Annotated in this window: 53 protein-coding genes, 1 other RNA gene and 3 pseudogenes (2 of these 57 cut by a window edge); 15 read left to right on the top strand and 42 right to left on the bottom strand. The window is 37.6% G+C overall.

The genetic code is table 11. The annotated features are described in order from the left end of the window. On the top strand, window positions 1–408 hold the 3' portion of the coding sequence (locus JFY49_RS11845) for a RecQ family zinc-binding domain-containing protein (protein ID WP_200223053.1). 525 nt of this gene lie to the left of the window's left edge; only the last 408 of its 933 coding nucleotides appear in the window; the start codon falls outside the window, past its left edge; its stop codon occupies window positions 406–408. Further along, the gene (locus tag JFY49_RS11850) at window positions 405–1,688 is read left to right on the top strand and encodes a DNA-processing protein DprA (protein WP_200223054.1); all 1,284 of its coding nucleotides are present in this window, start codon (window positions 405–407) and stop codon (window positions 1,686–1,688) included. The genes JFY49_RS11845 and JFY49_RS11850 overlap by 4 nt, the downstream gene beginning before the upstream one ends. A 70-nt stretch (window positions 1,689–1,758) precedes the next feature. Here JFY49_RS11850 and JFY49_RS11855 read toward each other — a convergent pair whose 3' ends face one another. The 21 genes from JFY49_RS11855 to JFY49_RS11950 all read right to left on the bottom strand — a co-directional run bounded on the left by JFY49_RS11855 (window position 1,759) and on the right by JFY49_RS11950 (window position 27,356). Further along, window positions 1,759–3,231: a serine/threonine-protein kinase gene (locus JFY49_RS11855; RefSeq protein ID WP_195728700.1), complete on the bottom strand. Its 1,473-nt coding sequence runs from the start codon at window positions 3,229–3,231 to the stop codon at window positions 1,759–1,761. Further along, entirely contained in the window at window positions 3,228–3,782 is a 555-nt protein-coding gene (locus JFY49_RS11860) for a hypothetical protein (RefSeq protein WP_200223056.1), read from the bottom strand. The genes JFY49_RS11855 and JFY49_RS11860 overlap by 4 nt, the downstream gene beginning before the upstream one ends. Continuing rightward, window positions 3,775–5,460 (bottom strand): ATP-binding protein, encoded by a 1,686-nt coding sequence (locus JFY49_RS11865; RefSeq protein WP_200223057.1) that lies wholly within the window; start codon window positions 5,458–5,460, stop codon window positions 3,775–3,777. Before JFY49_RS11865 ends, JFY49_RS11860 begins: the two co-directional genes overlap by 8 nt. Before the next feature lies 1 nt (window position 5,461). Next, window positions 5,462–6,598 (bottom strand): hypothetical protein, encoded by a 1,137-nt coding sequence (locus JFY49_RS11870; protein ID WP_200223058.1) that lies wholly within the window; start codon window positions 6,596–6,598, stop codon window positions 5,462–5,464. A 6-nt stretch (window positions 6,599–6,604) separates the two neighbouring features. Beyond that, a complete protein-coding gene (locus tag JFY49_RS11875) occupies window positions 6,605–7,432 on the bottom strand; it encodes a hypothetical protein (protein WP_195728698.1) in 828 nt (275 codons plus the stop codon). A 14-nt stretch (window positions 7,433–7,446) separates the two neighbouring features. Further along, window positions 7,447–11,724, bottom strand: a complete 4,278-nt coding sequence (locus JFY49_RS11880) for a hypothetical protein (RefSeq protein ID WP_200223059.1) — start codon at window positions 11,722–11,724, stop codon at window positions 7,447–7,449. A 47-nt stretch (window positions 11,725–11,771) separates the two neighbouring features. Next, complete coding sequence (locus JFY49_RS11885; protein ID WP_200223060.1) at window positions 11,772–12,944, bottom strand: hypothetical protein; 1,173 nt, start codon at window positions 12,942–12,944, stop codon at window positions 11,772–11,774. Window positions 12,945–12,951: 7 nt separating this feature from the next. Continuing rightward, window positions 12,952–14,028: a restriction endonuclease subunit S gene (locus JFY49_RS11890; protein ID WP_200223061.1), complete on the bottom strand. Its 1,077-nt coding sequence runs from the start codon at window positions 14,026–14,028 to the stop codon at window positions 12,952–12,954. Between the two features lie 25 nt (window positions 14,029–14,053). After that, a protein-coding gene (locus JFY49_RS11895) for an IS4-like element ISAba33 family transposase (RefSeq protein WP_107010211.1) occupies window positions 14,054–15,144 on the bottom strand; the annotation gives its coding sequence in 2 pieces (ribosomal slippage) (window positions 14,054–14,604 and window positions 14,604–15,144; 1,092 coding nt in all). A 46-nt stretch (window positions 15,145–15,190) separates the two neighbouring features. Further along, window positions 15,191–15,679 carry a hypothetical protein gene (locus JFY49_RS11900; protein ID WP_200223062.1) on the bottom strand — a complete coding sequence of 163 codons (489 nt, stop codon included), beginning with the start codon at window positions 15,677–15,679 and terminating at the stop codon, window positions 15,191–15,193. A gap of 2 nt (window positions 15,680–15,681) precedes the next feature. Further along, window positions 15,682–17,826 carry a class I SAM-dependent DNA methyltransferase gene (locus JFY49_RS11905; RefSeq protein WP_200223065.1) on the bottom strand — a complete coding sequence of 715 codons (2,145 nt, stop codon included), beginning with the start codon at window positions 17,824–17,826 and terminating at the stop codon, window positions 15,682–15,684. A gap of 26 nt (window positions 17,827–17,852) precedes the next feature. After that, window positions 17,853–18,224 carry a hypothetical protein gene (locus JFY49_RS11910; protein WP_200223066.1) on the bottom strand — a complete coding sequence of 124 codons (372 nt, stop codon included), beginning with the start codon at window positions 18,222–18,224 and terminating at the stop codon, window positions 17,853–17,855. Window positions 18,225–18,355: 131 nt separating this feature from the next. Next, a complete protein-coding gene (locus JFY49_RS11915; protein ID WP_200223069.1) occupies window positions 18,356–19,642 on the bottom strand; it encodes an N-6 DNA methylase in 1,287 nt (428 codons plus the stop codon). Between the two features lie 11 nt (window positions 19,643–19,653). Further along, on the bottom strand, window positions 19,654–20,253 hold the full coding sequence (locus JFY49_RS11920) for a restriction endonuclease subunit S (protein WP_200223070.1): 600 nt from the start codon (window positions 20,251–20,253) through the stop codon (window positions 19,654–19,656). Between the two features lie 285 nt (window positions 20,254–20,538). Beyond that, complete coding sequence (locus JFY49_RS11925) at window positions 20,539–21,564, bottom strand: HNH endonuclease domain-containing protein (RefSeq protein ID WP_195728691.1); 1,026 nt, start codon at window positions 21,562–21,564, stop codon at window positions 20,539–20,541. An 18-nt stretch (window positions 21,565–21,582) separates the two neighbouring features. After that, the gene (locus tag JFY49_RS11930) at window positions 21,583–22,185 is read right to left on the bottom strand and encodes a GIY-YIG nuclease family protein (protein ID WP_227609455.1); all 603 of its coding nucleotides are present in this window, start codon (window positions 22,183–22,185) and stop codon (window positions 21,583–21,585) included. Beyond that, on the bottom strand, window positions 22,175–22,762 hold the full coding sequence (locus tag JFY49_RS11935; RefSeq protein WP_195728689.1) for a class I SAM-dependent methyltransferase: 588 nt from the start codon (window positions 22,760–22,762) through the stop codon (window positions 22,175–22,177). The genes JFY49_RS11930 and JFY49_RS11935 overlap by 11 nt, the downstream gene beginning before the upstream one ends. A gap of 62 nt (window positions 22,763–22,824) precedes the next feature. After that, complete coding sequence (locus JFY49_RS11940; RefSeq protein ID WP_200223071.1) at window positions 22,825–24,654, bottom strand: DUF262 domain-containing protein; 1,830 nt, start codon at window positions 24,652–24,654, stop codon at window positions 22,825–22,827. Window positions 24,655–24,867: 213 nt separating this feature from the next. Beyond that, window positions 24,868–25,824 (bottom strand): HNH endonuclease, encoded by a 957-nt coding sequence (locus JFY49_RS17565; RefSeq protein WP_227609457.1) that lies wholly within the window; start codon window positions 25,822–25,824, stop codon window positions 24,868–24,870. Window positions 25,825–26,081: 257 nt separating this feature from the next. Further along, on the bottom strand, window positions 26,082–26,588 hold the full coding sequence (locus JFY49_RS17570; RefSeq protein WP_227609459.1) for a hypothetical protein: 507 nt from the start codon (window positions 26,586–26,588) through the stop codon (window positions 26,082–26,084). A gap of 501 nt (window positions 26,589–27,089) precedes the next feature. Further along, window positions 27,090–27,356 (bottom strand): hypothetical protein, encoded by a 267-nt coding sequence (locus JFY49_RS11950; protein WP_200223072.1) that lies wholly within the window; start codon window positions 27,354–27,356, stop codon window positions 27,090–27,092. Between the two features lie 132 nt (window positions 27,357–27,488). Here JFY49_RS11950 and JFY49_RS11955 point away from each other — a divergent pair, with 132 nt between their 5' ends. Both JFY49_RS11955 and JFY49_RS11960 read left to right on the top strand, forming a co-directional pair. After that, entirely contained in the window at window positions 27,489–28,238 is a 750-nt protein-coding gene (locus JFY49_RS11955; protein WP_200223073.1) for a metallophosphoesterase family protein, read from the top strand. A gap of 195 nt (window positions 28,239–28,433) precedes the next feature. Continuing rightward, window positions 28,434–29,159 (top strand): sel1 repeat family protein, encoded by a 726-nt coding sequence (locus JFY49_RS11960; RefSeq protein WP_200223074.1) that lies wholly within the window; start codon window positions 28,434–28,436, stop codon window positions 29,157–29,159. A gap of 194 nt (window positions 29,160–29,353) precedes the next feature. Here the strand turns inward: JFY49_RS11960 and JFY49_RS11965 are convergent, their stop codons facing one another. Beyond that, window positions 29,354–30,400, bottom strand: coding sequence for a hypothetical protein (locus tag JFY49_RS11965; protein ID WP_200223075.1), 1,047 nt, complete (start codon window positions 30,398–30,400; stop codon window positions 29,354–29,356). Window positions 30,401–30,592: 192 nt separating this feature from the next. Here JFY49_RS11965 and JFY49_RS11970 point away from each other — a divergent pair, with 192 nt between their 5' ends. Further along, complete coding sequence (locus JFY49_RS11970) at window positions 30,593–30,997, top strand: transposase family protein (protein ID WP_017395860.1); 405 nt, start codon at window positions 30,593–30,595, stop codon at window positions 30,995–30,997. A gap of 37 nt (window positions 30,998–31,034) precedes the next feature. Then, window positions 31,035–31,427 (top strand): annotated as a pseudogene (locus JFY49_RS11975) (transposase family protein); the annotation flags it as partial. 133 nt (window positions 31,428–31,560) lie between these two features. Here the strand turns inward: JFY49_RS11975 and JFY49_RS11980 are convergent. From JFY49_RS11980 to JFY49_RS12000, 5 genes are all read right to left on the bottom strand, one after another. After that, window positions 31,561–31,836 (bottom strand): hypothetical protein, encoded by a 276-nt coding sequence (locus tag JFY49_RS11980; protein ID WP_200223077.1) that lies wholly within the window; start codon window positions 31,834–31,836, stop codon window positions 31,561–31,563. A gap of 138 nt (window positions 31,837–31,974) precedes the next feature. After that, window positions 31,975–32,154: a hypothetical protein gene (locus JFY49_RS11985; RefSeq protein WP_200223078.1), complete on the bottom strand. Its 180-nt coding sequence runs from the start codon at window positions 32,152–32,154 to the stop codon at window positions 31,975–31,977. Window positions 32,155–32,164: 10 nt separating this feature from the next. Beyond that, a complete protein-coding gene (locus tag JFY49_RS11990; protein ID WP_200223079.1) occupies window positions 32,165–32,458 on the bottom strand; it encodes a hypothetical protein in 294 nt (97 codons plus the stop codon). Between the two features lie 108 nt (window positions 32,459–32,566). Next, the gene (locus tag JFY49_RS11995; protein WP_179991182.1) at window positions 32,567–32,857 is read right to left on the bottom strand and encodes a hypothetical protein; all 291 of its coding nucleotides are present in this window, start codon (window positions 32,855–32,857) and stop codon (window positions 32,567–32,569) included. Between the two features lie 68 nt (window positions 32,858–32,925). Then, the gene (locus tag JFY49_RS12000; RefSeq protein WP_227609461.1) at window positions 32,926–34,713 is read right to left on the bottom strand and encodes a site-specific integrase; all 1,788 of its coding nucleotides are present in this window, start codon (window positions 34,711–34,713) and stop codon (window positions 32,926–32,928) included. Window positions 34,714–34,801: 88 nt separating this feature from the next. Here JFY49_RS12000 and JFY49_RS12005 point away from each other — a divergent pair. Beyond that, a protein-coding gene (locus tag JFY49_RS12005; RefSeq protein ID WP_099046175.1) for an IS3-like element ISAba14 family transposase occupies window positions 34,802–35,946 on the top strand; the annotation gives its coding sequence in 2 pieces (ribosomal slippage) (window positions 34,802–35,066 and window positions 35,066–35,946; 1,146 coding nt in all). A gap of 31 nt (window positions 35,947–35,977) precedes the next feature. Here JFY49_RS12005 and JFY49_RS12010 read toward each other — a convergent pair. The 6 genes from JFY49_RS12010 to JFY49_RS12035 form a co-directional block, all read right to left on the bottom strand. Then, on the bottom strand, window positions 35,978–37,609 hold the full coding sequence (locus tag JFY49_RS12010; RefSeq protein ID WP_200223080.1) for a hypothetical protein: 1,632 nt from the start codon (window positions 37,607–37,609) through the stop codon (window positions 35,978–35,980). Continuing rightward, entirely contained in the window at window positions 37,606–39,900 is a 2,295-nt protein-coding gene (locus tag JFY49_RS12015) for a hypothetical protein (RefSeq protein WP_200223081.1), read from the bottom strand. The genes JFY49_RS12010 and JFY49_RS12015 overlap by 4 nt, the downstream gene beginning before the upstream one ends. 23 nt (window positions 39,901–39,923) lie before the next feature. Next, a complete protein-coding gene (locus JFY49_RS12020; protein ID WP_200223082.1) occupies window positions 39,924–40,436 on the bottom strand; it encodes a hypothetical protein in 513 nt (170 codons plus the stop codon). A gap of 218 nt (window positions 40,437–40,654) precedes the next feature. Then, the gene (locus JFY49_RS12025) at window positions 40,655–40,900 is read right to left on the bottom strand and encodes a transcriptional regulator (RefSeq protein ID WP_180052718.1); all 246 of its coding nucleotides are present in this window, start codon (window positions 40,898–40,900) and stop codon (window positions 40,655–40,657) included. A 122-nt stretch (window positions 40,901–41,022) separates the two neighbouring features. Continuing rightward, window positions 41,023–41,823, bottom strand: a complete 801-nt coding sequence (locus JFY49_RS12030) for a hypothetical protein (RefSeq protein ID WP_200223083.1) — start codon at window positions 41,821–41,823, stop codon at window positions 41,023–41,025. Window positions 41,824–41,897: 74 nt separating this feature from the next. Continuing rightward, complete coding sequence (locus tag JFY49_RS12035; protein WP_180052720.1) at window positions 41,898–43,097, bottom strand: tyrosine-type recombinase/integrase; 1,200 nt, start codon at window positions 43,095–43,097, stop codon at window positions 41,898–41,900. A 92-nt stretch (window positions 43,098–43,189) separates the two neighbouring features. On the opposite strand from JFY49_RS12035, the gene JFY49_RS12040 reads away from it, so the two are divergent. Further along, window positions 43,190–44,122 carry an IS5 family transposase gene (locus JFY49_RS12040; protein WP_200223085.1) on the top strand — a complete coding sequence of 311 codons (933 nt, stop codon included), beginning with the start codon at window positions 43,190–43,192 and terminating at the stop codon, window positions 44,120–44,122. A gap of 197 nt (window positions 44,123–44,319) precedes the next feature. Here the strand turns inward: JFY49_RS12040 and ssrA are convergent. After that, window positions 44,320–44,679: a transfer-messenger RNA gene (ssrA, locus tag JFY49_RS12045) on the bottom strand. Window positions 44,680–44,810: 131 nt separating this feature from the next. On the opposite strand from ssrA, the pseudogene JFY49_RS12050 reads away from it, so the two are divergent. The 3 genes and pseudogenes from JFY49_RS12050 to JFY49_RS12060 form a co-directional block, all read left to right on the top strand. Further along, window positions 44,811–45,422, top strand: a pseudogene (locus JFY49_RS12050) (FGGY family carbohydrate kinase); the annotation flags it as partial. Window positions 45,423–45,483: 61 nt separating this feature from the next. Next, window positions 45,484–46,185 (top strand): IS1 family transposase, encoded by a 702-nt coding sequence (locus tag JFY49_RS12055; RefSeq protein ID WP_004693132.1) that lies wholly within the window; start codon window positions 45,484–45,486, stop codon window positions 46,183–46,185. Window positions 46,186–46,215: 30 nt separating this feature from the next. Then, window positions 46,216–47,091: pseudogene (locus tag JFY49_RS12060) on the top strand (FGGY family carbohydrate kinase); the annotation flags it as partial. A gap of 50 nt (window positions 47,092–47,141) precedes the next feature. On the opposite strand, the gene JFY49_RS12065 reads toward JFY49_RS12060, so the two are convergent. The 3 genes from JFY49_RS12065 to JFY49_RS12075 form a co-directional block, all read right to left on the bottom strand. Beyond that, window positions 47,142–48,671, bottom strand: coding sequence for a DHA2 family efflux MFS transporter permease subunit (locus JFY49_RS12065; protein WP_200223087.1), 1,530 nt, complete (start codon window positions 48,669–48,671; stop codon window positions 47,142–47,144). Between the two features lie 6 nt (window positions 48,672–48,677). Next, complete coding sequence (locus JFY49_RS12070) at window positions 48,678–49,829, bottom strand: HlyD family efflux transporter periplasmic adaptor subunit (protein WP_200223088.1); 1,152 nt, start codon at window positions 49,827–49,829, stop codon at window positions 48,678–48,680. Between the two features lie 256 nt (window positions 49,830–50,085). Then, on the bottom strand, window positions 50,086–50,586 hold the full coding sequence (locus JFY49_RS12075) for a thioesterase family protein (protein ID WP_166167735.1): 501 nt from the start codon (window positions 50,584–50,586) through the stop codon (window positions 50,086–50,088). Between the two features lie 102 nt (window positions 50,587–50,688). Between JFY49_RS12075 and hemB the strand changes: the two genes are divergently transcribed. Continuing rightward, on the top strand, window positions 50,689–51,702 hold the full coding sequence (gene hemB, locus JFY49_RS12080; protein ID WP_166167738.1) for a porphobilinogen synthase: 1,014 nt from the start codon (window positions 50,689–50,691) through the stop codon (window positions 51,700–51,702). An 18-nt stretch (window positions 51,703–51,720) separates the two neighbouring features. Beyond that, entirely contained in the window at window positions 51,721–52,845 is a 1,125-nt protein-coding gene (gene thiO / locus JFY49_RS12085) for a glycine oxidase ThiO (RefSeq protein WP_200223090.1), read from the top strand. Here the strand turns inward: thiO and JFY49_RS12090 are convergent. From JFY49_RS12090 to JFY49_RS12105, 5 genes are all read right to left on the bottom strand, one after another. Further along, the gene (locus tag JFY49_RS12090; protein ID WP_200224869.1) at window positions 52,831–53,739 is read right to left on the bottom strand and encodes a TIGR01777 family oxidoreductase; all 909 of its coding nucleotides are present in this window, start codon (window positions 53,737–53,739) and stop codon (window positions 52,831–52,833) included. The genes thiO and JFY49_RS12090 overlap by 15 nt on opposite strands. A 71-nt stretch (window positions 53,740–53,810) precedes the next feature. Continuing rightward, complete coding sequence (locus JFY49_RS12095) at window positions 53,811–54,257, bottom strand: ABZJ_00895 family protein (protein ID WP_200224870.1); 447 nt, start codon at window positions 54,255–54,257, stop codon at window positions 53,811–53,813. A 117-nt stretch (window positions 54,258–54,374) separates the two neighbouring features. After that, window positions 54,375–54,503, bottom strand: a complete 129-nt coding sequence (locus tag JFY49_RS17665) for a hypothetical protein (protein ID WP_265092669.1) — start codon at window positions 54,501–54,503, stop codon at window positions 54,375–54,377. A gap of 150 nt (window positions 54,504–54,653) precedes the next feature. Then, window positions 54,654–55,277 carry a LysE family translocator gene (locus JFY49_RS12100; RefSeq protein ID WP_200223091.1) on the bottom strand — a complete coding sequence of 208 codons (624 nt, stop codon included), beginning with the start codon at window positions 55,275–55,277 and terminating at the stop codon, window positions 54,654–54,656. Window positions 55,278–55,697: 420 nt separating this feature from the next. Further along, complete coding sequence (locus JFY49_RS12105) at window positions 55,698–55,889, bottom strand: NF038215 family lipoprotein (protein WP_180042467.1); 192 nt, start codon at window positions 55,887–55,889, stop codon at window positions 55,698–55,700. Between the two features lie 272 nt (window positions 55,890–56,161). Between JFY49_RS12105 and JFY49_RS12110 the strand changes: the two genes are divergently transcribed. Both JFY49_RS12110 and JFY49_RS12115 read left to right on the top strand, forming a co-directional pair. Then, window positions 56,162–57,043 (top strand): 1-aminocyclopropane-1-carboxylate deaminase/D-cysteine desulfhydrase, encoded by an 882-nt coding sequence (locus JFY49_RS12110; RefSeq protein ID WP_180042468.1) that lies wholly within the window; start codon window positions 56,162–56,164, stop codon window positions 57,041–57,043. 54 nt (window positions 57,044–57,097) lie between these two features. After that, on the top strand, window positions 57,098–57,671 hold the 5' portion of the coding sequence (locus tag JFY49_RS12115; protein ID WP_180042469.1) for an NAD(P)/FAD-dependent oxidoreductase. It continues 626 nt past the right edge of the window; only the first 574 of its 1,200 coding nucleotides appear in the window; it begins with the start codon at window positions 57,098–57,100; its stop codon lies off the right edge, out of view.

A 57,671-nucleotide genomic window follows, 5' to 3' on the forward strand; every position in this document is an offset into this window, starting at 1 on the left:
TTTAGTGATGAATTAGTAAATGCTGTTGCTGATATGATAACTCAACGATGGAAACCTAGTCCTACTCCTCAATGGATATGTTGTGTACCTTCGTTAAATCATAAAACTCTTGTACCTGATTTTGCAGCAAAATTAGCCAATAAGCTAGGTATTCCGTTTATTGATGTTATTTCTAAAATTAAAGAGAATGAACCTCAGAAGTTCCAAAACAATAGATTCCACCAATGTAAAAATTTAGATGGTGTATTCGAAATTTCGAGTAAAATTCCTAATAGCCCTGTTCTTCTTATAGATGACATGGTCGATTCCCGATGGACCTTCACCGTTATTGCTGCTCTACTTAGGCAGCATGGAAGTGGTGAAGTATTTCCTGTCGCTCTAGCATCCACTTCGGTAAACGAATCATGAATTTAAGCAAAAGCTCTCAAGCGATTATTCTATTAACTAGTTATTTTACCAAAGCTAATGACTCTGAGCATAAACCGCTGACACCTACTGAATGGGGAAGATTCGCAAAGTGGCTTCATGAGAATCAGCATACTCCTGAAGATTTACTTACTCGTGAAGTAAAAGATATTTTAATAGAATGGCAAGATCCAAAAATTTCTAGTACTCGCCTATTATATCTACTAGGCCGTGGTCATAGTATGGCATTAAACTTGGAAAAATGGTCAAGGTCTGGACTCTGGGTAATCACTAGAGCTGATAGTGAATATCCTTGGCGCTTAAAACAGAGACTCAAGCAGGATGCACCACCTGTATTATTTGGGTGTGGTTCAAAAGAATTATTAAATTATCCTGGACTCGCTGTTGTTGGCTCAAGAAGTGCCAATGTATCTGATTTGAAATATGCTGAAACTATTGGAGCGAAAGCATCTTTCGAAAGTGTCTCCATTATTTCTGGTGGAGCTAAAGGTATTGATGAAAGTGCTATGCTTGGTGCTGTAAATAATCACGGTATGACCGTCGGTGTAATGGCTGACAGTTTACTTAAGCATATTACAAGCAAAAAATGGCGCTCTGCACTGATGAATGAACAAGCTGTTCTCATCTCTCCGTTTTATCCTGAAGCAGGATTCTCGACTGGAAATGCAATGGCAAGAAATAAGTATATTTATTGTTTAGCAGATTCAAGTTTAGTAGTGCACTCGGGGCTTAAAGGAGGAACCATTGCTGGTGCTCAAGAAAACCTGAGAAAAGGTTGGGTTCCTATATATATAAAACCTAATGATGATCAAAACTCAGCTAATACTTTCTTGATCAATCAAGGTGGTAGACCTATAAATACTACTCTCGATAATTTATCAATTATAGAACATCTATTCAAACTTGATCTACCTATAGAATCCCACCCTCCTGTTGATGTGATTAATCACCAGATTGATATGTTCAACCCAAACCCAAACCCAAACCCAAACCCAAACCCAAACCCAAACCCAAACCCAAACCCAAACCCAAACCCAAACCCAAACCCAAACCCAAACCCAAAAGATTTTGTGAAAAATTTTGATTTTTACAATTATTTCTTGGATTTTTTACGAGAAGCAAATTTAGATGAAAGCACTGTCGACGAAATCATTCAACATTCTAAATTACATAAATCACAAGTAAATGAATGGTTAAAAATAGCCATTAGTGAAAGAAAAATTCAAAAAATGAACAAACCCGTAAGATATAAACTTTTATAACCATCTCTACCTCCTTCCTCTTTTTATATTAAAGAGGAAGGAAGAAAAACCTAATATCAAATATAACCTTTTACATCAAACTAATTTTTTGATAAAAAGCTCTCTTTTCTAGAAGGTTTATATCATTAGGGTTTAATCTTAGCGCCAGCTTAAGATATCCAACAACAGAATTATAGTCCCGTAATTGTTCACAGACTTGAATAAGTTGTTTGATGATCTTAATTTGACGTGGTTCCTTCTCATTTAAACATTCTAGTAAATTTCTAGCCTCTGAATATTGTGCATCCAAACCCAATGAAATAGCTTTCAAATGCATATATTCAGAAGAATTTGAGGTAAATTTAACTTTTAAGTGCTCAATCCATTTATTTGCTTCAGAAAGATTTCTTTGCAGTAATGAAACTTTGATGATGAGCTCTAATAACTCTAAGTCATCATCACCTCTATTTTGTATTATGTAAGCTTGATACTCTTTAACAGCTTTAGAAAATTCTAAATACCTTTTATCTTTGTATAATGCACTTAAATGCTGATGCAAAGCCAATAGATCTCTTTCTGTATCAAAAACTTGCTTCGATAGATAAGCTGCTTTCGAGTATTTCCTTTCTGAAATTAGCTCTAAAACTTGAGAAGACCAATCTCTATTTTCACTTATTGGTTTTATAGCTGAAGAAATAGTATTTATTTTCTGAAATTTAACAGCCTCTTCAAACTCTTCCTTTAAATCTTGGATAGTTTGAAATCTATTTCCAGGCTGTTTTTCCAAACATTTGAGAATAAATAAGTCTAATTTCTCATTAATCGATTTATTTAACTCTGATGGTTTAGGAAAATGTACATGTCTGTATACTGCTGCTGGAGTATCGTGAGGTAATTGACCCGTTAAAAGTTGATATAGCAAAACACCTAAACTATAGATATCACCTAACAATAGATCCTGGGCACTCCCTTTACGACTCGAAACATAAGAGAATTCTGGTGCAGAATATAAAACTGTACCACCATTCTCTCGCGTACGTACATAAATTTCTTCTGGCAGTGCTGAGCTACCAAAGTCAGTCAACTTTACTAAGTCATTATCACCAATAAGAATATTATGAGGTTTAATATCTCCATGAGATATTGGAACATCAAGTTCAGCTAGATATTGAATCGCATTTAAAACTTGTCTATAAATCTTAAAAATACGTTCATAACTTTGACCGAACTTACAACCAATGACATCCATTTTCTGAGCCAATGTCTGGCTCGGAAAATATTCCATTTCGATGTAAAACCACTCTTTTTCAATGCGCCCCATAGCATAAATTTTAATAATATTGGGATGAGGATCTAATCCTAATAACTCCTTACCTTCTGCTAACTCTCTATCTTCCTTGGTAATGTCTTTGGGAATTTTAACAGCGACAATTTCACCATCTACTAGACGTTCAGCACGCCATACCCAACCATGACTTCCATCACCTAAGCATTCTAGTAGCAAGTATTGATTACCTAGCTGCTTTTGGTTTCCGGGTAGAAAATGTGCTGAACGAATATTCACTTTAACAACTCACTTTTAATATCGTGCAAGCTAATACTAGTGCCATTATCAACAAAATAAAATCGATTTAATATCACTGTAATTGTTGATGGCAACTGAATCTGAAGGCCTTTAGAACTTGTAAACCCACGATAAAATATGTTTTTCAAAGCCGTTAAGTCGGGAGAAGTAACTATGCCTTTGCTCCAAACACTCAAAATGAGTACTTTTGGCTTGAATTCCCAGCGACTACAAGCATCCATCAAGTTTTTAAGCTTGCATTCAATTTTATATTGGTCTTGAATCCCTTGATAGCGCTCAAACTCTATTAAGTAGCTAGGATGACTCTGATGCTTATTAAACCATCCAGAATCAGAGCGTATATCTGCGGCATGTGTATTTGGCGCTGGACACTCAACAATAGCCATATAGCCCTGTTCATGCCCAAATGTATTCCAAATACTGCAACCAATGCTATGAACTAATACATCACGATCGCCCAACAAGCCACTCGTAGTGATGGGAAAACTTTGTTGCACCCATTCAAGCGAAGGGACATTGGTTTCAACCATTAAAACTACCCCAAACACGTAATACTTCTGGAGACTCACCACCATGAATTAATGCTTTACTTCCCACCTTGACCAATAAAGGCGCAGGGATTGAGCGGCCACACACCAAGGCTTCACCAGTAGATAAACTTGGTAGTTCATCTAAATCAGCCTTACTCACCATATCAGATGCTTTAGCAATAAATCGTTGGTCATCTGGGTTTTTTAATCTCATTGTGATTAATGTATTACATTGAGATGTGACATCGGAATCAAGTTTAGATGGTCGCTGACTCACGATTCCAAATCCAACACCAAACTTACGCCCTTCACCTGCAATCTTTTTGATGACTCGATGACTTACAGCATTACCACCTGCAGGTGCAAAACTATGTCCCTCTTCGTAGATAATAAAACATGGTCGAAGTGGATCCGTTTTACTCGATGCAGCTTTCAAAATTTCACTAGACAGCAAAGCACATACAACCTGTTTTGCTGTATCACTTAAGCCCTGTAGATCCACTACAACGAGGCGACCTTGTTGATTTGTAGGACGTCCAACCATTTTATAAATATCTGTTGGCTCTTTCATTGTCGCAGAATAAAAACTCTGTGCTTCGTTAAGTACTCGAGATAACTTCATAGACGCAACGGCGGCACTACGTCCAGAAAGGGCTTTTGCTTCAGCTTCTGATAAATCATCCCATTCTTTTAACTCTTCAATACCATCCCCTAAGAAATATCTTAAACGATTAATATCTCTAGGTTCTGTCTTATCAGTCGCTCTCCAATAACGAATAGCCACATCAAGTACACGTTGTTGTGGCTCCGTTAAACCCGGTAGAATCTCGGCAATATCATCCATTTCAAAATGGTCAAATTGCAAAGCAAGTGGAATATTTTTACTGGCGTATTTGTACTTAAATGATTCTTGCTGAGGTGAATAAATCTGAATCCCTGCTCCAGCTTTTTGTAATTTTTCAAAAGTTTCTTTAATTTTAGGCAAGGTTTCTTGATCTCGTACATCATCTATATCATCAAAATGATTTGAGAACTGCAACTCGCCTTTAGATAAGGCTTTTCCATATTCGCCATGCGGATCAAATACAACCACTGTGCCATTATTTAAGGTCACTAATCTTTCAATGATTCGACCTACGGTATAGGACTTACCTGAGCCTGTCATTGCTAAAATAGCCATATGCTCAGTTACCAGTTTATTCACATCAATAAATACAGGTACCGTATTTTGGCCTTTGTCATAGCCGACCAAATTGCCTAAATGTAAGCTTGTATGCTCATTAAATTCATAAAAATCACTTAGAAACTGGAAATCAACAGTTTCAACTGCTGTACCTGGATTTAAAGGACGTCGAGGTATTTTAATTTGACGCGTCTGAGGGTCTCGATAACCTACCAACTCGACTTGGGCATAAATATTTTCACCCGTGACGCTAGCACCTGGTAATAACTCTAATTCAGTAACACCATCACCAAAACCCAAGTTATACAACATATTAGATCGGTTAATTTTAACGACACGACCTAAAACAGCCACGTCACCTTCATCCTGACGTTCTTGGTGCATGATACGTACAAACTCGCCACGGCGCACAGAAAAAGAGTCTTGAACAACCATAGTTAATTGGCTTGCATCACCCGTATTTCCAACTAATTTACCTAGTACTTTATAAGCCATTTTATTCTTCCCCTTCTAGACTCTCTAACCAACCCGATTCGACTTCATTTTGCTTCACAGCATTGTGTAAGCCTTTACGATAAAACTCCGCGAATTGAGGCAATATATTTAATTGTTGATAACCTAGTAATTGTGGCAATGGCATAGCTTTGCCTTTATTTTGCATATCCAGTGCCATTAATCTTGATGCGACAATATCAAGTGATTCGCTGGTCCAAGCAGGCTCATCCCCAACGAGTTGGACGAATTTAATTTGTCCTTGTCTAGAACTTCTAAAATGAAAACCAATCAAACCTTGTTGTACTTCCTTAACAGGTTCAATTCGGTTTTCTGATTGATGTGACCTAAAGGCAATGGTTCTTGTAAAATTACCAAGTATTCCATTAATAAACCTTAAATCACCAATCCCTATAAGCTGTTCTTCAATTTCGTCCAATTGCTTAATCATGAGCGCATCAAATCCATCATTTTCTAGGATCTGGCTCCTACCTTCAGCAGTTCGTAAATCTTGCTTAGCAATACTTACAATTGCTGAGAATCGCTCAGCCAAAATACTTGCAACGACTGGTCCATTTGGATTCCAAGGAAAAATTGACTGACGAAACCGATCCCAAAAGCTTTCAATCACTTTTTTAGTTTTTTCATACTCTTGCTTATGTTTTTTATGTCTATCAAGTGGAGCCATATCCCTTGCTAGAAAAAAAGGTGTATCAATCAAGATAAGATTATAGCTATGAGCAGAATTGAAAATCTTTTCCAGCAAGGAATAGGTTTGTCGAATCTGTATCAACTCTAAACGTTTAGCTTGGGCTTCAAAATCAATATCATCTAATTCAGAAATGCTGTCTGTTGCGCCAGAACTTAATTTGTTTTGCTCAATCAGTAGATCTACACGGAGCGCTGCACTGACATAAATAAAGCCACCTAGTGCTTTTGTGACGCAAGATCGTGTAGAGATACCCGCTAGATTCATATCAACTATGCTTAATTTCGGTACAGGTTTAACCAACCCCACATCACGAAACATTGGAGCAATTTTCTCAATATCTCGAATATTTTTTAATATTCGTCCAGCACTTCCCGGTAATCTTAATTGACTGTCAATCGCAAGAGATTGAGCAAGATTTATTGTTTTCAAAATAGTTTAGTCCTTTAATTGCTGAGCTAAAGGTTCGGCATAATTCCAAATAGAGGAGTCCTGCAAGGCACTAAGACCTTTTTGTGTGAGATTTTTATTGGCTATAAACTTCTCATTCTCAAGTATCCCGTATCGTTTGAGAATATCTAGCTGATTCAAATCAAAAACCCCTAGGTACTCAATTTTTTCTCTAATCTCACTTGATGAATACTCAGGTAAAATATGCACCAGTAACAAAACGGTATAATCTAGTTGATTCAGCGTATAGGTATTAACAGCCTCAATAACAGGAACTTCATCTGACTTGGTACCACAATGATCAAGAAACCAAGTCAACCACGCTTTCACTTGATTCGCCGCATCAAGTAGGTTCACTGACCATAGAGGTAAAGTTGTCACCGCAAAGACACCACTATTCGAATGTCTTCGTATATAACGGGTATGAACTAAATCACCTATATGATGTTGTGCTGGCTCATAACTACCACGATATCCACTTAATGCCTGTAATATTTCTGATTGCAATATTTGAAACTCAAAGGCATCATGTTCACAGATCGCATGTTCACTATATTCAAGCGTCCAATCTAATCCCAAAGTCGTTTGCTTACAGAGTTCCATCAACTGTTCATGAGGTTCAAGTATCAAGAGTGCACAGCCTGCCTGTTGAGACCAATCTACATAAAAATGAATATTGTCTATATTCAGCTCTTTCGCACTAACGAGTAATACCCCAGATAGAGGTAATACCTGACCTGCAATTTCAGGCTTGATCAACCGTTTTAAAATACGGCCTTTGCTCACACCTGATAAATATTCAGAGAGAAAAATCAAAGCCTTCCCCCTGACTAATACGCAAAAGATAATTTAATTTTTAAGATCCCAGCTTCAACTAATTTTTGCTGTTGCTCTACGCTCAATGGAATCTGCTCTTGATTGTTTGAAATAGCATCATGTGCTTTTTTCCAAGTTGGTAAATCAAGCCCTAAAGGGTTTAGAACTTCCTCTGCTTGTGTAGCCCACTGCTTCAATTTTTCGTTACATGCTTTTTCTAAATCTTTGAGACTAAGTGCACCTAGCTCATTTTCATCTATAAAGTTTTGATGATTTACTTGCCCCACAAACAATGGCTTTAAGCTTGGAAATTCCTGCCGCAACAAATTAATTTTTTCATTTTTATAAGTTGTACAGTGATTTTCAATTACTAACAATTTACTTGCAACAGAAGAGTTTAATTGCTGCCGAACAGTATTGTAAAAGCGATCAGCTATACCTTCCAAAGAAGAAAAATCCCCTTTTTGCATTTGTTCTCGATATTTTTCACGGTACTTATCTACATCCTCCTCTATATAACTCAGACTTTCTTCCAAAATTGAAATACGGTCTTCAATTTCTTCTAGATTCTCTAAGTCAGAAGAGAACTGGGCTAATGCCTCAGCACCAGACAACTTAACTGTCAATTCTTGAACTTTAGAGCGATGCTTTTCTAAGTTTGAAATAATAGTTTCATGTAGCTCCAAACATTTATTGTAGTTCGGAACTATATAACCAGTCGAAATATGACCAATATCCTTTGGAATATTCGTATAAACATCTAGTCCAACTTCATCCGCAAGCTCTAATAGTTTCTTATCCGCTTCAACAAAATTCATTGTCCGCAGTGCATGGATAAAGGTATCACTACTTGCTTGAATTTGTTTTTTCGCTGTTTCACTAGGATTCTCATTATTTAAAACAGCATCAACAATATTACCAATAGTATTTAGACACTTCTTAAAAATTAATACCGAACAATCATGATGCGCTTGAGCATCTGCTTCCATGATGTCAATCAGCGCCATACTGCGCACTTTGATTTTATAACAAGCGGCTTGTACTTTTTCTGCATAAAGCGTTGCTTGTTGTACTCTTTCATAAAGAGACAACTGCCGATCAGCAATATCTAAAGTATTTACATCTCTTAATGCTGTCTTTTGTAGATATAGTGGTTTGACTTTTTCAACCAAAGAAAGGATTTCCGTCCTTTGCTTTAAAAGTGGTTTAATTTTAAGAACATCATCTTTAGAAACGATACGCTCTAATGACTCGGTTGCAACTTTGAGTTGCCCAAATAAATTTTTCGCTTGGCTTAAGCGATCTTTTGCCTCTACCGTTTGAACCCCTAAGGTTGTACTGTTTAGCGGTGCAAAATGATGTTGAATTTGATCATAACCATAGGTCGTTGCAAGTATCTCTATTTGCTTTGCATAGCTATCTTCTGCCTTACCCTCAAACCATAATTGTGCCTCTTCAATCATGTTTGCAAGCTTTACTACTGGATATGTCTTCCAAATAGCTTTATGTGCTGTCGGGTCCTGAATCTCGATTAAATGTAATTGATTACACCACCACATCCAGTCATCAAAAACATGTTTACTGGTGTTTTTTGTAAATCCGACATAACCAAAATACCAGGCTTGTTCTGCTTTTTCTAAGCTCCACGTGTTCTCAGCTTTATCTAAGCTGGCAAGGTTGGCAAAAAAGATAGGGATATCTGCCACACTCAGTTGCGGTGTATCTAAATTCAAGAACAAGCCAGCATGTTCATGTTTCTGATAACCTTTCGCCTCATAGGCTAACGGTACTTTAAGTTTATTTAAAACATTCTCAACTTCTTTAACATCGACATCCTTGAAGGATGCCGAAAGAATAGCAGTACGTTCTTTCTGCTCTATGGCCAATTGATACCATGCTTTGAATAGAATACTACGCTCTTCTTCTGATAACTTTCCATCTATGCGTAATGGCCAAGCAATTTGACCTTTACTATTCAGATGCTGTCGCCAATTTAAAATAGCCTGTTGAACATTGTCCGCAATACCTTTTAATTTGTTTTTAAACTTTTTAATAAAACTGTCTAAATTCAAGTTAATCTTGTATTTTTTACATACTTCTAGATCTAGACCAATACGTTCCAACTGGTCCACTTCGGTTGGATTTATATAATGCAGCAGTATTGCATCCCGCAATGTGTCCTCGGCATCTAAACGAATGTATTGCTCATACAGATTTACGGAGGCCGTTAAAGCCAAAATAGGCGTACGCCCAAACTGTCTACAATATTCTGCTGAAAACTCATGAAGTGCATCAAGTTCTTGACGATTGCTTGACCAAGCGAATAATGCTTTCCCTTTATGATGCAACTTCAATGAATCTAAGGTAATCAAACCATTGCTTGGTTCGGTCAAAATTACCAGACCATTCGCCTTACTATTTGCTGAGGTTGGATAAATAGATTGATTATAAGACCAATTCACATCCAACAAACGAATAAGACCTGTCACACGTGTTGCAAGCTTTAATAAAGGTTGCTGACTACTTTTTTGCTGCAACTCATCCAAGGCTTTTTCTAGCCCATCACTCATACTCGGCTCTTTAAAAATTAAAGAGTTTTGCTGAGCACTTTTATAACGAATATCTAAATTCATCAGCATCGAGATGCTTGGGCCAATATGTGTTGCTTCCTCTTCCGGAAGTTCCAAAGATTGACCGACAATACTTTGCCACAAAGCATCTGCTGCAAATTCAACAGCAGGATGATCGTAAAGTAGATTTAATAAATACTTAAATTCGATTTTCGATAAAGGAATCAAGAAAGCTTGTTTGCCTTCATGATTCTGCTCTCGGATAGAGAATGTTTTTAAGTTATCCAGTAATGTCTCTAAACTTAAAACTTGCTCAACAGCAGGATATAACCATTCATCGTTCTTTTCACGAACGAACTTTGCCTGTTCTAATGCTTTACGACAATCTAAACGATCTAAGTAAATCAGCTTATATCGTGCTGCCACAGGTTCTTGATGTTCATTCTTTAATGCAAATATTGCATCTGCATTTTTCATTTCAGCAAGCGGTAGTGGCAATTGACCATATAACAATGTTTGGCATTGTTTCAGAAGTTCTTGGTCACGGGATTGTATCCCTTTAATCGCTCCGTTATCGAGTACATGTTTTTCCACACGTCCAGAGCCCTCTAAAACAGCATTAAATAATTCACCGATATCTGCAACGTCTTTATTGGCTTGTCTATATTGCTCTAATACAGCATCAATATTCGCCATGATGACATTAAACCAACCAAAGTTAGCTGCACTCATCGCATAAGCTGCTTCAACCAATCCTATTGGATAGTCGTAGGTGAGTTTCTTTTGCTCTTTAAGTTTTTCAACGTAGTCGGACACATCAGCAAATGCGTTGTGTTCAAGCTCGACTAATTCAAAGCGTCGAGCAACTGACTGAATCTCTCGAAGTTGTTGCCCCAACAGCGGTGAGCATAAAGCAACATAACGTAACCATGGCAGTTTACGGCGGGGATCTTCTTCTTTAATTGCCTTACCAATGAGGCGAATCGCTTGCCCATCTAAACGCTGATTATTGTCATCTTCCAAACCAAATGAAGCTGCTTCAGCAACGGTTTCTAATTCATCTAATACAATTAAAATATATTGGATACCAAATGTTTTAATATATTCATAAGCTTGCTGAACCAAACCTACAACTAGATTCACCTCTTCATAAAGTGTTTCTTCAGAATGCTTTTTATCAAGTTGTAATATCTCAGCTAACTTTTGTGAAGAAAAGCCAATTGGTTTTAAACGCTGATAGGCCTGACTCGCAATTGCGCTTTGAATGGAATGATCAAATTCTTGGGTGGCAAGTGGGAGTAAAGCTTTATACAAGCCATAAGCAAACCAGTTATCTGAGTTTTGATAATCTGATGCCACCTGTGAATAGCGAATATATAACGCTAAATATTCATCACGTTTAGCTTGATCAAACAGTGTTTGGTCCTGTAATTGACCTTTTTCATCACGTACAAACCAACCTTTCGATGATTCGTTAATTTGTGCAATCAGTTCATGACCTAGGCGAGATTTACCACGCCCCCATTCTGCTTCTACAGCAAATACATGAGCAAACTGCTCTTCGTTATGATCGACCGTCTGAATAAAGGTTTTAAAGCGTTTAAAGAACCGACTTTGACCAACCAATGGATCACGCGGTGGATAATCAGACACACCCGTTGCAGCCCAACGATGTTGCTGTACCAAATTTGTGATCATGTCGTTATCAAGTTCTAAACGCATGTTTTTTCCCTCAGAACAATTTCTTTTTAAATGTCTTTAAATACGGTTTAATTTTTTGAAAGTAAGTAGTTTTGGCGTAGTTCGAGCACACTGTCTTTAATGACTTGTTGTATGTATTTGCTTTTACGGCCAAAAATTGGTGATAACGGTAATCTGTAGCAAGCATCACTAAATATAGGATGACTACTAAATTGCCCTAGCTCCCCCATGCCCCCATCCCGATATTGCCATAGCTGGAGTTCAAGTGCTTCTTTAATCAACCCTGCTAAAGTTTGCGCTAAATCGTGTGATGTTGGGCAATATGGATAACATGTTATGCCCACTGTCGTTAAAACTTTCAATATCACATCAGCTAAGGTGCCAACGATAACTTCATCACCTTCTTCACCAATCGCAACGACTTTGACATCACTTGCTGCATAATGGCTCTGACCTTGCGGCAAGCACAAGTTAAATCCTGCACCATGTTCTACTGCCCAAGCATCTTGGGTATAAACGATTAAAGCCAATAACATCAGCCATGGATTAGCATTTAAAGTATCAAGATACGCTTCACTTTGCCGTGCTGTGATTTGTAGTGCCCAACGATGGCGTGAATAGCCTTGATATTGAGGTAATACAATAAGTCTTCCTGCCGACCAATTTGTTTCAAAGGCTTTATGCGTTTGATCCATTTCATACAGCACTTGCTCGTCTTTAGGCGTAGCTTGTAAGTCGTAGGCAAATTTAAGAATTCTCAGCAGAATTGGTAGGGCTAAGTTTTCATGTAATTCACAGCCGAGTAGCTCTCGTTCGAGTTTTGCCAATGGCGTTGCTTCGAGTTGCGTTGTGGCATCCGTATAGTGAAGTAGCCATTCACTCGCCTCTCCTAATGCTTGGATACGTTGTATGACCACCATCGGGTCCTGCATATGTTGTGCTTCTTTACAACGTGCAATGGCTAGATTAATCCAATATTTTCTAATATTTGGATTTAATGCCAGTAAAATCAAATGCCATTCATTCAGCTCCTTCAATGCCGAATGAATTTGGATCAATTTTGGGGTTAGTGCATAAGCTGAGATGTTTTCGCCATCAAACATCGGCTGCAATAACTGCACAAGCTCAGGGAGAAGTAAGTCTTTTTGACTTACCTCGATAGCTGTTTGTTGCCATAGATACTTTTGTGCATGTATGGCTTGTTGTGCTTGGGTGAAAATACTAGAAATAAGTGATGTCATGTTTCACCTACTCAAACTCTTTTGCTTGTTCTAGCAGTTCATAAAACTCATCTAAATCTGCAAAGAGTGGTTTACTACCAGCAACAGCATAACCATCTTCGGTCATTTTACTTAAGATGGCACGATCTAAACTATTATCACCCTGCTCTAAAGCATTTTGAGCTTGGATCAATTCATCTTCTGTAATTGATCCATTAATTAATCCTTCTACGAGAAATTTTGAAATAGAAAGCAAAATTTTTGAGAACCACTGACTTCTATGGTGAACTCTAACTAACTCACCAACAACCTCTTGACTCTCAATTAAAGGAATAATTAATTGTGCAATCCACTCCTGGGTAATATGAGGTTGGGCGACGCCTGTAGCGAAACTTTCCACTTGTGTATTAACAATTTGATGATTAAGCACAAAGTCAAGATAATAAGGATTTAATCGTAAATGTTTTTTTATTCTGAGGCGTGCAATAGTAGAACCTGCGGCCAAATCGTTATTTAATTCAGGAATAACAACTGCTTTACCAATTGTGCCATCTTTCGAAAATGCAATATCTCCTTTTTCAAGATGGATTTGTGGTTGCTCAATAAATTTCTCTCTATCTATTGAAACTAATTTTTCAAAATCAATAACACCATTATTGAATTCAACACCTCTCAACAACCAAGGTCCAGATTTTCTATAAAATTCTGTTGTTAATCCTTTCCATCCGACCATTGCAGAAATTTCAACCAACTCATTTAAAGGAGCTGTTTTGAAAGATGATTTTTTGATATGCCTTAATATAGCTAATCGCTGAGGTGAATTATATTTTAAATCTAAACGATTCTCTAATTCGTCTGGTTTTAATTTACCAATTTTACTAACATTTAAAATTTCAGAAGACCAGTGAATTGAGTCAATAAATATATTTTCAGCTTTAGAAATATAAGATTTGGCAAATAATCTTAATATTTCAGCCTGAGAAACTTTATCACCAATATATTTTTTTATATTGATAGAAAAATTTGGTATCAAATAATTTAATATAGAGTTTTCATCATTATAAGAAATCCCTGTATTTGCAATATGTCTACTTTTTTGTTTCAAAAAGAACCTCTGTACACGACAAATTTCATAGGATCCTTGTCCTATCAGGCTTTTTCTTTCTTAAAATTGCTAGCACTTTCTTAAATTCTTCTTTTTTTCCAAAACCAATCAAACGTAGAATAGCCATTTGAACATAGTCCAAACCGTAGCGAAATAAACTTACTGAAAGTCGTCCATGCTTCTTTATTTTTATCGCTTTTTTCCGATCATGTTGCCATTCACCTGTTAAATAGCACCAACAGAAACCGATAGCTAGCACTGCTATCAATTTCTTGACTCGTCTAGGGTCTGTTAAACGAGTATTTTCAAGATTGAATCCACGTCCTTTGAGACAACTAAATAACGTTTCGATTTCCCAGCGTAATGCATAATCACGAATAGCAGAAGCATTAAACATAGGAGAAACAACAAGTAAAAGCTCTCCATCTTCTAATCGTAGCGCACTAATATACAGTTTCACTCGACCAACCCAAATACGTCGTTTACGACATTCAGTTTGACCAACTTGAAGATGACGAAATAAATCACTAATTTTATGATTCTTGGCTAAGTGATTGGTCACAATAAAGTTTTTTTAACACGTATACAGAAGTTAATGTCATTTTCAATTAACCATGTAAACCATTTCTCACCGATAAATTCTCTGTCTGCAAACACATTCACAATACGATCTTTACCAAAAATGGAGATAAAGCGTTGAATCAAAGCAATACGCTCTTTTGTATCTGAATTTCCACGTTTATTGAGCAATGTCCAAACAATAGGTATCGCTATTCCACGATAGACGATGGCTAACATCAAGATATTAATATCTCGTTTTCCCCATTTCCAATTAGTTCTATCCAAAGTTAATTGGACTTTATCGAATGAAAATATATTGAAAATTAACTGAGAAATTTGACGATAATCGAAATACTGATCTGCAAAGAAGCGTTGTATACGTCGATAAAATGATTGTGGTAAGCACTTGATGGGTAAGGCTTTAGATGCAGAAGAAAGATTACATGTCTGTTTTACAATTAATGCAAGCATAATCAGTGTAAAACATTTTGCATGTGACTTGTTCCACTTTAGATATTTGTTTAAGATGAGATGTAACTCATTGAAATGTGTCATCATATTCGTCGTCAGAAAACAAGTATTATGCCATTATTTCAATGAGTTATCTTTTTTTGTCGTGTACAAAGAAAAAGAACTTAGTTTGTGAATAAGCAATAAAAAATCGTCCATCTAAATCTTTATTTTTGAAAGATAAACGATAACAGCTTCCATTATAAAGATAACCATTTTCACATTCTGAAACTCTAGCTACACCTTCAGGACCATCAATACATGCTCCCTTAATTAAAATAAGAATATCACCTGTTTTAGCTATTGCTCGGCTATCTTTGTAATACTTAGGGACAAAAACACCTATTTCTTGGATATATCCATAACTTAAATCACCACCTCTAATCAAAGGCAAGCCATTATCAAGATATTCATCTGATTTCGGTAAAGCTCCGTAGCCTGACTTTTTTATATCAATTAAACTATTTAGACTTACAGACCCAAAATTATTCAAAATTAATTCATTATCTATAAAATCTTGTTTATAGAAATCAGCATCTAAACGATTTCCCAAAAATTCAGGCTTAATAATATTAATCATTATTAACCTCGCTTATAGGCATTTACAATTGTATCCAAATCATTTGGGACACCTGCGTTATAGTCTTCAATATTATTTTTCACCAAATAACCCAAAGTATCTGCAACCCCCATAAATACATCAGTTTGTGGTTCGGCTAAAAACTCTTCAGGTTTTTCTGGGTTCGCTTCTCGTTTTTGTAAATATAAAATAGAGGTTTTAGCACCTGTACCAGACAGCTTAAACGTATCACTCGGTAGAGAAATCACTGCTTTTACAATCGCTTTACCACCAACAAACTCGCCAGTTTGCTCATCTTTTTTGCCCATAATATATTCACGGACATAACGATCACCAGAGTTACATAATACTCCGTCTGGCAACACAATAAACAAGCGACCACCCGGTTTAAGTAATTGCAAACAACGGTCAATAAACAATACAGCAGGGTCAATATTGGCACCGACAGGTTTCCAAAAACCTTTATTGTCAGGCTTACTTCCCAGAGCTAAACCACTGACTGTTGGGAATAGACCGTAAAGTGGTTTTTTATCTGAACCGCCCACACGGCGAAGGTCTGTACGATACCCAGCCCACTTTGGATTGCCATCCACATCTAACTCCAAAGGACCTGTATTTTCCCAACGCATTTTCACATAGTCGTAATATGCATTGTAGCTGTCTACCGTTTTTTCAGCAGGACGGAAGCCACCTAAAATTTGCTCCATATTGGCTTCATAGACTTTTTTGGACTCACTGCCTTTTTTATCATTCCCAAATTTCGGCGTACCAAATGGTGGGTTGGTACAAATTAAATCAAAAGAACATGGTTTTAATGCAGGTGCCGTTAAAGAGTTATCTGTATAGAAAATTTTGGCTTTAGGTGCACCTTGCAATGCCATATTGACACGTGCCAGCATCACCATACGCGGTGCAGCATCAGCACCAACCAATGATTCATCACGGATTTTCTGTTTTAATTTTTGTTTCTCTGCATCGTTTAACCCAACCAATTGTGTATCAATCAAATGGTCAAATTGACTTAAAGCAACTGAACCAAAACCAAAAGAACCACAGGTTGGATCACAGAAACGGAAATCACCATTCGAGAAACGTGCCATAAACGCATCATCACCTGAAAGATCATGAATCGCCATTTCTACCATAGCCTGCTTAACAGGATTTGGCGTTAAGTAAACACCTAAACCACCTTTAGATTCGAAATTTGCACGTAAGAATACATCGAATACACGACCCAACAAATCACCTGACACATCACCCAAAGTCCCCTGACTCTTCAGCACCTTGCCATCATTAGTCGTTAATTCACCTAAATTTTGAATTGCATCTAACAAATCTTCAAAATTTTTCGGGTTTGCAAGTCTTAAATGCACTTCATCAGAGAAAATTGCATTCTTAGCACCATCATCACTAATCACAATATAGTCTGGGTGAGTTTTAAATGTGTCAAAAGCATCTTTGATTTGCTCAACAGCAGTTTCGCCATGTTTTTTTACATATGTTGTATTAAATACATCTGCAAAAAGATGCGTCTTTCCATGACGGTCTGCAAAGCTAATATCATTGTGGTAAATACGGAAACTTTCTAAAAAGAGTAGTTTTGCAACTTCTTCAATAATGTCATTTTTATCATTGACCTTATCTTTGGTTACACGGTAAACATTTTCATGGAAAGCATCAAAACGTTGCATTAAACGTGTATAGATTTTCATAGACCAACGGAAGGTTGGGTCTCGCTCTAAACGCTCAAAACTACGCATTTCTTCAAGTGCTGGCAGTTTATCAACCGTATGTGTACCTGTTGAGCCATCACTACCAAATAAACTTAAAATAGCTTGATTACTACTGTCTTTTACTACGGCGAATACAGGCCATTCAGTTGTCACATCTTGAAGTAAGGTATATGCAAACTCATCAAATTTTGCAGTATCTGCTACCGTTCCCCAATGCCCATCCGCCAAGGCAACGAGCATAACTTTTGGTGTAACATTCCCTTCGACCATTCCTTGGATCAGCACAGCCTCAGCAAATTCATGTGCCTCTATGCTTTCTTGTTGCGCGTTGTAACTTGAAAAATCTTTTTGCAACTGCTCGATAATGTGTTGCAATTGCTCACGCTGTTCAGTTTGTTTTGTATCTTTAGCCATAGTTCATACATCATTCAATAAAGAGATTAGCCCTTAAGCACAACAAAAGGACCTTTAATTTCAAGTTCAGACATATGCTGAACGGTATTTCTAAGCTGTTGTTCAGACATTCGAACATCGCTTGGTAATCTTTGCAGCATCTGTGCAAGTGGCATTCGCCCACTTGGCGCTTGTTGCAGCAACAATAAAATATGTTGCTCAAGCTTGGGTTTATCATTTTGCTGAGTACGATCAGACTGACCCACTAGCTTTCTCCATAGCTCTACTTGCTTTGGACCCAAAGCCAAACTTTGCCAAAGTGATCTATGCTCATCATAAAAATCATCTAATGGTTTACCATCCACATCAGTAGAATTTAAAATTTTCTGAAGCTGTGTTTTGAGTTGCTGCTGGTCCATATCTATCCAGTCGAATTATTTTACCCTTCGTTACATAGTACAACAATCTGATCATGTCTCATTGATTCCCTAAAGAAAACTGCTTGATTTCTCAACATATAAATCAACCAGCTCACTTCTCGAATGAAGCTTTAACGTGTGTTCTGCCCACATTGTTCCAATAATTTGCGTAGCTTCGCTTGGGCACTGATGAAATTTTGTTCAAGTTCTTGTAACTTCTGATGCTCTTGAACTAAATCTAAACGTTTGACCTGAATTTCATTAATGAAATATTTATTAAAACTCAAGCTCATATCATTAGATCGAATTTCATCAACAGTCACGATCTTACAAACATCTTCATCTACTTTGCCATGAAAAACGGATGCTATATGCTGAAGATCTTCGTCAGAAATTGTTGAACGTAAAACTTTTCGTTTTACAAACTGACTAATATCAATCAACTTAACGCCTTTGTGCTGCTTCCCGGCCTTATTTAATACCAACAATATTGTCTCAATTTTGCTATGTTGCATGAATCCCTTAGGCAATAAAATAATGCTATCAATCCAATCGTTTTCTAATAACTCAGATCTCAAAGCAAGGTCATACCCACCTCTAAACAACCACCCAGATGGAACTTGGATAAATGCTTTTCCAGTTTCATTTAATTGGTAAAATGCTTGTTGAATCCATGCACTATCAGAAGCATTGGTTGGCATAATTTTAGATAAATGTCTTAAATACAGCGTGCTCTTTAACGCATTTGGATTAATTCGTTCACCAAACGGCGGTGTAGAGATAACCAAATCTACTTCATTGGACAACTCATTTGCAGTTAATGAATCTTGCAACTGGCAATCTAAACGTTTACCAGCCAATTTAAATAGAACTTCAGCCATCGCAAGTGGTAATTGATTAATGTCTCGAAGATAGTAATCTTGAGCATTCATCTTAGAGGCAATCAAACCAATCCCTGAAGCACCATCATAGAAACGATTTACCTGTTGGTCACCAACCAGCACTTTAACTAAATTTGCCAAAATTTCATTACTGCTAAAAAATTCATAATTGAATTCATCAGCTAACACCTCAGCTAGTACCTGAGCAACTGCTTTTCCATAGTCTTCAGCATTTCCATAACTCGCAAATGCCTCAATGAAAGCTCTGAGGATGATGGAAAACTCAACTTCATCTAGCTTCTCTGTGACCAAAGCATCGATAAACTTCAGATCCGTTTCACGTAAGAACTGTTTGATTTCATCTTTTACTTTAGTTTTGCTCAGCTTCTCAAGCGAGCGAGCAAAATCTACATCCATAAAACATACGTAAGCGGCAAGAGTGACCAGTTCAGGAATATGCTCCGCTTTTTGGAACATATGTAAAGCATCTAAACTTTGTTTAATACGCACTTTCAAATCGAATTGACTATTTTTCATCTCTGTCACCCTCACATCATTAGTTGCTGTAAGCTAGCTTCAACAGTTAATTTCTGTTGCACTTTCAATTTATCCAATAAACCTAGCGCTTCAATATTTGCATAAAATATTGAAGAGATTAGCTTTTGTTGCTCTGCCTCAGGTACATTTATCTCTAAGTTCTTCAAACTTGATATCGATAAACCACGTACCGTTGAACCAATTGAAATTTCATCCATCAGTGCTTGACCATGACTACTATTAATAAAACTCACAATCACTTCAGGCAAAACACCATCTTTGCAACGAATCACAAAAATATTAGGCGATGCAATACTTGGAATTTCCAAATCATTCTTTTGAAATATTGCAGCACGAAAATTACTACCTCGTGCCATTAACAGAATGTCATTCTCTAACAACACATGACCATCTAAACGACCTTGTTCAATACAAACTTTCTTTAGATCATTTTCATTACATTGTACAAGGCCATTTTCTAGTAAGTTATTCCCATTTAGACATACTACTTCTATAAAACCAGGTTTAACTTCTGTTATTTCTCGATGATTTGCAGCGCTTAATCCAGACTGAATTGTTGCAAAATGAGTGAGAGCTTTCTTCTTATTCATAAACTACTCCTAATACATTTAATTTCGTACATAGTGTACGATTTATAACTTTAATGTATTACGATTTAGGATTATTGTCAATCGTACTTCAAATATTATTTTTAAAGAGTATAACAATAAGCCATAAATTGCTGAATAAATTTATTTTTTTATTTTTAAATAACAATCAGCATACCAGTCTAGATAACAGACATTAAGAATTAGAGCAAAAAACTCTAGAAAATGTGTTCCTTCATTAGCGTATGTAATCTTTCATTTTTATTCTGAATTTTGTCATTATTAGAGTTAGAAAACACAAATCCCTCCCTGTGCTGGCTCCCACTTCAGCCGACTTCCCAACGTCAAAGTAGCGCAGTTATACGCGTCTTGTAAAAAACCACGGCGCGTTTGTTCTGTGAAACCTGTTTGTGCGATGAGCGTCTCTCTCAATGGATGATGGCTGGTAATCAGGTATTCATTACGCTTATGTAAGCGCTCCAATAAATTAACCGAAGGTAAGCGATCAAATTTACCCTGTTGCCCTCGATTACATTCAGGACATGCTAAGACGAGATTTGCCACCCCATTAATTGGCTTTTGAATATCGCAATCTCTTAACTTATGTGGAAAGAAATGATCTACATCGGCTGAATGGGCTTGGAGTTGTTCAATCGTAATAGGGGCAAAACAGTAAAAACAACGGCTTTTCTGATAACCATTTAAAGCTGACTTTGCCAAGGTCACATTCACTCGTCTAATCTTATTGTCTGCGACCAATATTCCTCGATCATCATGCTGAATCTGAACCAAATGCTTTGGGAGATTCATATCCCATGCTGTTTCGACCAATCGCCAACGTGCCTCGGTCTCATCAATCAAATCTAAAGCATTTGGTGCTTCAAACAATTTGAAAACCTCATCGGTGAGGATAATACCTTTATGCGATTTACGGGCATCCTCAAAGAACCGCTTTGGCAATTCTTGCTGATGCACATTATGAAAAGCATCTATCACATTCACAAAACCAAACTGTACCGTCTTATTAATCAGCGTCTGGTGATCGATCTCACCTAAATTAAATGAGCGACAGAAATCCAAATACTTACTCGAACTTGAAGTCGCCTGCTTATCCACTAATTTCAAATGTTCACAGATGTGTCGACTAAAAGGCTCTGCCAATTGATCAAGAGTGACAATGGTATTACCCTGTGCCTTGAGTTCATACAATGACTTGGCTAAAGCAAACTTATAAGATGCGACGTTCCGCCCAAAGAGAATAATGGCACGCCAATAATTTTCTAAAGAGGGTTCAATTTCATAGAATTCGGACATTTATACATTCCCTATTCGCTATGCTGTAACACAGGTACGTTTGCTATGAGACTCATCTGCAATATCCAAAATACGTGCTTGATCAATTGCAGCTTTTCTTAGACAAGACAAGCTACTCTTAAATTCATGCTCATTACCCTTAAGATTTAATGGCAATGAAATTTGCTTCAGTAATTCTTCTTCAACTATCCAAGGTTCAGGCATGACAATGTAAGAAACAGCAGCATTCTCTTGCATCCATTGATCAAGCCATTGCTCTCCCAAATGAGTGAAGGTCATCCTTTTACCAGAACCAACACGACGAAGTGGATACCCACTTTGCTCAGCAAGTAATACCCCAAGAGTCCGTCTTAAGGTTGATCCCTCTGCATTACCAAAATAATGGGTTCGAATACGTGTCTTTAATGTGGCTTTACTATTCGGCTTGCCCTTTTTGTCAGGCGAAATCCCTGCATAGACCAAAGAATACGCCCCATATCGAATGCAAGAATCCAAAGGAATATTTACTGGTAAGTTCTTAATCCACCAAAAATAAACACCATGTTCAGCCGGAATATTTTGCTGCTTTTCTTTGATCTCATGCCTTTGAATAAGATGCGTTGGATAATAGTTAAAACTCATCATTCTTCCATAAAATATTGAGCCACCGCTCCTCTCGATCCGGTCTCTTATCCACCGTAATCCACTGATCAACCAAACTGACCTGCTCAAACTGTGCCAAGAGTTCCTGCGCTTGCCGTTCATTCAGATCAGTAAACTCTCGGCCATCCTTTTCTCGATCTGAACCCCCATATTTAAAAGACATATAAATCACACCAGTAGGCTTTAAGGCGCGAAGTATTTTCTCTAGTACTTCAGCTAATCTACGGCGCTCACAGTGAAGTAGCGAAGCGCATGCCCAAATACCATCGTAAGCAGCGATTTCATTGAGCTCATAGAAGCTTTGATGTTTCACTTGTATACCTGTCAGCTCCGTTGCCTTTTTAACCAGGGCTTCAGAGTAGTCGATTGCAGTGACCCGATAGCCTTTATTCTTAAAAGCTAAACTATCTCGTCCCGACCCACAGCCTAGATCTAAAACATAGGCATTTTCGGGTAACAAGGCTAGAAATGGCTGGTACAGGCTTTCCATATCGACATTGAGCGTTGAGTAGGTAAATTCTTCTGCATGATGGTTGTAATAATCTATTGTTTTCATAAATATATTTAAAAAAATAAATTTAAAAAGCAAGGGAGCCTAAGCCCCCCCTCCATAACTCACTAAACGATATTATCATCCGATAAAGTCTTTCCCATTACTCTAGAAATAATCATAAGCAGTTGCTGTTGGCGAGCACTAATAAAAGCTTCAAAATCATCGGCTCTTAATAAATCGGGTTCAATAAAATGTGTTGCTAGGATTTCGTTCATATTAAAATCATTAATCAACACAGTCTTATGATTTTGCAAATCATTAAGATATTTCGATGGTGCTTTACCTCCTATCATACGATTTGCTTTATACGAAATTGGTGTTTTATTAAGGATAGAATCATATATTTTGGAAGGCTTACCATTTTCTTCACACCATTTTTTCGGGAAAATATGGTGAATGTCCAATGCAACTTCTTCGACATCTAAATTTTGAACAGATTCCTTCCAGAAGAAGTCTTGAGCACCCTCTCTTAATACCAATGTATTTAGACCTTTATATGCAGCACTCAAGCGAGATCTTAGAGTTTTCAGACGTTGTGCCTGGAATGATGCTTCTTGAATTGTTCTAACCTCATGATCTGGATTTTGAACCCAATTACTAAAGTCCTCTAGGTCATTGGCAATACGTGTTTCTACGGCGCCACCATAAAGTTCACCAAGCACCCCACACCAGAACCATTGGCTTAACTTTTCATAGATTTTTGGTTCTAACCATCGCTCTTTAAGCAAAGTGAGAATTGCTGCTAGAGGTACCAACTGCGTGCGGTATGGTAAATCCTTAGTAAAGAAAAAACATTCCTTGCGCAAGAACTTAGCAACTAATATAAAACCATATTCAACATCATTCGACCATTTTTCATAATCAGTTAATGACATCCCCAATATTGCTGCACGCTTTGCACTTACTGCAGAAATAAATTTACCAGTTTTATTGGCTGCAATATCTGCTTTTCTCTGTTCCAATGTACTTAATAAGCTTATGGCTTGTAAGTAATCCGTCGGCTCTACCTGCTTTAATATAGATTCTTTATCACTCAATCTTTTAGCACGACCAATAGGATTACGCTCAGGGTGCCCATACCAATCATCTCTGAGGTTATACCCTTCAGCAGCAAATGTCGCTGTAACAAGTTCAAATACAGATAATGGAACACCCCCTGTATTCACTTTTTCAAATACCAAACAAACTGCTTCTTTAGAGTTCTCTTTATTTAATTTAATAACCGGTACCGCATACTGTCTAAAGCTTTCAAGAATTTTTTCTCTGAAGTCCATATATTCTTGAATTCTGTTTGCATGGTTTCTAAATAAAATTACTTCCCATTCATTGGCATTAAAAATTCGATTACATGGGAAAAAGAATGCTTTGCACTCTTTTTCCGTGGTAGAAAAATCTAGCTCAATCTCTTCGCCTTGTTCATCGACTACCTTCTTAACATCTCGGCCAAAATTTGTTTTAACAATTTTATCTTCATCTACTGAAATAAATGCATCTTCTAAATTTCCACTCAATGCCATTTCAATATCAATATAATAATGACGTTTAATGACTCGACCTTTTTCATCGAAAGTCTTAACTGGTTTATCCAGTTTCAGCACTTGTGTTAGAGACGTTAAGCGTTGTTGCCCGTCCAAGACCAGCTCTTCAGGCTCTATATCCTTTTTGGCAAGCTCTACATTTTCGATTGGACGTACCTGAAATTTTACGTCTCCCCCTGTCTCTAACAGCATCACTGCACCAACAGGAAATGACCTCGCAATACTCACTAATAATGATTTGATATGAGCGTCATCCCAGACCCAGCCACGTTGAAAGTCTGGTAACTGTAATTTCCCCTCAACAATTTTTTTTAAAATTTCACTTAAGTTTTCTTTGGTACTGTCAAAATTACTCATGTATAAAAAATCACGTATTTATGTTTTAGCTTAAAATACATGACATAAAAAAATTATCAATGAATTACAACGGCCTATTACTAAAGTTTTAATCCTAATTCCGTTGTGACTCTTCTTAGGCTATTTCCCTTCATAAAAATAAAACTTACTGCTGCTAACCTACAACAATAAAAAGCACATCAAAACCTTGATGTGCTTTTATGCTTGGACTATTTAAGCTCCAAATAAAGCAGCTCTTGCTTCTTCCTCAGTTCGATCCGATTTAAAACGGTTACAGTAAGGGTGTAAAAGAACTGCATTATCCAAATTTCCATGCCCTCCCATAGCCATCGCAATATAATGATCCACTTCTGTCGAAGGAGAATATAAAAGACCGTCACATATACGGCAAAAATTCTGGTTCTGAATATTAAATTTTTGGCGAAGGATCGTCTTTGTTGTTAATGAGAATTTCTGTGCTTTTGGTCTTTCATCTGGCTTTAATTCCTCTACAAAGTTAACAATGTCTTGGATCGCTTGCTCATCTCTTATCCCATGGAAACCCGCTTCTAAGTGTTCATTAAAATTCAAATAATCGAATGATTTAGACAATGCCAAAATGATTGTATTCAAACTAGATTCATCATCAAAATCAATGGTCACTTTAGAACCAATTTTGATAAACGCCCTATAGACAATTTGTAGTCGATCATGACCTTTGATCCCACTGCCAAACTTACCCACTGTCTCTGTAGTTGCTATTGGAAAATTAGCAATTAAGGTTTCTACGCTTTTACGGACACTGGTAAAATGTTGCAGCTTATTTTCATGATGCGATTCTGCAATGATTGCAAACCACGCTAAAAAAGATGTAATTTGAAAGCGGCTATCTTTAAAAAAATATAATTGAGGATGTAATCCTAAACTTACATTTCGATTATCACCCTGAGGTTTGGCAATTCTGGATAGAATCGTATACAGTGCTAATAATCGATCAAATACGCGTTTAGCTTGACCATCTGATTCATCTAAATCCATATCTGAACCATTAGACAGAATATTAAGCAACTCTGTGACCAATCCGATCCGCTTCCCATGTGTTAAATCAGTATCTAATAAAATATTTTTAAACAAAAGATTATGAATTTTTTCGCCTAAAACAATGATGCGGTTAATTTCATCTTCGCCCAAATCAATTAAATTCGCTCTATTGTCATTCAGATAGCAACACGCATAAATTGCATAAAAAGTATCTCTTCCTCTGTTTTTTAAATGAGACTCTTCCCATCTATCTAAACGTTTTGATTTAGAATTAATGGACTCAAATGCCTTTCTAGCATCCTCTGGAGAACCAACTATAGCTGATTACTTAATTTAGTAGCACATCAAAAACCTTATAAAATGGTATTTTACCAATATATTTACGTGCTACAGCCTTTAGAATTTAGCTATACATGCATAAATCTGATACTTAGTTTTTCGATATTGTCTTTTACTTCCATCAAACTTGGATCAGCCAATATTTTTTGAAAGTCACAACACTCTCCCAATTTATCTCTGATATATCGAAGGTCTGCTTTTTGTTGATCATCAAAATTTGGAGCATTGTCTACCTGCTCATCTGCAAAATAGCGTTTAATCCAGGCAATAAGAAGAGAAACTCTATGACCTCCATCAATCACATAGATATTCCCGTTCTCATCCATCCAATAAAGCACTGTGAGCCATGTATTTGGGTTTGACATGCATTCCTGCATAAATTCTACAATTTCTTCCAGACGCCAGTATTCTGTAGAACGTTGATTATCTGCTTTATACAAGTGCTCAATAATCTGACTATTTTCTAAATCTTTTACTTTTAACTCAAAATGCCGAGGTTCAAGGGCATATTGAGTTGGAAAAGCGACCATTGGTTTTCGGTCTAATACATTTTTTAAAATCGTAGTTGTTCCCATGACAGATCTCCCAGTCACGTATTGCGTTAGATATATTTGATTTAAAATTAAAATGGTCTACTGCATGACAATACGCAGTAGACCAAGGAGATCTTCAAGATGTATTTATAGTAGTATGGCTCATTTTTCACCTATGATTATTTGGCCATTCATTTCACTTTCCTACGGCGAAATGGTGGCGAGCTAAATAAGTTTAGGAAAACCATTCATAGGGATGGCCGGCTCTAGAGCCACTTACCTAGCCCACCATAAAAATGGGCAAAATAAAGCCTATAAGAAACCGTCAGTCTTTTATAACTAATAATTCCTTACCTATGATAAATACAGGTTTCCTACGCCTGGTTACAGATTTCGCTGTAACATCTTTATCTTATGTGCATAAATTCAATTGGTCAAATTTTATGATTAATAAACAATCAATTGATTTTAAATAAACGATTTAATTCTGATAAAACTGTTGCTCCAATCAGATATTGGCTTTATTTATAAAATTAAATCTAATTACCTAACCAAGTTGTAAGGCTCATTATTCACATGTATTTGAATAGACTGACATCCCGCAGTCTCAATATCTTTTAATGCTTTGTGAATTGCTAAATCAAAACTTACGGCTTTTCTGTCAAACTCTAAATATAAGTTGTTGTTAATTGAACACAATAAAGCATCATCACAACATGCTTCAAATAACCGTTCCTCAACATAATGATGTGACGCTTTTAAATCCTTGATATAAATTGTAAATTCAAAATTCTTTATTGTACTATTCATCATTTATTCCTCTTTTTGAACAAAAGTCATTTATGACTATTGCAATAGGCTCAAGCAAACATTTTATTTAGATCTTTACCTATTTAAAAAAATCAGCTCATGTTATCTTTCTGATAAGGTTTAGGAGGCCATTTGAAACTACAAATCTTGTCTGACACACATAATTCAGAATATCAATTATCAAAAGAGGTAGATCTTATCATTCATGCCGGGGATTTTTCGAATCGCCTAAGTGGTGCTATTGAATTTGCAGAAAAATGTAAAAACCTGAATAAGAACTTTATTTTTGTTTTAGGTAATCATGATTATTACTGCTCAAACTACGATTTAGTCGTGGATTTCTTAAAAGAAAACTATCCTCAAAATGCCTTGCTTGATGACAACCATATCAAGATACAGGATAAAATATTTGTTGGCGGTACATTGTTTACGAACTTTCGTTCCAACTCAACTCGTACAACCACTAACGAACTGCAAAAATTTAAAGAAGATGCTGAACAATCTATTTATGATTTTGATCAAATCATGATAAGTAGCGATAATCGAACCATAACAGCTGATGACTACATTGCCCTATTTCAACGATATCATCAAAATATTATGCAGTTTAGAGGCCAAGATCATGTGATCGTTATTACGCATTTTCCGCCGCATTTAGCTTGTCTTGATCCTTATTGGGGTAAGCACCCTGTTGCATCAGCGCTTAACCCTTATTTTATTAATGATTTAGATGTCAAAGGCTTTAAGTTATGGATTTCAGGACATACGCATACATCAATTGATACTGTAGTCGATGGATGCAGATTAGTGATCAACCCTTTAGGGTATCCTCAGGAGCAAGGAAAAAATGGGTTTAGAGAAAATTTGATCATCCAAATTTAAAATTTGGTGCTATTTAGAATTAAATCGCAAGAAAAGTAGGCAAAATTTATTTCAAATGATTTAGTTTTAGGAATTAATACCTAATACTAACTTCCTGATGCAATACCTCATTACATAATTGAGCTTGCAAAAATGTAAAGTAATCCGATTGAAAATGAAAACAGATAAATCTTCGTTACAAAAACTGGGGGAAAAATGAAAAAGTTATTCACTATTATATTATCAACATTGAGCATGCTTTTGGGAACAACTTCTGTATCTGCAGCGCTAACTCAACAACAAGAGAATTCAATAATTGAGAAATATAAGTTAAAACCTCAAATTGATGCAATTGTTCTTGATCTGGTTGGTGGTGAAGCTAACTACGTTACAGGTAAAGATGGGCAACGATATCACATTCCTTCTTTTATCGATGAAGTGGAAGAAGATAAGTTGGAGGCTAAGCTAGATGAACTTGCAAAAAAGTACGGCATTGTTTATCCGTATATAGCTCAATCTAACACTTTCTATCAAATGTTCTATCTCTATTTCAACACACAAGAAGACCGTGAAAAGCTCAATAACGTAAACAATAAGGCAATCTACAAGAGTATCAAAGCTCTAGAAAAATGTGTTTTGGCCAATACTAACTTGTGTCCAAAGCCAAGTCGTGTAGGTTCATCCTATTTAACCGCTGGTTATATTGAACCGAGTCTTAAATGGTTGAATTTCACAGCAGATGCTGGCGATGCTGATTCAGCATTTTTACTAGCACTTCTTCATATAGATAAAATATATATTCCTAAAGACGTTGTAAAAGCTAAAAAATACTATAAGCAGGCATTTGATCTTTATGTAGCAAACAAAAACTTCTCAGGTGCTAAAGAAGTGGATGAACATTACAAAAATACCTTTGAAGATAGTAAAGGTCTTAGTTACTAAACAGGAGCTATTGATTTTACCAGCTCAAACCAGTCTTCTGACTGGTTTATTTTTTCTAGTATGCAAAATATGAATTCTTCTCCATCTATTTTTATTTTCTGACTATATTTCCATAAAAACAGCATCATTGAATCCGCCTCATTAAAAAGGGTAAATAAAATCTATTTACCCTTTTAGGAGCTTAAGCTTAATAGTTATTTATCCCACCAACCATAGAAGTAATCATAATATTGCTTGCCTAAAGTTTTGTTATTCGAATTGGTTGCTGCTCTTTCTGCATAATATGCAGCATTACGCAAGCTTGGGCGAAAAGGCTGTTGCTCACCAAGGCGTTGAATTTCAGCCATAGCTAATAACGCTTTAATATCATTTACACCACCATTAGCACGGCGATATTCATCATTTGCTTTATCAAAATAGCTAGAAGCTTTTTTCCGATTTATGGTTAAGAGTGCATCACCGATCTTCATGTAGCTTGCATAATCACCTTTTGCTTCTAATATTTTAAATTGAGCATCAGTAATTTTTGCATTTGTCTGTGGACTATAGAAAAGCTTGTCCTCCCATTTAGGGTCGCGCTTATTCATAATGGTAGCCCACATAGAATTTGCAGCTTTAAAATCAAATTCACGTAGGTACATTGGGATACTTTTAATGATTAAGTCATCACCCTGTTTCTTTTCTTCCGATGATGAAGCCATTTCACCCAAAAGAATACCCATCAATGATGTTGTTTCACCGTCACCGGCATCAATCATGTATTTTCCGTATTTAGCGGCGTTTGGAAAATCTGCTGCACGAATATAGGCTTCAACCAGTCGAACAGGTTTAGGGCATTGCTTAACATCCATCACCACACAACTTTGCAATGCCATCATTGCTTTGTTGTAATTTGTATTTGATAAAACTCGACGATCTTCTTTTTCTTTACCATATGTTAAGCCTAGGCCTAAGAGTTCGTAATGATCAATTTGTACTATGTATGGATAAGAAATCTGCTGTTCTTCTGCAATTTGGTTCAAGCGTTTAATAATTTTTTCTTCTTCTTTTTCAGCGATCGGCTTAGGGGAACCGGCTTGACCACCGGCTAATTTATTAGCTAAGTCCTCAATCTCAAAACGAAACTTTGATGTTCGCTTGTTAGCTTCATAACCTGAAATTTTTGCTTTTTCTTCTGCAGAAACACTCGAACTAATTAGAAAAATGGACGCGACTATTGCTGCTAAAATCTGTTTTTTCATTCAACCCTCAAGAAATTATTATGAATTTACAACGAAATTATAACTTATACTATTGAGATGTTTTTTTCAGCTTACTAATTATCATATTTTTAAATGCCATACATTAGACTTCCGTCATAAATCAAAAAACGTACAATTTATTTGATCTTAAATTAATCAGCAAAATTATTTAATTCAAGGGATAATCCTTGGATGAAATTCAAAGATATTCAAAAATTATCAGACGTTAAGTTTCGTAGGCTTACCGGTGTTAGTTGGGCTACATTTAACCTCATGTTGGCCGAGCTAAATAAGCATTTACCTCGTCATATTGGTAAAGGACGACCGCATAAATTACCGTTGGAAGATCGTTTGCTCTTATGTATAGAATATTGGAGAGAATATCGAACATTTTTCCATCTTGGTATGAGTTACGGTGTATCTGAAACGAGTGCAATTCGTATCACACGTGTTATTGAAGATACCTTAATCGGTTCTGGAAAATTTAACTTGCCAAAACAACTTCCTAATCGAGATGAAGTGGATTGGGAAGTTGTTGTGATTGATGCAACTGAAATATTAGTTCAACGTCCAAAAAAAACAGAAGAAATGGTATAGCGGTAAAAAAAAGCGACATACCTTTAAATTTCAGCTATCTATGCACTATACAACAGGTGAAATACTGAGTGTATGTGGAAGTCATGGAAGCATGCATGATTTTAAAATATTTAAAAAAAGTATGAGGAAATTAAAATTTAAGCCCTTTTTTATCGTTGATAAGGGGTATTTAGGGATAAAAAAATTGGGTTTTGGATGCCTCATGCCATCTAAAGCAAAGAAAACTGAAAAATTAGATTCTGAATTAAAAAAGTTAAATAGAGAGATTGGTCGTAGACGAATTCAAGTAGAGCATGTATTTGGAAGGATGAAATGTTTTAAGATTTTATCTTGTGTATATAGAAATCGTCGTAAAAGATTAAACCTGCGGTTTAATTTACTTGCTGGCATATACAATTTAGATTGGGTGAAAGATAAACAATTAAATTGATTGAAAAATGATTTATGAAGGAAGTCTATTATATTTAAATTCATCCTTCTATTAAATTATTTAACGCCGTAGTTGATCATTAAATCTAACTTCAATACAGATATATACCGACTAAGAAAAATTTACTTTCTATTTAAAAACCCAACCAAATTGTATCACCTGTAGTTGCATACATAGTCTCAGCAGTTTTTTTTAACATGTCACATTCATCAATTTCTATTGCTAAATCATCACACTGAGTATGATCACTGTCATTGATAGAAATTTCGTGCGATTGAACAACTGTACCATGTTGAATGAGTTTAATTCTATCTTGTCTTAAAAGTTGCTCACCTCTGTAACTAGCACGCATTTGATTTAGAGCTTGAAGACGCCTTTCATTTGTAGTCATTATTACTTTTCTCGACATCAATTGTCTCCTTGATTTTTATCTGAAATTAAGATTAATAAATTATGACATAAATTAAAATTGGGTAATGATCTAACTATCCAGCAATCTCGCATTAAAATCACGGCGATCAAATAAAATTCACGCAATTTTTAAAAATCAATCCTCAAAAAACTCATTGATATCTTTCTCAGTTCTCACTTTCTTCATGGGAAGTTTATTTGCTGATTCTAGTATCTTCATGATATGTTCATCCCTTCTTATTTCATCTTGCTGATCTTTTTTTGAGGATTCAGTGGCTATTTTTGCACTATCATTAGAAAAAAAATGATCTACCATAATATATACCTTACTCTACCGATTGCTTAGTATCTTGACCATCCTTAATCGAAGAGGAACTATCAATTAAAGAATGCCCTCGTCTTAAAGCCAGTTCTTTTTGTATTTCTTGATCTTTGGCACTTGTATCGCCATGTTTATGTATATATTCAGCTCTTTTTTCCATAAAGTCCCGCTCACGTTGCTGGACATCAACATTCACTTCATTATTTTGCTTTTGACGAGTAGCTATATAGTTATAGATACCAACGCCGCAAATTACGATTAAAAAGAAACTGAGTTGCTTCTTGATACCTCTGCTCACAAAACGTCCTTAAACTTAACTTTTCAACCGAAATTTAGATGAAATTATTGTGATTAATTCAAAAAAAACCAATAAATACTTACAGCTTATAGCTCAACACAAAAACCGTCACTCATCTCTTAGGTTAAAATCTTTATACTCATGAGCATTATCAGAAAATTTAGCAAAAAAATTATTCCAAAAAAATAGAAAATTTATTTTTTCTGCATTTTGAATAGGTTCAGGTTCTGCATATCCAATAATCCAAAATGGCGCTGTACTACAAATATCCTCAGGTATAAGTTTTTGCTGTGAAGCTGTTTCAGTACTGATAAGATATAAATTATCTTTTAGATGTACAACATGTCCTTTTGAGGCTTCTCGGATACAACGATCAGCATCTATATAGAAACATTTCATTGAGCATTCCTCCATTTTTTTAACTAGGCATCCAATTTCCATAATCGTTAAATTATTTAACGCTGCAATTAAGTCTTAGTTTGATTTATCTTCCATCTCCGATAGACGACTGCTAAAAATAAATCACTCAAAATTTTCTGGCAGGTATTATCTTTATAATTCTTATTACTAATTTTCAGACTTATCTCTTTTTTCTTTTTAGCCAATTTCAACTCAGTTTCAATCTCCTTCCATGAACGTTTAGATATTTTTATTTTTTCATGAAAAACTTGCTTATAAATGACCTTTAACTCGCGACAGAATTTACCAAAATCCTGATGCTCTTTTTTGCTCTTTATATTCACTTCCATACGTGCATCTATAAGATGTACACGGTACTCAAAATAGTCAAGGATGAAATGATTTCTCATTAATATATTGAAAATTTTATAATTATTTTCAACTAGTAAATTACCTGTTCGATTTTTATCAATATACTTTAAGAGCTTGTCCAAAGTGTTATTTGGACTACAGTTTTCATCATGTTGAAAGTGACGATTTGCATAGAGTTTTACAGCTACATCACTCCCTATTGTACTGATTAAAGTATCCACCTCTCTACCTGATAGAGCGTTCAAAATATGATTGAAGCTTGCCATAAGCTGACGTCTTACCATCATGTCTTGATCTTCTTCGATCACCTCTTGCTCTGCGACATAAGTAATAAAACGATCTGGAAATATCATTTCTTGAATTATTCTCGAGCTTGAATTCAATTTTTCTACAATACTTTTTAGAGTAATTTTTTCTGTCACTTGCGATGTATTTAACTGTTTACTAAATAATTTAACCGGCAATAAAGCTCTGACTATTTTTGCAGATACTTTACTCTCTTCTATACATAGCGCATCAGCAACCAATAATGGTCCAAAATGTAAATAATGATTTACCGTCATTTCAATAGAAGAATGCCCCATAAGATGAGCCAGTTTCCTCCATACATCAGTACGAACACCAGTATTATCTAAGCTCGAAAGTAGATAAGTTTTAATTTTGCGAACTTGCTCTGGTGAATAATCAGTCCAAGATTTGATCAGTGAATCTGTTCCTTTCAAAATTAAGGAAAGATTAGTCGCAGCAGTGTGCCTAAAGCTGTGAAATGAATAGTCGTGTCCTTGGTTCAACAATAACTGATCAAATATCTTCTTAATCAATTGACTCACAGATCGAGGTGAAATACTCCCACCCTCTTCAGAGAAAATCAAACAATCTTTGGCACCTAATGTATTTTGATTAATAGGCACCTTCATTTTTTTGTTAATCAAATGAATAACTGACATTAACTCAGCTTTAGTCAGTAATTGATCCAGGCACATTCCCCGTTTTGCATTAGTGGTTTTAATCTGACGAGTATAATTATTGTGGATAAAAATTTTGCAAATTTCATGTTTTTCATTGATAAAATAATAATGAGGATCATAACCAATTGTTTTATATTTAAAATTTATCATAGCTAAATCACTTAACTTTAATCCCAAAATTTCATTGAGTCTTAGCCCCGTTCTATACGCAAGGGTACAAATGACTTTAAGTATGTTCTTCTGGTCTTTGGTCAACTGAGTTTGGACAGCTATTAAATTTTTAAATTGATTAAACATTACTGGAGTAACATAGGACGTTCTACACACTTGCAAATCAGTTGATTGCAGTTGATCTAAATAATTAACACGAGGAGCACCAAAATTACGTATTAAGCTATTGTGAAATTTTTTTAGATTACTTACCGCATGCCCATAACTATTATGTTTAATCTCCCTCCCATTTTGTGAATGTTTTCTGTTTTTCTTGCTACGATCGCCAATGGATTTGACAGCCAAAATATGACTGTAAGAGATGGATCCGGAAATTTGAACAACTCCTATAAGTGATACTCTGCTCCTCAAATGATGTTATAAACATCAATATATGGAGTATTTTATGGCACGTAGACCAAGAAGAAATCATTCAAACGACTTTAAGGCTAAGGTAGCACTTGCTGCGATCAAAGCAGAAAAAACACTTGCTGAATTGAGTTCTGAGTTTGATGTTCATCAAAACCAAATTATTGACTGGAAAAATCAATTGATCTCAGCTTCCTCACAAGCTTTCGATCAATCAAAAGCTCCATCAGAACCTCCCATTGATCTTAAAAAGTTACATGCAAAAATCGGTGAGCAGGCATTAGAAATTGATTTTTTAGAAGGTGTGTTGAAGAAACTGGGCCGCTTCAACCACAAAAGTTAATCGATCACTCACTTCAGATTTCAGTATCTAAACAAGCTAAGTTACTGAAAGTCTCTCGTGGTTGTTATTATTATCGCCCAAAACCTGTTAGCTCATCAGATCTGAAGCTGATGCGATGTATTGATGAATTACATATGCAATATCCTTTTGCAGGCAGTCGTATGATGCGTGATTTGTTGAATCGTCAAGGGCATCATATAGGACGACGTCATACACGTACTTTAATGAAGAAAATGGGTATTCAGGCGTTATATTGCAAACCAAATTTAAGCCAGGCTAATCAAGCTCACCGTAAATATCCATATCTGCTCAAAGGATTGGCTATTCAGCGCAGTAATCAAGTGTGGTCTACTGATATAACGTATATCCCTATGGCAAAAGGCTTTGTTTATTTATGTGCTGTGATTGATTGGCATAGCCGCAAGGTACTTGCGCATAGGGTATCGATTAGTATGGAGGTGGATTTTTGTATTTCGGCTTTAAATGAAGCGATTGAAAAATATGGATCACCTGAAATATTGAATACAGACCAAGGCAGTCAGTTCACCAGTGATGCATTTATTGATGTATTGAAATCAAATGGCATTCAAATCAGTATGGATGGTAAAGGTCGATGGGTAGATAATGTGATGGTTGAACGATTATGGCGGAGCGTTAAATATGAAGAGGTGTATCTCAAAGCTTATAGCAGTGTCACAGATGCGAAAAAGCAATTGAGTGCATATTTTGAGTTTTATAATCTGAAACGACCTCATTCGAGTCTAGACAAAATGACACCAAATGAGTTTTACTATGATCAGCTACCCCAACAAAACAAGGTGGCTTAACTAGAGCGGAATATCACTTATAAATACGCTTTTAGTTGTTCAAACAAGTGGAACCACCTCTGTAGATCTCTTCAAATTCTTCTTCATCTATGGCTTGAAGGTCTAAATCATTACTCACAACATATAGAAAAAGTTCGTCAATAAATGATGATTTATAGGTATCTAAAGAACTCAGCTTAATACCTTTTTTATTTTTACCAGAGTCAATCGATTTTATTTCTTTCAGGCACTCCAAATACCAAGTAATCACCACAATCTGAACACTAACAAGAGCGATATCTTTTGACGAGCTATATTGCTGGGAAGAATAACTGTTTTGAAGCAAGCTAAGATCCTTTGAAAATTCAGCTATAACTTCACTCACACTCACGTTATTAACATCCAAGTTTCTTACTAAACTCTTTTTAATATCTGCAGCACAGTGATAATCAGTATTCAAATTTCGAATCTGCTCCAACTTAGCCTTCTTCAATTCCGTATAGTAAAAATTATCTACAACAGCTTGATTGATGCTCTTTTTTTTAGACGTCTGAGTACTGTGATGTTTATCAATTCCTTCCAGTGCTTTTAAGGATGAATAAGAAAGCGCCGAGTAATTAAAAACTCCCTTAGATAAAGCAATAAGAAAACCATCTAATGTATTTTTCGTTCCAAAATATTGCACGTAATCTAAATGATCAAAAAGCTTATATCTATTCTTTGAAAAAATCTTAATAACAGCATGTTCGTGATCTACATCTTGTAAGCCCGATAAGATTTTTTGATCTAACATTTCCCTATTTAGATTGATTATAGAATCAATCAATTGCACCAATTCTTGATCTACTTGTCTTTTTTCTGGTTGTGTTTCTAACTCAATCTCGTTTACAAGTCGAATCAACATCAAAAAACTCATTGGGGTCAGATAAATTTGTTTAACTTGGTATGATTTTTCATCGTAAATTAAATTTGCATAAGACGAATTTTCTAGAGGATAACTATATAAGCAAGCAAATTTTGAAATATCTTTACCATATACCGATACAAGACCACCAGATAATTCAAATGGGGAAACTCTATCGTTCGAATATGTTTCCCTCACTGATTTTAAAATTGAGAGCAAATCAGCTCGTGTCCGACATCCACAGTCAAAAATTAGAGCCAATAAGAACTGACGAAATAGAAATTGTTTTTGTTCGAATGTCGTATACGGATTAAATTTACTTGTCTTAAGCCAATGCGGTAATTGCTTTTGCCAAAAATCATGCAGCTTTAGCTTAAAATCATGTAATTCCCTTCCACTCTGCAGTTTAGTTTGCGTAGATTCAATATCTTTGATATTAGGTGGGAAAGAGCTGGTTTGAATCAGAGGTATATCATAATTACCAGCCAACCATTGTATCTTTGATTCAACCTCATGTTTATTTTGAACACATAAATCTGACCAATATTGCCATCCAGCTTTTAACTCATCAGCATCCAATTTTAGTGATTTGAAGTATTTATTAACTTTGGCTCTCGCCTTATATATCTTCTCTTTAATTTTATCGTCAAGCTTAAGCTTTAAATTATGCTCCACAACCTCTTCAACTAGCATATTTGAAATACTTTCAAATATGCTCTTTGCCATAGATTCCAATTCTTGCTTTAATTTTGAAAATTTCTCTAATTTTTCATTATTCATAAAGAAATCCCCACAGATATTAATTCAAGATCTTTAAAAAGCTTGCTTAAAGCATCCTGAATTTGAGTTTTGTAAGCATATGGCTGTAAAGATGATGATTTAGAAAATCCAATTTCACCTTGTTGATCATGGGCATACCATGACTTGAAAACTGCATCTGGCAAATCAAGGGTATTTCTTACAAAATGTCGAATCCAATTGGGGTATAACGGCCCTATTTCAGGGAAGTTCCGTGCAAGGTAAGAAGCCACATCTTTCTGAGTTAAAGGACTTATTTTTATATTCATGAATCCTGCATTTTTCTTCCAATAATGAAGATAGTAGTTATCCTCACTTTTAGTTAACATCCCTGAATCCATAAGGTCTATAATGAATTTTTCATAAAGCTTTAATTCGTTAGCAAAAAATTCAGTCAGTGGTGAAAAGCGGCCATGACGTCGTGATTGGCTATTTTTATCATGAATGTAGACTATGCCTGTAATGAAGTCATAGTTCTCCTTGATACTCGATGCAGCAATTGCTGGGCGTGCTCCTGAGGATAAAAGACAACAAATCCAAATCCAGACACTGAAAGCATTAAATCGTTCTTCAATTGATTTCTTATCTCTCAATACCTCAATGACCTGGTTGTTCAGTGAATTTAAGAATTTTTTCGCCTGATTAAATGACCAAGCTCGCTGACTTCCTACACGTTCATCACTTTTAGCTTGAATGAATTGAGGACGATCTAGCACATGACTCTCATGTTTATTCTGAAACCAAAGCCATACGTATTTCTCATACGAATCATTTAACTGTTTATAAGAAAAACCACCGTATGCCAGATCAGGTTGATGTGAAACTTGTTTACCAATGAGAAAATTCTTTTGTAAATCATCTTCACAAATTCGATGTAAATGAAATGAAAGCTGCGAGGCGATATGAGTAACAGATAGATTTCCAATACAATAACCAAAGAAACACTCTTTCAAATACTGATTAAAATCAGTATTTGTGTAGTTATTTAGCTGAGCCTCTTTGATACGATTAATCCACATTGCAGGGATTTGGAATGCCCAACTAGAATGTTGATTCAGCCTATTCCCTTTTTTTGCAATTTCACCATCTAACCTTTTATTAACATCTGCATCAACCGTCCATAAATAATAATCATGACTAGAAGAACGTCTTAATTTCTTAATTTCAAATAGGTAATCGACATATTGAAAGATAACAGGACTCAATCCTGTAGATAAGGACATCAAGAAACAAGCCGCCATGGCAGATTCTTCTATGTCTTTATTGTCCTGTAGTTCGTCACGTAAGACCTGATAAATAACTTTCAAAAAAGGTGGGTCAATATAATAAACATTACTCACAGTCGGTTCGTGTACATGATCGAGGTATCGACGCAATACTTGATGATCAACAAAAGAGGATACTCTGCGTGTACTCTCATCTTGACTAAAATCATATTCACGTTTTTTTATATCTTCATTTTCATCATCATCATCCTTTGCACGAGCATCTGAATAATCCGAGAAGCCTTCTGTGATCAAAGGTGGGGCAATGAAACTTAAAATAGACACCTCTGTTTCCTCAAGTGAGGGTTGAGCTTTTTTTCTATTCACCTGTACTTTTTCATCATAGTAGAGATTTTCAACAGCCACCCTATATTCATCTAAATAGCGATTTAATGATTTTTCAATCTGATTATTTTTCTGTGCATTCAAAACTAGACAAGTAGCAATTGTTCGGTCTTTGTGATGTTTAGCATAATTACTAAATTCTTTTTTCGAAAGCTTTAATGGATCAATATTTATAATTGCTCTAAAATAGAAAACAAGATTGGTTAATACATCATCTACACATTTATCAAAGTTTTTACCCACCACTCTAAGTAATAAGTACAATGTATAGTTTATTCTTTGGACTTTTAATTCTGAATCATCAAGCTTCAAAAGCAATCCAGACAAAAACATTACATAATTTAAAATTTCAAAAGTTTTATTATTTATCTCAATTCTAGTACCATTATTTAATTTTTTAGAATTATTGCATAGTATCGAGATACTCAAAAACCCCAATATATGCTTATATTTAGTTCTTTGCTGATATTCGCAAATATTAAAATACAACATCTCACAGCGATCTATTAGAATTTCAAAACTATCTTTATCTATAAAATTCAAATGAAAATCTTGAACATATTCAAAATTTAAAACCGCAATTCTTTCACCATATCCAGAAATTGTTTTCTCAAAATCATTACAATGATTTTCAAGATCTTCCTGATTTAAAATTTCACCCATTTTAATTAACTCCAAAATAACTCTTAATATTCATTAAAATTCTTAGGCAATTTAAAAAATTTCACAAAATCACTCTTATATAATTTTTCATGATTAGAATATCCACGTTTTTTAAACACCTCCTTATTAATATAAAACCTTATTTCCGTCTTATCTTTTTGGTTTAAATATTCAAAAATCCTGTTAAACAAATAATTTCTTGATTCCTTCTTAATTGAAGCACTTTTTAAATAATGAAAAAGCTCGAACCAAAAAACATAACTTGTTTGAGCCTCAACCCAAACCTTCTGATCTTGCTTGATCGAATCCGGTAAATAAGCACATGCTGTTTTAAAACATTCAATATCGTCACTGATTCGTTTAGCAATTGAAGTAAGTATTTGGCCTTGGACCTTCTTTTGCAGGGTTACACTAGAGCCAGTTTGATTAAGTACAGTCTTAAGTATGTCCAATTGAGTTTTTTCAACCACAATCTTCGAGTGACTCGTACTACGATGTTTGACTTTTTGCTTTGATTTTGAATATTTTTTGGACATTATGAACTCCAAAAATAATGCTCTAAAAATTCAGTTTGGCTTTTTTAGGCGTAGCAAAGCCTAGAGCATAAATTCAAAAAGAATTTAAACTGATGTTATATTTAGAGATTATTAAAATTTATTTTCGGGTTGAGATAGTATTTCTTGTTATTGCCTGCTTTTTTATACCTAAATATAATGAGCTTTAAGAACAGGAAAAACTATCTCAATTTAATTGATTAACGAGACTTTTTTAGATTCTCATGCCATTCAACAATTTCGTTATAATCAAAATAAATTGCGGCTTGACGTTTATCATTTTGCTTTATTGCTACTGGAAAGTTGGGGTCAGTTTCCCTTAACTCTCTAATGGTCTGTGGGGTAACATCAAGCATCTTACATAATGTTGACTGCTTAATACGAAGTCTTTCGTCAAGGAATACTTTACCAGTACTCACTTTGACCTCCACTTTATCTTTCTTCATTAGATCACTCCTAACTTCTCTAAGATCTGCGAAGATTTATACAAATCATTCAAGGTAGGAGTGAACACACCGATTTGATATTTAGGTGACACCTCAGCGTAAACACTTGTTTTATAATTTATTTATTTTTTATCAGTGACAACATATTGGGGTTTTGGATTTGTTATTTTTTCAATCTCTTTTATAAAAGTCTGGTTGATATCATATTTTCTATCTAAATCCATAGCGCATAATTGAAATAAATCTGTATGCTTTAAGTTTTTCTCAGTTTTATAATATTTGTTTTCAACATACATAGAACAATAAGCATCAATTATAACCATTATTTTTTTGGGAAAATCTCCATTTAAATTACTTTTATTAAATTCAGATAATTTTCTCAGATATTCCTCCACATTAGTAAACCCGCCAATATCTTCATCATTTTCAATAGAAAAATTATTATTTATAGCCTTTTCATTCTCCAACCCACCAAGAAGATTTAATAAACATTTTCTTTCAACAAATAAATTATTCATTTTTAAATTAAGATCTAAATTTATTTTTTTAGAAAAAAATTCTCCAAATTTTGCAGGTAAATTAATATTACTTGGCCCATTTAACAAGCAGACCAATTCATCACCATTAATAGCAGTGTTTACTATAAATTCACTCTTTAAATCTAAACTCCTAACAATATTATAGATATTTTTTATGTTAAAAGCCTTGTTATCTAGTTTTAGATATCCTTCATACCTAACAACTTCAAAAATATTTTTATCTAAATCCTTACAATCAACTTGATTATCTGTTAGACCAACAAATCCATCATAATAAAAATATAAGTTTAGATTAGAGCTCTTAATAGCATCTACAATTTCTGCTCCATAAATATCATTTGCTTTTAGTTCTTCTAACTTTTCAATTATTGGTAATAAAGTCATAAAAAAGGTAAGGTTTGTTGATAACCTTACCTTTATAATGCCTATTAGACATTTTGTGAAAATTATTGAGTTTTTTATGCTGAAATTTTATCCAAATGATCAGCATATTCCTGCATTATCACTACACGTTGAGGCAAATACTTCGCTTTATTATATTTACCCTCAACACCGCCTTTTACATGTGCAAGTGAAAATTCAACATGTCGTTCATCATAATCATGTTCATTAAGAATCGTTGATGCGATATGCCTAAATCCATGCGGTGTTTGACGACCTTGATATCCCAAACGACGTAAAGCCATTATGAATACAGTTTCTGAAGCAGGTTCGCTTGGATTCAATCTACTCGGAAACAAATATTCACTTTTAGGATTAAGCTCTTTCAACCGTAGTAATAATTTACAGACTTGCTTTGACAATGGGACTATGTGCTCACGTCTTTTTTTCATTCGCTCAGCTGGAATAGACCATAACTTCTTTTCTAAATTAAATTCACTCCAGGTCGCTTCTCTAAGTTCAGAAGGTCTGCAGAATAGATAGCTTAAAAGCATTAGGCCTATTCTAGTGTCTTCTGTCGGATATCTACGAATTGTTCTAAGCAATTCAGGAACGTCTTCTGTTCGTACATGGGGCATACTTTTGGGAGTAGCTGGTTCTAGATATTTATGTATACCTTCAAGCGGATTATATTCTATGCGCCCTGTAACCTTTGCTAAATTATAAATATCCCGACACATTGTTAAAATTCTCTTAACCTGTTCGTTAATACCTTGCTCAGCTTGGATACTTCTTAAATGATTGAACCATTCAACGGCCAAAATCGTATCAAAAGGCCTATGACCAAACTTAGGAAAAATATGTTTTTCCAAAGCACCTTTATTTCTTACAAAAGTCCCTTCGACCCAACTTCCTTTACGGATTTCCAACCATTCTTGTGCGAGAGCCTTAAATAAATCTTTGCGCTCATTCAACTCTTTTTCTTGAAATTGTTTCTTAGTAAAAACTGGATTTTTACCATCAACAATATCATTAAGTAATTCCCGAGCTTTTTTTCTTGCCTTAGCACCTGATATTAGCGGATAAGAGCCCAAACTAATCCAAGACCATTTTCCATCTTCTTTTTTATACCGAAAAACCCAAGATTTTTTCCCACTTGGAGCAACCCTAAAATAAAGATTTTCGCTGTCTTTAATTCGGTACTCACTTGCCTCAGGTTCTAGATTTTCCAATGCTGTATCAGCGATCGGAAAACGCTTTATTTGTGTCCGCTTCATGATTTGTACACATCCAGTTCAATTTTTCCGCTGTGTACGGCTTTGTTGCACAAACCTAGCATCAAAAGCTTATTCAGCAATATAATTTCAAAATGAATAAGCCTGCCTCTAAAATCTACCGTACAACCAATTGGTCATCCTATAACCGAGCCTTAATTAACCGAGGTAATATTTCCATTTGGTTTGATCCAAAGACTCAGTGGTATGCACAATCACAAGGCAAGCAAGGTCGAAATCAAACCTACTCCGATACAGCGATTCAATGCTGCTTAATGATCAAATTACTATTCCGACTCTCTTTACGTATGGTCACAGGTTTTGTTCAAAGTCTGATTAAACTCTCTGGATTAGATTGGACAGCTCCGGATTATTCCACCCTTTGTCGTAGACAAAAGCATATTGATATTGCGATTAGCTATCAAAAAAGTAGTGATGGACTGCATCTACTCGTAGACTCTACTGGTTTGAAGTTTCTTGGTGAAGGTGAATGGAAACGCAAGAAACATGGGGCTGAATATCGTCGCCAATGGCGTAAGCTTCACATTGCTATAGATGCTAAAACCCTGCAAATACGTGCAGTACAACTCACCACAAATAATGTCAGTGATTCTCAAGTACTCGAAGATTTACTTGCTCAAATTCCCTTGGATGAACCAATTGATTCTGTTTATACAGATGGTGCTTATGACACAAAGCACTGCCGAAAAGTCATTTTAGATCGAGATGCACATGCGATCATTCCACCTAGAAAGAATGCAAAGCCTTGGAAGGATCAGCAAGCGAGGTCTATAGAGCGGAACGAATTATTAAAGACAGTCAAACGGCTAGGCAGATCGCTTTGGAAAAAGTGGTCTGGTTATCACCGTCGAAGTTTGGTTGAAACCAAGATGCATTGCATCAAATTATTAGGCGATAAATTAACAGCGCGGAGTTTTCCAAGTCAGGTGAATGAGATCCATGCACGCATGGCAGTTTTGAATAAATTCACAGAATTAGGTCGCCCTCATACCCAAGTTGTCTCTTAAATTTGAGTAGCTTAAGGGAACTCAGCCTTTCAAACCTTTATGCAACAAAGCCGCTGTGTACACCCTACGTGTACAGCTTCACTTCAAAATGTTCTTAAATGATATGCAATGATCTTAAAACAAAAAAGGCTTGAACCCTTAGGATTCAAGCCTTTAGCCGAAGATCTTTGAAGATCTTCGAATTTACTTTTGAATTTTGGTGGAGGTGGCGGGAGTTGAACCCGCGTCCGCCAGCACTACGCTCGAGAATACTACATGCTTAGATATCGTCTATTGTTTTAACTCTTTGTGACCCGACGAACAGGGTACAAATCGCGATCCTCTAAGTTTAGTACAAAGCCCCGAGGCTTGGCTTTATACGGACTTGTGTGCGTGCGCTTCAGTCGGACTCTCTAACCACAAGTATTCGGAGAGGCGGACAAGCTGCCCTTAGGCAGCTAGAGCGTATGATTCGTCGTTTGCGACTATTAAAATGCAAATTTGATTTACGAGAGAAAATGCGCTCTCGACATGCATCTATGAGTTTCATCACCAGCGTCGAAGCCAGAAACACCCCCAAAGTAGACCGCAATCATAACATAAATGTTCAAACCCGCAGTGCGTTTTTTAAACATTTACACAAACAGATGCGATTAATTTAATAATTGCGTTAATATTTTATTTTTCAAGTCCTATAAAAGAAAAAATTATGAGCTATTTACTTGCACTCGATCAGGGAACCACCTCTAGCCGTGCGATCATCTTTAATGAACAGGGAAAAGTTCAAGCAACAGCTCAGCGTGAAATACATATCTCTACCCCACATTCAGGCTGGGTAGAACAGGATGCACAGGAAATCTGGACCACACAAATTGCAGTTGTGCAGCAGGCCCTCGCCTCGGCCCGTATTCTGGCAAAAGATATCAAAGCCATTGGACTGACCAATCAGCGTGAAACCACCGTGGTTTGGGATAAGCGCACGGGCAAACCGCTTGCCCCTGCAATTGTCTGGCAAGACCGCCGTGCAACTGAATGGTGTAATCAGCTCCTGCAAAAAAATTTACAGAATAAAATCCAGCAGAAAACCGGTTTATTGATTGACCCTTATTTCAGTGCCGGAAAACTGGTCTGGTTGCTGGAAAATATCGAAGGTCTGCGTGATCTAGCACAACAGGGACATGTGGCTTTTGGAACAGTCGATAGCTGGCTGATGTGGAATTTAACCCAAGGTGCAGAACATGTCATTGAAGCCAGCAATGCCTCCCGTACTATGCTGATGAATCTGCAAACTCAGGCCTGGGATGAAGAATTGCTACAGCTGTTGGTGGTGTATCAAAAAGTATGCTAAAAAAAAGCAGGTTGAGTTTTGATAAAATAGAGAAATGCAAATAACTCTAGAAATCAAATGTCCAACCTGCCTCAGTGACAATATAAAGAAAAATGGCATCAAAGTAGATGGGAAACAGAACTACCAATGCAAAGACTGCAAACGTCAGTTTATTGGTGACCATGCTCTGAGCTATCTAGGATGTAATTCTGGCATTACTCGTAAAATATTACAGTTAATGGTCAGAGGCAGCGGTATACGAGATATCGCTGAAGTTGAGCGCATTAGTATCGGTAAAGTCTTACGGACTTTAACTGAATCGGCCTATCAAATTCAGCCTAAACAAAGTCATTATGAATCTCTCGAAGTAGATGAATTCTGGACTTTTGTTGGAAATAAAAATAATAAACAATGGCTTATTTACGCTTACCATCGAGAAACAGGTGAGATTGTTGCTTATGTTTGGGGTAAGAGAGATTTAGCTACAGTCCAAAGGTTGAAGACAAAGCTTAAACAATTAGGTATTCACTACACCCGAATTGCAAGTGATCATTGGGACAGTTTCATCACTGCTTTTAAAAACTGCAAGCAAAGTATTGGTAAGTTTTTTACTGTAGGAATTGAAGGTAATAATTGCAAAATAAGGCATCGAATAAGGCGTGGTTTTAGAAGAAGTTGTAATTTCTCCAAAAAGCTTGAAAACCATTTTAAAGCCTTCGACTTAACCTTCTTTTACATCAATAATGGCTTCATTTAATGTCAGCATACTTTTTAAAACACCACCCAGCTGTTTAATATCCCGCGTTCAGTTCTGCCGCAAATTATTGCTTCGGATAGCTATATGGCAGACACGGCTACAGGTTTATTGGGCGCAAATATCCCAATTATGGGAATTTTGGGCGATCAGCAATCGGCCCTGTTTGGCCAGTCCTGCTTTGAAGTGGGTAGTGCAAAAAATACCTATGGCACGGGTTGCTTCATGCTGTTCAATACGGGGCATCAGGTGCAATTTAGCCACAACAAGCTCTTGAGCACCTTAGCTTGGCAATGTCATGAAAAAACCACTTATGCACTGGAAGGCAGTGTATTTATGGCGGGTGCCATTGTGCAATGGTTACGTGATGGTTTAGGGATTATTCAAAACAGTCGTGAAGTCGAACAGCTGGCTTGTCAGGTAAAAGATACCGACGGCGTAGTTTTGGTGCCGGCTTTTACCGGACTCGGTGCTCCGCATTGGGACAGTGATGCCCGAGCCCTGCTCTGCGGCATGTCCCGTGGGACCAATAAAGCCCATATTGCCCGTGCAGCTTTGGAATCGATAGCCTTTCAGGTCTCCGATGTCCTGATGGCCATGCAATCCGATATTACCCATCCCTTAAAAGAACTGCGCGTCGATGGCGGTGCAAGTAGCAATGACATGCTGATGCAGTTTCAGGCAGATATGTTAAATGTGCCGGTATTGCGTCCTAAAATGCTGGAATCTACCGCTTGGGGTGCAGCAGCCATGGCCGGATTAAAAGCTGGCGTATTTTCCAGCATGTCAGATATTTCTGCATCATGGCAACTGGAGTGGGCTTTTGAACCCAATATGAATCAAGACCAGCGCCAATTTCATCTAAACAAATGGCAAACTGCATTAAAGCGGGCTAAATCAGATATTTAATATCTTCATATCCAAGATAATAAAAAACCGCTTCGAAAAGCGGTTTTTTATTAATGTGCATGTCCACCACCGGTGACACCGTTTTTGGGTTTTGGACATAGCCAGATAATCAGTGCGGCAAAAATAAACACCAGCGCCAGAATTAAAAACACATGGTTAGCAGATAAGGTAGACGCTTCTTTATCGACCAGACTCGAGATATAGCCCAAACTGCTTTCTGGACTCATTCCTCTTTGGGTCAGGATATTTTGCACTTCATCCATATGCAGGCTTCCTGCCATCTCGCTACGTGCCACTTTGCCATGATCATCCCAAATGGTAACGGCAATCGACGCTCCAATTGCCCCGGCCATGGTTCTGAGGAAGTTCATCAAACCGGCAGCAGAAGCCATTTCTTGCGGCAATACTGAAGCCAGAGCCATATTGGAGAGTGGAATAAAGAAAAACGGTACGGCAAAACCTTGCAAGATTTGCGGCAATGCCAAGGCCATAAAGTCGGCTTCAGTAGTCCAGAAGGCCCGCATCAGGGTCACCCCGCCCAGCAGACATAAACCAAAACTGGCCAAAGCCCGCTGATCATATTTGGTCGCCAGTTTGGCCACAATGGGCGACATCAGCAAACTGCCAAAACCCATGGTGGTAGTCAAATAACCGGCCCAAGTGGCGGTATAGCCCAGATTCACCTGTAACCATTGTGGAATCATGACAATACTGCCAAAGAAAGCCCCAAAACCAAAAGCCAAGGCCAAGACGGAAATGGTAAATCCACGATATTTAAAGATCTGGATATTCACTACCGGATGACGCTCGGTGAGTTCCCAAATGGTAAAAACGATGAGCCCGATCAAGGCAATCATGGCCAAAATGACAATAAAGGGATGATTAAACCAGTCATACTCATGGCCTAAATCCAGCATCAGCTGCAATGCCCCAATCCATAAAATCAGCAGCAATAATCCGCCCATATCAATTTTGAGTGTATTGGTTTTCGTTTCAGCAGATTTCAGCAAACGCATAGCAGCAAATGCACAGCCCAACCCGACCGGGATATTGATAAAGAAAATCCAGTGCCATGACCAGTTATCACTAATAGTCCCGCCCAGAATTGGCCCCAAAATGGGTCCCACAACCGTAGTCATGGCCCACATGCCCATCGCCTGCGACTGTTTCTCCGGTGGGAAAATACGCATCAGCAAGGTTTGGCTGAGTGGCATAATCGGCCCACCAAACAGGCCTTGTCCAATTCGGCAAAATACCAGCATTTCCAGACTGGTGGATAAACCGCATAACACAGAAAACAGGGTAAAACCGAACAGGCTGATGACAAAGATCCGAACCGTGCCAAAGCGCCCCGCCAACCAGCCGGTTAAAGGCACACAAATGGCTTCGGCAACGGCATAGGAAGTAATCACCCAGGTGCCTTGCGATGCAGAAACCGCAAGACTGCCGGTAATATGCGGAACCGAAACATTGGCAATGGTCATGTCCAGCACGACCATAAAGTTGGCAAAGGCCAGTACAAATGCCGCCAGAAGCAGGCGGCCGCCAGTCAAGTTCGGTATAGGAGCGTAGTTCTTCATAAATGACTACTTCGAAGACAAATCGATCTTCGCTTCCATAGACAGCCCCACCCGTAACGGATGTTCAGCCAGTTCTTTGGGATCAAGCTTGATGCGAACCGGCAAGCGCTGAACCACCTTAATCCAGTTACCTGTCGCATTTTGTGCCGGAATCAATGCAAAGGCGGAACCGGTTCCGCCAGAGAAGCCTTGTACTGTGCCGTGATACTCGACTGAATCTCCGTACAGGTCAGAGGTTAAGACTGCTTTTTGACCGGGACGGACTTTTTCCAGCTGACTTTCTTTAAAATTGGCATCGACATACAGTTGTGAGGTCGGCACCACCATCATCAAGACAGTACCCGGTGCCACACGCTGACCAACCTGAATATTACGGCGTGTCACGACGCCATCAAATGGTGCCTTGATTTCAGTACGCTCCACATCTAACACAGCCTGCTTTAATTTGGCCTGTGCCACCAAAACATCAGGCGTGCTATTTTCATTGGCGCCGCGAATCAGTGCTTCATTGGCCGCCAAATTGCTTTGTGCCGCTTTTTGGCTGGATTTAGCTTGTGCCAAACCGGCTTGAGCCGATTCATAAACCGCTTTGGCGGTATTCAGTGCGCTTTGTGCCGTACTGAGTTCTTCTTTAGAAATGGCGCCAGAGGCACTGAGTTTTTCACGACGGCTTAAGTCATCTTGTGCCTTATCCATTTCAGCTTTGGCCTCGGCCACTTTGGCTTCAGCACTATGAATGGCATCATCACTGACAAAAATTTGTGAATTCAGTGAGCTGCTATTGGCTTGCGTCTGTTTATATTGACGCTGTGCCTTGACCAGTTCTGCTTTGGCTGCAGCAAGAGCAATTTCTGCATCGCGCTGATCAACACGAACCAGCAACTGACCTTTTTTGACCGTTTGAGTATCACTGACCAATACCTGTTCAACCTGTCCAGTCACCATAGAAGTGATTGAGGCCGTTTCTGCACCTACATAGGCATTATCGGTATCGACAGAATGATTGAAAAATAATGTCCAGATGGCATATAAAATCACAGCAAGGATTAAAATCAGTGCCACAAATCCCAAAGCCTTTTTTCGTTTTGCCTTGAGTTGCTGGTCAGTCACCTGTTCAGACTGTTGAGCATCTGGCGGCGTAATTTGAACATCTGTCATGCATGTTTCCTAAATCCAACAGCCCCCATCAGCAAGCAGCCCTGATCTGCCACCTTGACAATAGGCATCTAGATCGTAGTAAGCTCATCTTGATGGGACGTTATTCTTGTAAAAATTTTTGATGCATTTTAAGAGTAAAAAATCATATTTTGAGAATAAAAATGTAACTCACCAGTTTCCAAAACAAATTCGGTACCAGATTTTCATTCAATGCCACATATTGACCTGACTTCTGCTTAGCTGGCTTCAAACAAGTTTAATAAGCATAAGAAGCGATGGCGGTTGCAATCGCTTTGCCTTCATCATTGACTAAGGTCATGCGCATGGTGCAACCTTTCCGACCTAAACGCAAAGTCTCGGCACGTGCAGTAAAAGAATTGCCGCGACCCGGTGCAAGATAATCGACCCGCATATCAACTGTTGCCAAACGGGATACCTTCTTAATCGTCTCGGGCAAATCATCAGGAGTGGCTTTCTTGTACAGCTCCCCCATGGCCACAATCCCGCCAATACTGTCTAAAATGGTCGCCGCAACACCGCCATGCAAAATCTGAAATGCCACATTGCCAATCATATACGGCTGCATGTCGATATGGGCTTCAATCTGCCCATCTACCACCCGCATGTTCATGCCATTGTGCTGAAAAAAAGGAGATTTATTAAAAGCCTTGCATAACTGGTTCAGCAATACATCAATATCAACTTTCGAGCCGAAATGTATATGACCGGTCCAACTTTTTTCTGTTTCGTTTACCATTCGCTCGAATTTCCTGATTGAATAAAAATCTGTTAAACATCACCCAAAAACATATTCTAGGGCTACAATAGCCAAAGTTTAATACTGATCATTGAGATTGTTATGACCTATACGTTCAATCGTCCAGCATTTCCCGCTACCCGCATGCGCCGCATCCGTAAAAATGACCAATTACGTGCCATGGTACGCGAAACCCAGCTGACGACCGATCATCTCATTTACCCAGTATTCGTCCTTCCGGGGCAGAACCAAACCCAAGACATTCCAAGTATGCCGAATGTACAGCGTCTGTCTGCCGATCTACTGTTAAAAAAATCCGAACGTCTACTGGAATTGGGCGTTTCTAAATTAGCGCTCTTTCCTGTTACTCCACAAGAAGACAAAAGTCTGTCCGCCGAAGCTGCATGGCGTGAGGACGGTCTGGTCCAAAATACCGTTCGCCTGCTAAAAAAAGAATTGCCAGAAATGGTGCTGATCACGGATGGCGCTTTAGACCCGTATACTACGCATGGTCAGGACGGCATCATTGATGACACAGGCTATGTACTGAATGATGAAACCGTTGAATGCCTGATCAAGCAGGCACTCAGTCATGCCGAAGCTGGTGCAGATGTGGTTGCGCCGAGTGACATGATGGATGGTCGGATTGGTGCTATTCGTAATGCGCTGGAAGCCAACGGTCATATCTATACCAATATCATGGCTTATTCAGCAAAATATGCTTCCAGTTTTTACGGTCCATTCCGTGATGCAGTCGGTTCATCGACGAACCTGAAAGGTGGCAACAAGTACAATTACCAGATGGACATCGGCAACCGTGCCGAAGCCCTGCATGAAATTGCCCTGGATATTCAGGAAGGTGCAGACATGGTGATTGTCAAACCGGGCATGCCTTATCTGGATATCGTCCGTGAAGTGAAAGATACCTTTGGCGTGCCGACTTTCGTTTATCAGGTCAGCGGTGAATACGCCATGCTGGCGGGTGCCATTCAAAATGGCTGGCTATCCGACAGTGTGATTATTGAATCACTGATGAGTTGCCGCCGTGCCGGTGCTGATGGCATCTGGACCTACTTTGCCGAAGAAGCGGCTCTTAAACTGAAAGACATGAAATAAGGATTTGTGGTCTAAGCGATGAAAATTGCCATTATTGGAGCAGGCATTAGCGGTCTGCTGTCTGCTCTAGAGCTGGTGGAACAGGGATGTTCCGTGATGATTTTCGATCAGCAGCAGGCAGGAAAAGCTGCCTCTTGGGCGGGTGGAGGGATTCTCTCCCCGATGTATCCGTGGCGCTATCCGCAAGCCGTAAATCAGCTGGCGCAATATGGCAAATCATTGTATTTAGACTGGAATAAAAAGTTAAAGCTTGTTTCAGGCATTGATTTTGAAATTCATGAAAGCGGTATGCTGATTTTTGATGAAGCTGATTTTGAAAGCGGTCTGAATTATGCCGAGCAGTTTCAGGAACCAATGCAGCAATGTGAATATTTACAACAGGAACAGATTGAACAGCTAAATCCTTTTATTGACGCCAAATTTCAACACGCCATTTATTTCCCCCAGATTGCCAATGTCAGAAACCCGCGCTTACTGCAATCCATGGTTGCCTATTTAAAGCAGCATCCACAAGTCGAATTTATTGAGCACTGCCCGATTGAGCAGTTCAATATCGCCAATGGCCAAGTGCAGTCCATAGCTGCTAAAAATGGCAAAACTTATGATGCAGATCAGTTTGTTATCACCACCGGCGCATGGTCGCAGTGCTGGTCTGAACAACTGGATCTTGAGATTCCAGTTCGTCCGGTTCAGGGACAGATGGTGCTGTTTAAAACCCCGGCAAACTGGTTGCCAACCATGTGCATGAATGATGTGATGTATTTAATTCCACGTCTAGACGGTCATGTGGTCTGTGGTTCCAGCATGGCGGATTGCGGTTTTGACACCACCCCAACAGTAGCAACCAAACAGAAAATTTTAGAAGCCTGTTTCGAGATGGTGCCCGAACTGGCAGCGTTCCCTATCGAAAAACAGTGGGCTGGTTTAAGACCCGGCTCCCCAACGGGTATTCCTTACATCGGGAAAATACCCGAGATGAAGAATTTGTGGGCCAACTTTGGACATTTCCGTAACGGCTTATGTATGGGGCCTGCCTCTGCACAATTGCTCAGACAGCTGATGCTGGGCCAAACTCCTCTCGTAAACCCAGCAGCTTATAGCCCTGCTCGTCTCAAATCTGAAGCAGAGTTAATAGTTCACTAATATCTCTTCTAAAGCGCTGTTCAAGGTCGGATATTTAAACTCAAAACCGGCCTCTTGCAGGGCTATGGACGCGACATATTGACCATTTAATACCAGTTGTGACTGCTCACCCAGCATCCATCGCAAAACGAAAGCCGGTAAAAAGAACACAGGTTTACGTTTTAAAACTTGTGCCGCTGTTTTGACAAACTGCACTTGCAAGACTTTTTCAGGTGACACAAGATTAAATATTTGTGCTTCAGTTTCATTGAGCATTAAAAATTCGATGGCACGCAGCACATCTTGCACATGCACCCAAACTACGGGTTGCCGCCCGTGTCCAATCCGTCCCACCAAATTCAGTTTAATGGGGAATAACATACGCGGCAAAATTCCGCCATTTTTCCCAAATACAATGCCAAGACGAATAATCTTGGTTTTTTGCTGCGTAAAACTGAGGGCTGCCTGCTCCCATAACTGGCACAATTCCGACATAAAAATAGACTGTGGTGCAGACTGTTCTGTATATGTTTCTAACCATTGTTCAGTCGGATCTATACCATAGTATCCGACTGCAGAACCGGAAATAATCCGCTTTGGAAAAATCTGTCTTTTTCCCAGGTATCGATAGAGCTGCTGCGTGGTTTCTACCCGGCTCTTCATCAGTTGTTGTTTTCTTTTCGCTGTCCAGCGTCCCTGTCCAATACTTTCACCAGCCAGGTTGATGACATAATCAATGCGGTCGGTTTTCAGCTCATCTAAATGCTGAATCCAGGTCAGATCGGGATGATTTGAGCGTTTATTTTTCTGGCGGGTCAGCCCCACCACGGCATAATCACGAGCCAGCAAATAAGGCAACAGATGCGAGCCGATAAAACCACTGCCGCCGGTAATCAAGACACATGCTTTTTGCATTTTAGACGTACTCATGTTTTTCTTATCTATAGATCAAGATGGTATAAAACTCAAGCCTACATCAGGGTCGTTTAGCCAAACATTTTTTGCGCCATGCGCTGCGCCTGTTTACCATAAAACCAATAGGTCAAAAGATAAAGTGGAATGGCAATCAGCAAAACCATGATCAGCACCATACTCATAAATTGCGGATTTTTGAGATATAAAAGAAAATTCTGCCAAACTTCGGGATCATTCTTGGCAAAAAGGACAATGCCGAGTAATAAAAAGGCCAGGTTATAGCCCCAGAAAATCAGGCTAAATCCCAAAGTAATTTTTTTTTGTTCTTGAGCAGTTGGTGCTCGTCGTTGTTGTTTTAAAAACTTATACAGCACTAAAATCATGGCTGTTAAATAAGGCACGATGGTCAAAATGCCACCCATGCCGGTTGGCAGTAAAGCAGCCAATACACCACAGATACAGGTAAAAATAAAACAGAAGAGAAAAAACCATAAAAAATATCGGGTTAATGACACAATGAGCCTGCATAAGCAACTTTTAGATGATCAGTATAAAAAAAAATGAGTTTTTTTTCATTTTATTGTCAACCAATCTGTAAAGCTCTGCGTTATATAAGGTATGAAGTTCATGAACCGTTAATTTGTACCGGCATCCACAATATTTTCGGTGAACTTTTCTAAAGCAATAAACTTGGTTTCAGGTTTTAGTGAGGAACAGCAGCCCAAGCTAAAACTTGCAACAGATTTTTTGACCGACGATTTCATCATCACTCGAATCGTCGGTCTTTTATTTTCTACATTCTATTTTAATCCTAACGTTCAGTCTGGGAATAGATCTATGTCTTGCATAAATCACTCTTTTTATAAAATAACAAATGAGTAAACCATTCAAAATTGATTTACCCATGCCGTGATTTATTTCATCCCAAAGATTAACTTCAATCCCAACAGCGTCATAATGCCACCAGCAGCACGGTCAAAAGCGGCTTTAAATTTCAAATAGACACGACGTGGCTTTTCCGCCGACAAGGCCACTGCAACCAGTGAGCACCAGGCTGCATCAATAAAGAAACACAGTAGCGGCAACACAAAATAATAATAGGTCGGAATTTCTTTGGGTAAAAGTGCGGTAAAAATACTGGCCAGCACAATCGCAATTTTTGGATTGGAAAGCTGGGTAATTAAGCCCGTGGTGAAGGCACGGCGCAATGACATCTGAGTGTGTGAATTAGGGGCAGATTCAATCGGTTCTTTAGCATGTTTAATAATTTTAAACGCCAGCCAGAGTAGATATACGCCACCGCAGATTTTTAAAGCCAGATAGGCAGATGGCACCGCCAATAGAAATGCCTGTAATCCAAGTACGGCCAACAAGCCAAAAATAGCAGCGCCTGTGCCTGTACCTAAAGCGGTAAACAAACCATGCTTGCGTGAAATCCCAATTGAATTTTTAGCGACATAAATCGAAGTCGGTCCAGGACTCATTGCACCTAACATTAAAGCAAATGCAATTGAGCCCAAAATCCAAAATGATTCCACAAGTCCACCTACTGAAATTAATTCCGCGGCAATTTTACAATTTAAAAGGCTGAATATCTCCCTGAATTTCACCTCTTTTTCAGAATTTCACCGCATCATTCACCAAGAATTAAATAAATCACCTAATAAATCCCTAAGGAGGCAATCAAATCCCTCATTTATTAGATAAAATGAACAGAAGTATGGCTACTGCGTAGCGAGAGATATGGGAGAATATAAAATAAAGGTTTATATGGTAAAAGATCGTTACAGTTACAATGAAATTGGCTGCATACATATATTTTTATGACAGTACTCAAATAGAAAAAAAATCCGCCCAGCATTTCAGTAATAATTTTTTAGATACATATAAATTCAGACCTGCCAATTGGCAGGTCAAGCTTGATTTAGCGCGAGATTAAATATCGGTTTCAGCTCAGTTTACTCTTGAGCTATTGGCTGTATTTCACGTGCGCCAAGCGGCGCAAGCCTATAATCTTGATCATGCACCGGCACACCGCCAATAATCATGCTACGAACTTCGGTTTTTGGCTTGTTATAATCATCTTTCGCATCACATGCTGTCAGCAATAGCAGCACGCAAACAAATAAACCCACGGATAGCGTCTTCATCACATATCCTCTTTTTCATCATTGTTATATCTTTTAGATTAACACTAATGAGTATTTTTCAATCATTATTTTTATCATTTTAATTCAATCATTTAAGATATATTTACAAATAAGATCTCTATAAATATGAGCAAGAACAAAAATCTTCAATAACTATTGTCAGGTCACTCCTTATATTAAAATATCACTTTGATGATCCTGATGAAAACAGCGTGCCATAGATCATCCTATTTTACGTACAATACAGTCTCATATTTATGGACCATAATGAAATGTTTGACCATATTGCCCAGTCAGTCACTTATCAGCACATTCAGCTGAATGCCCCCGTTACAGTGACTGTGAAGTGTTTGGATCAGATTCATCCTCAAATTTCGGGCAACAAGTTTTTTAAACTGAAATACAATTTTCTGGAAGCAGAGCAGCAAGGCTTTAAAAAAGTCCTAACTTTTGGCGGTGCCTACTCCAATCATATTGCTGCCACCGCTTATGCAGCACATTTGTTTGGCTTTGCCAGTGTAGGCATTATTCGCGGTGAAGAACTCAAAGATAAAGCACTCAATCCTACCCTTGCCACAGCGCAACAATCTGGTATGCAACTGCATTTTGTCTCCCGCCAACAATATCGTGAAAAAACCAGTTCTGAATTTCTCGAACAATTACAACAAAGCTATCCAGAGCATTACATCATTCCCGAAGGTGGAACCAATTCTCTTTCCATTCAGGGCTGCAAGGAAATTTTAACAGCCGGAGACCAACACAATTATGATGTGATCTGCTGTGCCGTTGGAACAGGCGGAACAATTACAGGATTAATTGAAGCCAGTGCTGCTCATCAAACCGTGCTGGGTTTTTCAGCCTTAAAAGGCGATTTTTTAAAGTCGGATGTCAAACAATGGACGACAAAGAAAAACTGGAAAATCACCGATGCCTATTGCTGTGGCGGTTATGCCAAAACCAGTCCTGAGCTATTACAGTTTATGCAGTGCTTTGAAGCCGAACACCACATTCCTTTAGAGCAGGTTTATACTGCGAAGATGATGTATGGACTGATGGATTTAGTTGCCCAAAACCATTTTCCGGCAGGCAGCCGCATTCTGGTCATTCATACAGGCGGTCTGCAAGGTCGGCATCCAGATGCAGATCTATCCTGAAATTGAGCGCAAAATTGTCTATAATGCCCTGTTTTTATCTCCCGCGGGTTGCTCATGTCTACAAATCAGTATGATGTCATTGTTTTAGGTGCAGGTGCATCCGGTCTGATGTTGGCATACATGGCAGCCCAGCGTGGTCGTAAAGTTTTAGTACTGGAAAAAGCCAACAAGGTGGGTAAAAAAATCCTGATGTCCGGTGGCGGTAAATGTAATTTTACCAATCTGTACGTCGAGCCTGAAAACTACATTTCACATAACCCGCACTTCGTAATCTCGGCCTTAAGCCGCTATACCAACTGGGACTTTATTGGTCTGGTATGTGAACACGGTATTGAATATGAAGAACGTAAACACGGTCAGTTATTTACCTTAAACGGCGCCAAAGAAATTTTGGCCATGCTGCTGGCTGAATGTGACAAAACCGGCCTGGTCGACATTAAAACCAGCTGTGAAGTCAAAGCAGTGACGGCTGTGGATGAGCAAGGTTTTCAAGTCGCGACTACTTCAGGTTATTTCCAGGCTGAATCTGTGGTTGTGGCAACAGGTGGTTTGTCTGTTCCTACACTTGGCGGCTCGGGTATTGGTTATGAGATTGCCAAACAGTTTGGCCATCATGTACACCCGACCC

Origin of the sequence: Acinetobacter sp. CS-2 (assembly GCF_016599715.1) — a bacterium.
Lineage (GTDB): Bacteria > Pseudomonadota > Gammaproteobacteria > Pseudomonadales > Moraxellaceae > Acinetobacter.

Bases quoted from the DNA above. Each gene is read 5' to 3' on its own strand.
- JFY49_RS11925 (WP_195728691.1), bottom strand. From the start codon at position 21,564: ATGTCCGAATTCTATGAAATTGAACCCTCTTTAGAAAATTATTGGCGT.
- JFY49_RS11900 (WP_200223062.1), bottom strand. From the start codon at position 15,679: ATGATTAATATTATTAAGCCTGAATTTTTGGGAAATCGTTTAGATGCT.
- JFY49_RS11985 (WP_200223078.1), bottom strand. From the start codon at position 32,154: ATGGTAGATCATTTTTTTTCTAATGATAGTGCAAAAATAGCCACTGAA.
- JFY49_RS12090 (WP_200224869.1), bottom strand. From the start codon at position 53,739: ATGCAAAAAGCATGTGTCTTGATTACCGGCGGCAGTGGTTTTATCGGC.
- JFY49_RS11920 (WP_200223070.1), bottom strand. From the start codon at position 20,253: ATGAATAAGAAGAAAGCTCTCACTCATTTTGCAACAATTCAGTCTGGA.
- JFY49_RS11860 (WP_200223056.1), bottom strand. From the start codon at position 3,782: ATGGTTGAAACCAATGTCCCTTCGCTTGAATGGGTGCAACAAAGTTTT.
- JFY49_RS11865 (WP_200223057.1), bottom strand. From the start codon at position 5,460: ATGGCTTATAAAGTACTAGGTAAATTAGTTGGAAATACGGGTGATGCA.
- JFY49_RS11885 (WP_200223060.1), bottom strand. From the start codon at position 12,944: ATGACATCACTTATTTCTAGTATTTTCACCCAAGCACAACAAGCCATA.
- JFY49_RS11940 (WP_200223071.1), bottom strand. From the start codon at position 24,654: ATGAGTAATTTTGACAGTACCAAAGAAAACTTAAGTGAAATTTTAAAA.
- JFY49_RS12055 (WP_004693132.1), top strand. From the start codon at position 45,484: ATGCAAATAACTCTAGAAATCAAATGTCCAACCTGCCTCAGTGACAAT.
- JFY49_RS11905 (WP_200223065.1), bottom strand. From the start codon at position 17,826: ATGGCTAAAGATACAAAACAAACTGAACAGCGTGAGCAATTGCAACAC.
- thiO (WP_200223090.1), top strand. From the start codon at position 51,721: ATGAAAATTGCCATTATTGGAGCAGGCATTAGCGGTCTGCTGTCTGCT.
- JFY49_RS12020 (WP_200223082.1), bottom strand. From the start codon at position 40,436: ATGTCCAAAAAATATTCAAAATCAAAGCAAAAAGTCAAACATCGTAGT.
- JFY49_RS17570 (WP_227609459.1), bottom strand. From the start codon at position 26,588: ATGGGAACAACTACGATTTTAAAAAATGTATTAGACCGAAAACCAATG.
- JFY49_RS12030 (WP_200223083.1), bottom strand. From the start codon at position 41,823: ATGACTTTATTACCAATAATTGAAAAGTTAGAAGAACTAAAAGCAAAT.
- JFY49_RS12105 (WP_180042467.1), bottom strand. From the start codon at position 55,889: ATGAAGACGCTATCCGTGGGTTTATTTGTTTGCGTGCTGCTATTGCTG.
- JFY49_RS11880 (WP_200223059.1), bottom strand. From the start codon at position 11,724: ATGCGTTTAGAACTTGATAACGACATGATCACAAATTTGGTACAGCAA.
- JFY49_RS11915 (WP_200223069.1), bottom strand. From the start codon at position 19,642: ATGAAAAATAGTCAATTCGATTTGAAAGTGCGTATTAAACAAAGTTTA.
- JFY49_RS11910 (WP_200223066.1), bottom strand. From the start codon at position 18,224: ATGGACCAGCAGCAACTCAAAACACAGCTTCAGAAAATTTTAAATTCT.
- JFY49_RS12015 (WP_200223081.1), bottom strand. From the start codon at position 39,900: ATGGGTGAAATTTTAAATCAGGAAGATCTTGAAAATCATTGTAATGAT.
- JFY49_RS11970 (WP_017395860.1), top strand. From the start codon at position 30,593: ATGAAATTCAAAGATATTCAAAAATTATCAGACGTTAAGTTTCGTAGG.
- JFY49_RS11850 (WP_200223054.1), top strand. From the start codon at position 405: ATGAATTTAAGCAAAAGCTCTCAAGCGATTATTCTATTAACTAGTTAT.
- JFY49_RS12065 (WP_200223087.1), bottom strand. From the start codon at position 48,671: ATGAAGAACTACGCTCCTATACCGAACTTGACTGGCGGCCGCCTGCTT.
- JFY49_RS12035 (WP_180052720.1), bottom strand. From the start codon at position 43,097: ATGAAGCGGACACAAATAAAGCGTTTTCCGATCGCTGATACAGCATTG.
- JFY49_RS17665 (WP_265092669.1), bottom strand. From the start codon at position 54,503: ATGAAATCGTCGGTCAAAAAATCTGTTGCAAGTTTTAGCTTGGGCTGC.
- JFY49_RS12070 (WP_200223088.1), bottom strand. From the start codon at position 49,829: ATGACAGATGTTCAAATTACGCCGCCAGATGCTCAACAGTCTGAACAG.
- JFY49_RS11965 (WP_200223075.1), bottom strand. From the start codon at position 30,400: ATGAAAAAACAGATTTTAGCAGCAATAGTCGCGTCCATTTTTCTAATT.
- hemB (WP_166167738.1), top strand. From the start codon at position 50,689: ATGACCTATACGTTCAATCGTCCAGCATTTCCCGCTACCCGCATGCGC.
- JFY49_RS12025 (WP_180052718.1), bottom strand. From the start codon at position 40,900: ATGAAGAAAGATAAAGTGGAGGTCAAAGTGAGTACTGGTAAAGTATTC.
- JFY49_RS11995 (WP_179991182.1), bottom strand. From the start codon at position 32,857: ATGAAATGTTTCTATATAGATGCTGATCGTTGTATCCGAGAAGCCTCA.
- JFY49_RS11950 (WP_200223072.1), bottom strand. From the start codon at position 27,356: ATGAATAGTACAATAAAGAATTTTGAATTTACAATTTATATCAAGGAT.
- JFY49_RS11960 (WP_200223074.1), top strand. From the start codon at position 28,434: ATGAAAAAGTTATTCACTATTATATTATCAACATTGAGCATGCTTTTG.
- JFY49_RS11935 (WP_195728689.1), bottom strand. From the start codon at position 22,762: ATGAAAACAATAGATTATTACAACCATCATGCAGAAGAATTTACCTAC.
- JFY49_RS11930 (WP_227609455.1), bottom strand. From the start codon at position 22,185: ATGAGTTTTAACTATTATCCAACGCATCTTATTCAAAGGCATGAGATC.
- JFY49_RS11980 (WP_200223077.1), bottom strand. From the start codon at position 31,836: ATGTCGAGAAAAGTAATAATGACTACAAATGAAAGGCGTCTTCAAGCT.
- JFY49_RS12010 (WP_200223080.1), bottom strand. From the start codon at position 37,609: ATGAATAATGAAAAATTAGAGAAATTTTCAAAATTAAAGCAAGAATTG.
- JFY49_RS12110 (WP_180042468.1), top strand. From the start codon at position 56,162: ATGTTTGACCATATTGCCCAGTCAGTCACTTATCAGCACATTCAGCTG.
- JFY49_RS12075 (WP_166167735.1), bottom strand. From the start codon at position 50,586: ATGGTAAACGAAACAGAAAAAAGTTGGACCGGTCATATACATTTCGGC.
- JFY49_RS12040 (WP_200223085.1), top strand. From the start codon at position 43,190: ATGAATAAGCCTGCCTCTAAAATCTACCGTACAACCAATTGGTCATCC.